This is a genomic window from Variovorax sp. 01N425, from assembly GCF_056399465.1.
On the sequence record NZ_JBFTRJ010000014.1, the window covers coordinates 112,569 to 167,258 of the forward strand.

Annotated in this window: 54 protein-coding genes and 1 pseudogene (2 of these 55 running past the window's edge); 27 read left to right on the top strand and 28 right to left on the bottom strand. The window is 69.0% G+C overall.

Annotated elements, in window-relative coordinates; all coding sequences use genetic code 11:
- Positions 1–463: the 3' portion of a nuclear transport factor 2 family protein gene (locus tag AC1DSC_RS23965; protein ID WP_436287185.1), read on the top strand. The gene continues 35 nt to the left of window position 1, outside the view; only the last 463 of its 498 coding nucleotides appear in the window; its start codon lies beyond the left edge, outside the window; its stop codon occupies positions 461–463.
- Positions 460–774 (top strand): GNAT family N-acetyltransferase, encoded by a 315-nt coding sequence (locus AC1DSC_RS23970; RefSeq protein WP_436287184.1) that lies wholly within the window; start codon positions 460–462, stop codon positions 772–774. Before AC1DSC_RS23965 ends, AC1DSC_RS23970 begins: the two co-directional genes overlap by 4 nt.
- On the opposite strand, the gene AC1DSC_RS23975 is transcribed toward AC1DSC_RS23970, so the two are convergent.
- Together AC1DSC_RS23975 and AC1DSC_RS23980 are read right to left on the bottom strand one after the other, a co-directional pair.
- Complete coding sequence (locus AC1DSC_RS23975; protein ID WP_418147370.1) at positions 764–1,951, bottom strand: MFS transporter; 1,188 nt, start codon at positions 1,949–1,951, stop codon at positions 764–766. The two genes, AC1DSC_RS23970 and AC1DSC_RS23975, sit on opposite strands and share 11 nt — an antisense overlap.
- Before the next feature lie 46 nt (positions 1,952–1,997).
- Positions 1,998–2,780, bottom strand: a complete 783-nt coding sequence (locus tag AC1DSC_RS23980; protein WP_436287183.1) for a UPF0149 family protein — start codon at positions 2,778–2,780, stop codon at positions 1,998–2,000.
- Between the two features lie 55 nt (positions 2,781–2,835).
- On the opposite strand from AC1DSC_RS23980, the gene AC1DSC_RS23985 reads away from it, so the two are divergent.
- Positions 2,836–4,554, top strand: a complete 1,719-nt coding sequence (locus tag AC1DSC_RS23985) for an FMN-binding glutamate synthase family protein (RefSeq protein WP_436287182.1) — start codon at positions 2,836–2,838, stop codon at positions 4,552–4,554.
- Entirely contained in the window at positions 4,551–5,468 is a 918-nt protein-coding gene (locus tag AC1DSC_RS23990; protein WP_369664111.1) for a BUD32 family EKC/KEOPS complex subunit, read from the top strand. The genes AC1DSC_RS23985 and AC1DSC_RS23990 overlap by 4 nt, the downstream gene beginning before the upstream one ends.
- A 9-nt stretch (positions 5,469–5,477) precedes the next feature.
- On the opposite strand, the gene AC1DSC_RS23995 is transcribed toward AC1DSC_RS23990, so the two are convergent.
- From AC1DSC_RS23995 to AC1DSC_RS24020, 6 genes are all read right to left on the bottom strand, one after another.
- Entirely contained in the window at positions 5,478–5,732 is a 255-nt protein-coding gene (locus AC1DSC_RS23995) for a hypothetical protein (protein ID WP_436287181.1), read from the bottom strand.
- Positions 5,733–5,763: 31 nt separating this feature from the next.
- Positions 5,764–6,009 (bottom strand): hypothetical protein, encoded by a 246-nt coding sequence (locus tag AC1DSC_RS24000; protein WP_307592918.1) that lies wholly within the window; start codon positions 6,007–6,009, stop codon positions 5,764–5,766.
- A gap of 32 nt (positions 6,010–6,041) precedes the next feature.
- Positions 6,042–6,284, bottom strand: a complete 243-nt coding sequence (locus AC1DSC_RS24005) for a hypothetical protein (protein ID WP_307592919.1) — start codon at positions 6,282–6,284, stop codon at positions 6,042–6,044.
- Positions 6,281–6,703, bottom strand: a complete 423-nt coding sequence (locus AC1DSC_RS24010) for a type VI secretion system amidase effector protein Tae4 (RefSeq protein ID WP_436287180.1) — start codon at positions 6,701–6,703, stop codon at positions 6,281–6,283. The genes AC1DSC_RS24005 and AC1DSC_RS24010 overlap by 4 nt, the downstream gene beginning before the upstream one ends.
- Before the next feature lie 260 nt (positions 6,704–6,963).
- The gene (locus AC1DSC_RS24015) at positions 6,964–7,395 is read right to left on the bottom strand and encodes a putative toxin-antitoxin system toxin component, PIN family (RefSeq protein WP_436287179.1); all 432 of its coding nucleotides are present in this window, start codon (positions 7,393–7,395) and stop codon (positions 6,964–6,966) included.
- A 40-nt stretch (positions 7,396–7,435) separates the two neighbouring features.
- Positions 7,436–8,677, bottom strand: a complete 1,242-nt coding sequence (locus AC1DSC_RS24020) for a THUMP domain-containing class I SAM-dependent RNA methyltransferase (protein ID WP_412510246.1) — start codon at positions 8,675–8,677, stop codon at positions 7,436–7,438.
- 80 nt (positions 8,678–8,757) lie between these two features.
- Here AC1DSC_RS24020 and AC1DSC_RS24025 point away from each other — a divergent pair, with 80 nt between their 5' ends.
- The 5 genes and pseudogenes from AC1DSC_RS24025 (at position 8,758) to AC1DSC_RS24045 (ending at position 13,195) form a co-directional block, all read left to right on the top strand.
- Positions 8,758–10,554, top strand: a complete 1,797-nt coding sequence (locus AC1DSC_RS24025; RefSeq protein ID WP_436287178.1) for an ATP-binding response regulator — start codon at positions 8,758–8,760, stop codon at positions 10,552–10,554.
- A 90-nt stretch (positions 10,555–10,644) separates the two neighbouring features.
- Positions 10,645–11,274, top strand: a complete 630-nt coding sequence (locus tag AC1DSC_RS24030) for a cytochrome b (protein WP_307592924.1) — start codon at positions 10,645–10,647, stop codon at positions 11,272–11,274.
- Positions 11,271–11,852 (top strand): YceI family protein, encoded by a 582-nt coding sequence (locus AC1DSC_RS24035; RefSeq protein WP_062363699.1) that lies wholly within the window; start codon positions 11,271–11,273, stop codon positions 11,850–11,852. The genes AC1DSC_RS24030 and AC1DSC_RS24035 overlap by 4 nt, the downstream gene beginning before the upstream one ends.
- Before the next feature lie 40 nt (positions 11,853–11,892).
- The gene (locus AC1DSC_RS24040) at positions 11,893–12,528 is read left to right on the top strand and encodes a YceI family protein (protein WP_012745632.1); all 636 of its coding nucleotides are present in this window, start codon (positions 11,893–11,895) and stop codon (positions 12,526–12,528) included.
- A 21-nt stretch (positions 12,529–12,549) separates the two neighbouring features.
- Positions 12,550–13,195 (top strand): annotated as a pseudogene (locus AC1DSC_RS24045) (LysE family translocator).
- Between the two features lie 10 nt (positions 13,196–13,205).
- Here the strand turns inward: AC1DSC_RS24045 and AC1DSC_RS24050 are convergent.
- The 7 genes from AC1DSC_RS24050 to argS form a co-directional block, all read right to left on the bottom strand.
- On the bottom strand, positions 13,206–14,810 hold the full coding sequence (locus tag AC1DSC_RS24050; RefSeq protein WP_012745630.1) for a phospholipase D family protein: 1,605 nt from the start codon (positions 14,808–14,810) through the stop codon (positions 13,206–13,208).
- A 10-nt stretch (positions 14,811–14,820) separates the two neighbouring features.
- Positions 14,821–16,413 carry an RNA polymerase factor sigma-54 gene (locus tag AC1DSC_RS24055; RefSeq protein WP_278880237.1) on the bottom strand — a complete coding sequence of 531 codons (1,593 nt, stop codon included), beginning with the start codon at positions 16,411–16,413 and terminating at the stop codon, positions 14,821–14,823.
- 17 nt (positions 16,414–16,430) lie between these two features.
- Positions 16,431–17,225 (bottom strand): LPS export ABC transporter ATP-binding protein, encoded by a 795-nt coding sequence (gene lptB / locus AC1DSC_RS24060; RefSeq protein WP_412510239.1) that lies wholly within the window; start codon positions 17,223–17,225, stop codon positions 16,431–16,433.
- Positions 17,222–17,941 (bottom strand): lipopolysaccharide transport periplasmic protein LptA, encoded by a 720-nt coding sequence (gene lptA, locus AC1DSC_RS24065; RefSeq protein ID WP_436287177.1) that lies wholly within the window; start codon positions 17,939–17,941, stop codon positions 17,222–17,224. The genes lptB and lptA overlap by 4 nt, the downstream gene beginning before the upstream one ends.
- A 195-nt stretch (positions 17,942–18,136) precedes the next feature.
- A complete protein-coding gene (locus AC1DSC_RS24070; protein ID WP_012745626.1) occupies positions 18,137–18,784 on the bottom strand; it encodes a thiol:disulfide interchange protein DsbA/DsbL in 648 nt (215 codons plus the stop codon).
- Positions 18,785–18,928: 144 nt separating this feature from the next.
- On the bottom strand, positions 18,929–19,666 hold the full coding sequence (locus AC1DSC_RS24075; protein ID WP_307592930.1) for an SPOR domain-containing protein: 738 nt from the start codon (positions 19,664–19,666) through the stop codon (positions 18,929–18,931).
- A gap of 7 nt (positions 19,667–19,673) precedes the next feature.
- Entirely contained in the window at positions 19,674–21,359 is a 1,686-nt protein-coding gene (argS, locus tag AC1DSC_RS24080; protein WP_436287176.1) for an arginine--tRNA ligase, read from the bottom strand.
- 131 nt (positions 21,360–21,490) lie between these two features.
- Here argS and AC1DSC_RS24085 point away from each other — a divergent pair, with 131 nt between their 5' ends.
- Positions 21,491–21,877, top strand: coding sequence for a hypothetical protein (locus tag AC1DSC_RS24085; RefSeq protein ID WP_436287175.1), 387 nt, complete (start codon positions 21,491–21,493; stop codon positions 21,875–21,877).
- 60 nt (positions 21,878–21,937) lie between these two features.
- Here AC1DSC_RS24085 and AC1DSC_RS24090 read toward each other — a convergent pair whose 3' ends face one another.
- The 7 genes from AC1DSC_RS24090 to AC1DSC_RS24120 form a co-directional block, all read right to left on the bottom strand.
- The gene (locus AC1DSC_RS24090) at positions 21,938–23,983 is read right to left on the bottom strand and encodes a spermidine synthase (protein WP_436287174.1); all 2,046 of its coding nucleotides are present in this window, start codon (positions 23,981–23,983) and stop codon (positions 21,938–21,940) included.
- A 6-nt stretch (positions 23,984–23,989) separates the two neighbouring features.
- Complete coding sequence (locus tag AC1DSC_RS24095; protein WP_012745621.1) at positions 23,990–24,442, bottom strand: DUF2214 family protein; 453 nt, start codon at positions 24,440–24,442, stop codon at positions 23,990–23,992.
- A 62-nt stretch (positions 24,443–24,504) separates the two neighbouring features.
- A complete protein-coding gene (locus tag AC1DSC_RS24100; protein ID WP_369664100.1) occupies positions 24,505–25,449 on the bottom strand; it encodes a LysR family transcriptional regulator in 945 nt (314 codons plus the stop codon).
- A 54-nt stretch (positions 25,450–25,503) separates the two neighbouring features.
- Positions 25,504–26,448 carry an SMP-30/gluconolactonase/LRE family protein gene (locus tag AC1DSC_RS24105; protein WP_369664099.1) on the bottom strand — a complete coding sequence of 315 codons (945 nt, stop codon included), beginning with the start codon at positions 26,446–26,448 and terminating at the stop codon, positions 25,504–25,506.
- A gap of 22 nt (positions 26,449–26,470) precedes the next feature.
- Positions 26,471–27,451, bottom strand: a complete 981-nt coding sequence (locus AC1DSC_RS24110; RefSeq protein ID WP_369664098.1) for a Bug family tripartite tricarboxylate transporter substrate binding protein — start codon at positions 27,449–27,451, stop codon at positions 26,471–26,473.
- Between the two features lie 4 nt (positions 27,452–27,455).
- Entirely contained in the window at positions 27,456–28,646 is a 1,191-nt protein-coding gene (locus AC1DSC_RS24115) for a CaiB/BaiF CoA transferase family protein (RefSeq protein ID WP_436034974.1), read from the bottom strand.
- Positions 28,639–29,580 (bottom strand): hydroxymethylglutaryl-CoA lyase, encoded by a 942-nt coding sequence (locus tag AC1DSC_RS24120; RefSeq protein ID WP_436034973.1) that lies wholly within the window; start codon positions 29,578–29,580, stop codon positions 28,639–28,641. Before AC1DSC_RS24120 ends, AC1DSC_RS24115 begins: the two co-directional genes overlap by 8 nt.
- Positions 29,581–29,705: 125 nt before the next feature.
- Here AC1DSC_RS24120 and AC1DSC_RS24125 point away from each other — a divergent pair, with 125 nt between their 5' ends.
- The 4 genes from AC1DSC_RS24125 (at position 29,706) to AC1DSC_RS24140 (ending at position 35,013) form a co-directional block, all read left to right on the top strand.
- Entirely contained in the window at positions 29,706–30,446 is a 741-nt protein-coding gene (locus AC1DSC_RS24125) for an IclR family transcriptional regulator (protein ID WP_436034972.1), read from the top strand.
- 111 nt (positions 30,447–30,557) lie between these two features.
- Positions 30,558–31,235: a haloacid dehalogenase type II gene (locus tag AC1DSC_RS24130; RefSeq protein WP_436034971.1), complete on the top strand. Its 678-nt coding sequence runs from the start codon at positions 30,558–30,560 to the stop codon at positions 31,233–31,235.
- A 56-nt stretch (positions 31,236–31,291) separates the two neighbouring features.
- Positions 31,292–33,466, top strand: a complete 2,175-nt coding sequence (locus AC1DSC_RS24135) for a malate synthase G (RefSeq protein WP_436034970.1) — start codon at positions 31,292–31,294, stop codon at positions 33,464–33,466.
- Between the two features lie 236 nt (positions 33,467–33,702).
- Entirely contained in the window at positions 33,703–35,013 is a 1,311-nt protein-coding gene (locus AC1DSC_RS24140; RefSeq protein ID WP_436034969.1) for an MFS transporter, read from the top strand.
- A 22-nt stretch (positions 35,014–35,035) separates the two neighbouring features.
- Here AC1DSC_RS24140 and AC1DSC_RS24145 read toward each other — a convergent pair whose 3' ends face one another.
- The 3 genes from AC1DSC_RS24145 to AC1DSC_RS24155 form a co-directional block, all read right to left on the bottom strand.
- Complete coding sequence (locus tag AC1DSC_RS24145) at positions 35,036–35,830, bottom strand: hypothetical protein (RefSeq protein WP_436034968.1); 795 nt, start codon at positions 35,828–35,830, stop codon at positions 35,036–35,038.
- A gap of 2 nt (positions 35,831–35,832) precedes the next feature.
- Complete coding sequence (locus AC1DSC_RS24150; protein ID WP_436034967.1) at positions 35,833–36,051, bottom strand: hypothetical protein; 219 nt, start codon at positions 36,049–36,051, stop codon at positions 35,833–35,835.
- A gap of 319 nt (positions 36,052–36,370) precedes the next feature.
- Positions 36,371–37,306 (bottom strand): LysR substrate-binding domain-containing protein, encoded by a 936-nt coding sequence (locus tag AC1DSC_RS24155; RefSeq protein ID WP_369664091.1) that lies wholly within the window; start codon positions 37,304–37,306, stop codon positions 36,371–36,373.
- Between the two features lie 82 nt (positions 37,307–37,388).
- On the opposite strand from AC1DSC_RS24155, the gene AC1DSC_RS24160 reads away from it, so the two are divergent.
- The 6 genes from AC1DSC_RS24160 (at position 37,389) to AC1DSC_RS24185 (ending at position 42,535) form a co-directional block, all read left to right on the top strand.
- On the top strand, positions 37,389–37,706 hold the full coding sequence (locus tag AC1DSC_RS24160) for a DUF2917 domain-containing protein (RefSeq protein ID WP_026283921.1): 318 nt from the start codon (positions 37,389–37,391) through the stop codon (positions 37,704–37,706).
- Between the two features lie 133 nt (positions 37,707–37,839).
- Entirely contained in the window at positions 37,840–39,018 is a 1,179-nt protein-coding gene (locus tag AC1DSC_RS24165; protein WP_026283920.1) for an acetyl-CoA C-acetyltransferase, read from the top strand.
- Entirely contained in the window at positions 39,018–39,824 is an 807-nt protein-coding gene (locus AC1DSC_RS24170) for an enoyl-CoA hydratase-related protein (protein WP_018903999.1), read from the top strand. Before AC1DSC_RS24165 ends, AC1DSC_RS24170 begins: the two co-directional genes overlap by 1 nt.
- 3 nt (positions 39,825–39,827) lie before the next feature.
- Entirely contained in the window at positions 39,828–40,991 is a 1,164-nt protein-coding gene (locus AC1DSC_RS24175; protein ID WP_436034966.1) for an acyl-CoA dehydrogenase family protein, read from the top strand.
- 46 nt (positions 40,992–41,037) lie between these two features.
- Entirely contained in the window at positions 41,038–42,294 is a 1,257-nt protein-coding gene (locus AC1DSC_RS24180; RefSeq protein WP_062363752.1) for a 6-phosphofructokinase, read from the top strand.
- A gap of 4 nt (positions 42,295–42,298) precedes the next feature.
- The gene (locus tag AC1DSC_RS24185; RefSeq protein ID WP_436034965.1) at positions 42,299–42,535 is read left to right on the top strand and encodes a cysteine-rich CWC family protein; all 237 of its coding nucleotides are present in this window, start codon (positions 42,299–42,301) and stop codon (positions 42,533–42,535) included.
- Here the strand turns inward: AC1DSC_RS24185 and AC1DSC_RS24190 are convergent.
- On the bottom strand, positions 42,526–43,899 hold the full coding sequence (locus tag AC1DSC_RS24190) for a zinc-binding metallopeptidase family protein (protein WP_436034964.1): 1,374 nt from the start codon (positions 43,897–43,899) through the stop codon (positions 42,526–42,528). The genes AC1DSC_RS24185 and AC1DSC_RS24190 overlap by 10 nt on opposite strands.
- Before the next feature lie 133 nt (positions 43,900–44,032).
- Between AC1DSC_RS24190 and AC1DSC_RS24195 the strand changes: the two genes are divergently transcribed.
- The 5 genes from AC1DSC_RS24195 to AC1DSC_RS24215 all read left to right on the top strand — a co-directional run bounded on the left by AC1DSC_RS24195 (position 44,033) and on the right by AC1DSC_RS24215 (position 51,249).
- Positions 44,033–45,526 carry a DHA2 family efflux MFS transporter permease subunit gene (locus AC1DSC_RS24195; RefSeq protein WP_012745600.1) on the top strand — a complete coding sequence of 498 codons (1,494 nt, stop codon included), beginning with the start codon at positions 44,033–44,035 and terminating at the stop codon, positions 45,524–45,526.
- Between the two features lie 64 nt (positions 45,527–45,590).
- Positions 45,591–46,730: an ABC transporter substrate-binding protein gene (locus tag AC1DSC_RS24200; protein WP_012745599.1), complete on the top strand. Its 1,140-nt coding sequence runs from the start codon at positions 45,591–45,593 to the stop codon at positions 46,728–46,730.
- Between the two features lie 50 nt (positions 46,731–46,780).
- Entirely contained in the window at positions 46,781–47,548 is a 768-nt protein-coding gene (locus AC1DSC_RS24205; protein WP_012745598.1) for a class II glutamine amidotransferase, read from the top strand.
- 138 nt (positions 47,549–47,686) lie between these two features.
- Positions 47,687–49,948 carry a TonB-dependent receptor gene (locus AC1DSC_RS24210; protein ID WP_436034963.1) on the top strand — a complete coding sequence of 754 codons (2,262 nt, stop codon included), beginning with the start codon at positions 47,687–47,689 and terminating at the stop codon, positions 49,946–49,948.
- Positions 49,948–51,249, top strand: coding sequence for a PepSY-associated TM helix domain-containing protein (locus AC1DSC_RS24215; protein WP_436034962.1), 1,302 nt, complete (start codon positions 49,948–49,950; stop codon positions 51,247–51,249). Before AC1DSC_RS24210 ends, AC1DSC_RS24215 begins: the two co-directional genes overlap by 1 nt.
- On the opposite strand, the gene gshB is transcribed toward AC1DSC_RS24215, so the two are convergent.
- Both gshB and AC1DSC_RS24225 read right to left on the bottom strand, forming a co-directional pair.
- The gene (gene gshB / locus AC1DSC_RS24220) at positions 51,212–52,165 is read right to left on the bottom strand and encodes a glutathione synthase (protein ID WP_436034961.1); all 954 of its coding nucleotides are present in this window, start codon (positions 52,163–52,165) and stop codon (positions 51,212–51,214) included. The genes AC1DSC_RS24215 and gshB overlap by 38 nt on opposite strands.
- Positions 52,162–53,427, bottom strand: coding sequence for a benzoate/H(+) symporter BenE family transporter (locus AC1DSC_RS24225; protein WP_018903990.1), 1,266 nt, complete (start codon positions 53,425–53,427; stop codon positions 52,162–52,164). Before AC1DSC_RS24225 ends, gshB begins: the two co-directional genes overlap by 4 nt.
- Before the next feature lie 171 nt (positions 53,428–53,598).
- On the opposite strand from AC1DSC_RS24225, the gene AC1DSC_RS24230 reads away from it, so the two are divergent.
- A complete protein-coding gene (locus AC1DSC_RS24230) occupies positions 53,599–54,039 on the top strand; it encodes a nuclear transport factor 2 family protein (RefSeq protein ID WP_436034960.1) in 441 nt (146 codons plus the stop codon).
- A 10-nt stretch (positions 54,040–54,049) separates the two neighbouring features.
- Positions 54,050–54,690: the 5' portion of a polysaccharide deacetylase family protein gene (locus AC1DSC_RS24235; protein WP_436287173.1), read on the top strand. 283 nt of this gene lie beyond the right edge of the window; the window shows 641 of its 924 coding nt (coding positions 1–641); the start codon lies at positions 54,050–54,052; its stop codon lies off the right edge, out of view.

Genomic DNA, 54,690 nt, shown 5'->3' on the forward strand with positions numbered 1-54,690 from the left:
GCGCTTCTACGAGGCCTTCTCCAGGCTCGACGCCCGCGCCATGGCCGCCTGCTACGCCAGCGACGCGGCCTTCGACGACGAGGCCTTCTCGCTGCGCGGCCGGCAACAGGTGGGCGGCATGTGGCGGATGCTCTGCGACGCCACGCGCGCCAAGGGCGCCGACGTCTGGCGGCTGACCTGGCGCGACGTGCAGGCCGACGGCACCAGCGGCCAGGCCCATTGGGACGCGCACTACCGCTTCAGCGCTACCGGCCGGCTGGTCGACAACAGCGTCGATGCGCGCTTCGGCTTCACGCCCGAAGGGCTGATTGCCACGCATCGCGACAGCTTTGCCTTCTGGACCTGGTCGCGCCGGGCGCTGGGCGCGCCGGGCCTGCTGCTCGGCTGGACGCCGATGCTGCGCAACAAGGTACGCGCCACCGCGGCCGCCAATCTCGCCACTTATCTCGCACGCCAACCATGAGCAACAGCAACCTCGCCATCACCAACAACGAAGCCCAGCACCGCTACGAAGCCGCGCTCGAGGGCCAGCTCGCGGCCTACGCCGAATACAACCTGCTGACCGACGCCATCATGTTCACGCACACCGAGGTGCTGCCCGAGCACGAGGGCAAGGGCGTGGGCTCGGGCATTGCGCGGCATGTGCTGGACGAGGCGCGCGCCAAGGGGCTGCATGTGATTCCGGTGTGCCAGTTCATTGCGGGCTACATCCGCAAGCACCGCGAATTCGCCGACCTGGTGCGGCCCGACATCCAGCGCGCCTTCAAGATCTGAGGGCATCGGCCTTCGGCGCGGGCAGCCACGCGAAGGCCGCGATGCCCAGCACCAGCAGCGCGGCAATGGTGGCCAGCACGGCCCTGAGCGGATCGCCGCCATGCGCCGCGGCCACCGAGGCCGCCACGCCGGTGGCCCACTGCATGAGCGCGACGCCGAGGAACATCGCCATGGTGAAGACCGCCATCGCGCGGCCCGTGAGCGTCGCCGGATAGGCCACGCGCACGTCGGCGTATTGCCAGACGATGAAGCCCGAGAGCACGCCGATCAGCACCATGCCGCCGATGTCCAGCCAGGCCGAATGCGTGAAGGCGATGAGCGCGAACAGCGCCGCATAGCCGAGCGCGCACACCACGATCCGGCGGCGGCGCGCGGCGCCATCACGGTCGAAGCGGCCGAACAGCGGCGCACCGAACAGCGAGATCACCGACACCGCGATGGCGACGTTGCCGCTTTGCACCAGCGAATAGCCGTGGCGCTCCATCATGAGCGGCCCGAGCCAGAGCCCGCGCAGCGAGATGAAGGCAGCGTAGGTCACGGCCCCGAGCATGACGATGCCGAGCGTGTGCGGCATTGCGAGCAGCGCGCCGAACTGGCGGATGGCCTCGGGAATCGACTCGTTCACCCGCGGCACGGCCGCGGCGGGCTCGCGCACCCAGTGCCAGATCGCGAGCCACGCCAGCGCCGAGGCCACGGCCAGCACCAGGAAGCCCGCGCGCCACGAATAGGCCTGCACCAGCCACGCGAGCGGCGTGCCGGTGGCCAGCATGCCCAGGCCGCCGATGGCCAGCACCAGGCCCGAGACGGTGGCAAAGCGCGCGGCCGGAAAGTGCCGCGCGATGAACACGGTGCACACCAGGAAGGCCGGCGCGCAGCCGATGCCGATCAGCGCCTGCCCCGCCACCAGCACCGCGTAGCTCGGCGCGAACGCCGACAGCAGCGCGCCCGCGATGGCGACCGGAAAAGCCACCAGCACCGTGCGCCGCACGCCATGCAGGTCGATGCCGATGCCCATGAAGAGCTGCATCGCGCCAAAGGCGAAATGAAAGGCGCCCGAGAAAATGCCCAGTGCCTGGGCCGAGAGCCTGAAGTCGGCCTGCAGCGGGCTCGCCATGATGGCGCCCACGGTGCGGAAGGCCTGGCTCAGCGCCACGCCGGCGCACAGCGCCAGCACCATGGCCCACGCCGCGCGTGGCGTCAGCCGTGCGCTGGCGGGGCCGCTGTCAGGCACCGTGGCACTTCTTGTATTTCTTGCCGCTGCCGCAGGGGCAGGGGTCGTTGCGGCCGGGCGTGGCTTCCTTGCGGAGGGTCTCGACCTTCGGGCCCAGGCTCTTCCAGAGCTGGCGCAGGTCGTACACGGCCCAGATGGCGGCGCCGAAATCGTCCAGCCGCTGCTGGCTCACGCTCGGCGGGCCGTCGTCGCTGAACATCGAGAGCGTGGGCTTGGCCTTGTCGTCCTCGGTCAGCGCCACGATGTTGTCGAGCGCATCGTCCAGCATCTGGGCGGCTTCCTTGTCGCGCGGCGCGGCCCAGTCCTCGGGCCAGTTCTCGACCGCGTACATGAAGCCCAGCGCCCAGACCTGCGCGAACGAAGGAATTTCCTCGCCCGCCACCTCGGCGCGCTCTTCCTCGGGCAGCGAGGCGATGGCGCCGCGGGTGTCGAGCACCTCGGGCTGCCAGCTGCGCTCGTCGTCGAGCGACTGCACATCGGCGTCCAGGCCCTCTTCGATCTCGCGCCAGCGGCGCTTCCAGTTCCAGACGAACTCCATGTGCTGGGCCGGCACGAAGCCCTCGCCCAGCAGCACCGGCCAGTATTCGGCCGGCTCGATGCGCCGGCGGGTGCAGATCAGCGCGGCCATGAAGCCTTCGCAGAACTCCCACTGGGGAATTTCCTCGTCCTGCTCGCGCATGGCGTCCAGCGCCTGGTCGAGGGCGTCGAAATCGTCGGGGCCGAGGGGGGCGGAAGCGGCCGCTTCGGCTTGGGGGGTGTCGTGGTTGTTGGTCATGGCAAGTTCGGGGCAGCCCTCTATGATGCAGCAGGCTCCGGTCGACACTATTTCTATGTCCACGATTATTCCGTTTCCGACGCGCTACAGCGCCTTCGCCCTGTGCGTGGTCGGGCTGGCGGCCTGCATCGCCCTGGTGCTGGTGTCGCCCCACCTGTGGCTGGCCTGGGTGGGCGTGGCGGTCTTCGCGGTGCTTTCGGGCACCGGCGTGCACGACCTGCGGCAGGCGCGCCACGCCATCCTGCGCAACTACCCCGTCATCGGCCACCTGCGCTTCCTGCTGGAATTCATCCGGCCGGAAATGCGGCAGTACTTCATCGAGAGCGATTCCGAGGCCGCCCCGTTCTCGCGCGCGCAGCGTTCGCTGGTGTACCAGCGCGCCAAGGGCGAGCCCGACAACCGGCCCTTCGGCACGCAACTGGACGTGACCATTGCGGGCTACGAGTGGATCAACCACTCGATGCAGCCCACCAAGCTCGACAACCACGATTTCCGCATCGTGATCGGCGGCACGCCGCACACCGCCGATGCCAGTCTGCCGCCATTGGGCGCGGCGTCGCACCATCCCTGCACCCAGCCCTACAGCGCGAGCGTGTTCAACATCTCGGCCATGAGCTTCGGCGCGCTGTCGGCCAATGCGATCCTCGCGCTCAACCAGGGCGCCAGGCTGGGCGGCTTTGCGCACGACACCGGCGAAGGCTCCATTTCGCAGCACCACCGCGTGCATGGCGGCGATCTGATCTGGGAAATCGGCTCGGGCTACTTCGGCTGCCGCAACGAGGATGGCAGCTTCAACGCCGAACGCTTCAGCGCCAACGCGCGCGATCCGCAGGTGAAGATGATCGAGATCAAGCTGAGCCAGGGCGCCAAGCCCGGGCACGGCGGCGTGCTGCCGGCACCCAAGGTCACGCCCGAGATCGCGGCCGCGCGCGGCGTGCCGATCGGCATCGACTGCGTTTCGCCCTCGTCGCACAGCGCGTTCAGCACGCCCATCGAGATGATGCATTTCATCGCCAGGCTGCGCGAGCTCTCGGGCGGCAAGCCGACCGGCTTCAAGTTCTGCCTCGGCCATCCGTGGGAGTGGTTCGCGATCGTCAAGGCCATGCAGGCGACGGGCATCACGCCCGACTTCATCGTGGTCGACGGCGCCGAGGGCGGCACCGGCGCCGCGCCGGTCGAATTCAGCGACCACGTGGGTGCGCCGCTGCAGGAAGGCCTGCTGCTGGTGCACAACACGCTCGTCGGCGTGAACCTGCGCCACCGCATCAAGCTGGGCTGCGCGGGCAAGGTGATCACGGCCTTCGACGTGGCGCGCATGATGGCGCTGGGCGCCGACTGGTGCAACGCGGCGCGCGGCTTCATGATGGCCCTGGGCTGCATCCAGGCGCAAAGCTGCCACACCGGCCACTGTCCCACCGGCGTGACCACGCAGGACCCGGTGCGCCAGCAGGCGCTGGTGGTGCCGACCAAGGCCGAGCGCGTGCGCAACTTCCACCGCAGCACGCTGCATGCGCTGCAGGAGCTGGTGCAGGCCGCCGGCCTCGACCATCCGCAGCAGATCACGGCGCACCACATCGTGCGGCGCATTTCCGACACCGAGGTGCGCCTCCTGAGCAACCTGGTGATGCAGGTGCAGCCGGGCGCGCTGCTCGGCCCGCTCGACAAGCAGCACAACGTGTTCCGCACCTACTGGCCGCTGGCCAGCGCCGAGAGTTTCCAGCCCCTGACACAAGGGCCGCACGGCCTGGTGTCGAACCTTCCGCTGGCCGCATGAACCCCTTGCGACGCGGGGCTTCGGCGCGGCTGCACAGCGCCAAGGGCGCGGCCTCCGCGCCCGCGCCGCTGGACGCGCAGCCCTTCGTGCCGGCGGCCGGCGACTACGCCGAATTCCTGCGCCTCATGCTGCCCAAGCAGCAGAAGAACGTCGCCAGCCACCGCCTGGGCAGCGAGCGCGTGTGGCTCAAGAAGGCCGGCCCGCGCCACGGCAAGTGGGGCTACCGCGTGATGGCGGCGGTCGCGCGCATGGCGCGGCTGGACATCATCAAGCCGGTGCCCAACCCAGGCGGCGAGGCCGCCATCGCCACCGAGGCGCGGCGCCTGCGGCAGCTCGCGGCCGCGGGCCTGCGCGTGCCGGCGGTGCTGGCGCAGCAGCCCGACGGCCTGCTGATCTCGGACCTCGGCCAAAGCGGCCGCGCCACCGTCGTGCTGCAGGAGCGGCTCGACCAGGCCGCCGCCGCCGGCCCGGCCGCGCTGCTCGCGGTCTGGCGCGTAGGGCTGGCCGCGATCGCCAAGGTGCATGTGCGCGGCCAGCACCTGAGCCAGGCCTTCGACCGCAACCTGGTGCAGTGCCCCGACGGCGTGATCGGCTACATCGATTTCGAGGACGACCCCTCCGAGGTCATGACCCTGGCCGAGTGCCAGGCCCGCGACTGGCTCAGCTACCTGCACTCCACGGCCATGATGCTGGAGGCCGCCGCCCCCGAAGCCGCCGGCCAGCACTGGCACGCTGCGCTGGCCGAGGTGGACACGGAAGTGCGCGAGCGCATCGCCGAGGCCGCGCGGCGCATGAAATGGGCGCAGAAGCTGCCCGCCAGCCGCCGCTGGGGCCGCGACACGCAGCGCGTGCGCGCGGTGGCGCGGCTGCTGGGGCGCTGGCACCTGGGGCCGGCTGCTGCGCTGCAGAACTAGCAGCGGTCGTCAGGGGCGCTGTTGGCGGCTGAGCTGCTTGTGCCGCCATTTGCGGAATGCGCGGTCGCCGAGCCAGCCGCCGGCAATGACGCAGAGGGCCTGTACTGCAAGAGCGATGACGAAAGCTTGCGACAAATCGCTCTCGCTTTGGGCCCTGTTCATTTCGTACCACTGCCCAATGGGGACGAGCACGACCTTCGCAACAAGAAAACTGAGCGCAAATGCGCCGGCCAAGATACAGAGCAGTCGAATGAGTATCTTCATGGAGTTCGGCCGATTGGAGTCGCCACATGAGCTACTGGCGATCAGGCTGCTTGTGCCACCATTTGCGAAATACCCAGTCGGCCAGCCAGGCGCCCGCAACGGCGAAGATCGCTTGCACAGCAAGAGCGGCAACGAAAGCCTCGGATACATCGTCGAAGCTCCGGGCCTTGTTCATTTCGTACCATCGCCCAATGGGAGCGAGCACACCTTTGGCAGCAAGAAAGCTGAGGGTCAGCGCTCCGACCAGAATACAGAGCAGTCGAATGAGTATCTTCATGGAACTCGGCCGATCCGTGATCGCTACATGAGCTACGGGCGATCAGGCTGCCTCTGCCGCCACTTGCGAAATGCCCAGTCGCCGAGCCAACCGCCCGCGATCAATGCGAGGAGTTGAACGGCGAGCGCGACCATGTACGCCTGGCCCAGGTCACCGTCGTTCCTTGCAAAGTTGAGCTCGTACCAATGGCCCACAGGGCCAATCAGCTTGTAGAAAATAAATCCGAGCGCAGTTGCTCCGACAACGATGAAGAAGAGGCGTGCAATAAATCTCATGGCACGTACCAGAACCAAATGGCAGAGCCCTTTCGGTAGTCTGTCATGAAGCCCTCCCACGACATGTTCAGTTGGATGCGGAACCATGACGACAGGGCCGTGAGCCGTGAGCCATTCCAAAGGTCGATGTGGTCGCCTTGCCGCCCCTCGCCCCAGTAATTCTGGATGAACACGATCCCCGTGCGGTTGGCGATTTTCTCGAACCCCTCTTTTCCCGTGTATTTTTCGGTCCGGGACATCACCCCGGCCTTGCCGGAATCCAGCCAGTTCGCCAATTCTTGCGCCCTGATCGGGTACTTCGGCTTGTCCTTCTGCCAGGAGAAGACACCGGGGAAGCTCTCAAGGCTCAGGCTGGATCGCATGAATGCTGCGCCCACGTTGATGGCACATTGATCCGTGTAGACGTCCTTGTCCAGCAAGGCCCCGTCTCCCTTGGTCGCAGGATGATTCGCCCAGAGCGTCGCGAAAGATGGTTGCATTTTTTCCCGTCGAAACAAGAATTGAAGGGTGGCGCCAGTGAAAGCTAACACCGCCCCCCGCAGGTGTCGATGAGTCGGAAGTTGTCAATCCGCCGGTTTTCGCGCGTTCCAGCGCGCAGCGGCAATCGATCGAGACCGTTGGTGCAACGGGTGTGGCATGGGTCGGCACGCAACACGCCGATGCGCCATCACTGCGCCGGCTACGAAAGCCCGAGCGCCGCCTGAACCACCACGCCGCGCAAGGCCAGCCGCTTCTTCATCGACAGCACCGCACGGTCCTTGCTGAGCAGCAGCGCGCGGTGCGCCACCGCAAGATCGATGAAGACCTGGTCGTCGGGGTCGCTGCAGACGCAGGGCGCGCGCGATGGAACGCCTTCGACCATGCGCACCCGGGCATCGAAGTCCGCCAGCACCGCGGGCACTTGCAGGCCGCGCTGCGCCATGCGCCGGGCGATCAGCGGATAGCCGAGCACGCGTTCGAGTTCGACGCGCATCGCGGCCGTTGCGAGCCAGCGCAGCTCGCCCGCGGCCAGCATGGCGATCAGCGGCACCCAGGCGGGGTCCTCGAAGACCAGCAGGTCGAGCGCGATGTTGGTGTCGATGACGACGAGGCCGGATTCTGGAACGAGCATGGCTCTGCGTGAAGGCACGCACCCGCAGGTGCGCGCGTGGCTACTTCCTGGCCGAACCCGCAACCATGTCGAAACGGAACAGCCGGCACTCGATGGGCCCGTTCCACATCGGCACGCGGCGCGATTCCTTCAGCCGCATCTGCCTGGGCAGCTTCAGGTCGGGCGTGAGCACCCAGGCGGTCCAGCCGGCGTAGTTCTTCTTCCAATGGGTGGCGAGCTGCGGAAAGAAATCGCCGCCGCCGTCGCCGCCTTCACCGCCGCCCTCGCCCGGGGTCTGCGCGGCCTCGCGGGCGCCGAAGCGCGCCACGCCGCCGACCTCGATGCGTTCGCCGTACGGCGGGTTGAGCATGATCACCCCGCCCTCGGCCGGCGGCATGCGCTGCAGCGCGTCGCCGCCGCGGAACTCGATGGCATCGGCAACGCCGGCGCGCTCCGCGTTGCGCTCGGCAAAGTCGACCATGCGGTGCGAGACGTCGGAGCCGAAGATGGCGACATCGCGCGGCACCGCCGACGACTGGGCCTCTTTCCTGATGGCGTCCCAGACGTGCGCCTGGAACGGCAGCAGCTTCTCGAAGCCGAAGCGCCTGAGCGAGCCGGCCGCAATGCCGCGCGCGATCTGCGCCGCCTCGATGGCGATGGTGCCGCTGCCGCAGCAGGGGTCGTACAGCGGCTCGGCGGCCACGGCGCCGGTTTCGGGGTTCCACCAGCCGCTGGCGGCCAGCATGGCGGCGGCCAGCGTTTCCTTCAGCGGCGCATCGCCCTTGTCCTGGCGCCAGCCGCGCTTGAAGAGCGGCTCGCCGGAGGTGTCGATGTAGAGCGTGCAGTGCTCGGTGGTCAGGTGGGCGAACACGCGGCAGTCGGGCCACTGGGTCTCGATGCTCGGGCGCACGCCGCCCGCCTTGGCGCGGAAGCGGTCGGCAATGGCGTCCTTGATGCGCAGGGTGGCGAAGTTCAGGCTCTGCAGCGGGCTGTGCTGCGCCGTGGTCTCGATCTTGAAGGTCTGCTTGGGCGTGAACCAGATCTCCCAGGCCACGCCGCTGGCGATGGCGTAGAGGTCGTTCTCGCTGCGGTAGGGCGCGTGGGCCAGTTCGACCAGCACGCGCTGGGCGAGCCGGCTGTGCAGGTTTAGCTTGAGCGCGTCGCGCCATTCGGCGCGCACCCGCACGCCGCCGCGCAGCGTGAGCAGGTCCTGGCCGACGCGGCCGGTGAGCGCATGGACTTCCTGCGCGAGGAATTCCTCGACGCCGGCGGCGCAAGGCAAAAAGAGAGAGAGATCGTTCACGGGGGGTTCGCCATCATTCGGCCGCTGGGGAACGCCATTGTCGCCGCGCCGGGCCGCTTCTCTATATAGTGGATCGGCCGATGAATTCCACCACCGCGCCCATGGTTGCTCCGGCTGTCGCCGACGACGATGGGCGCTTTGCCATCCAGTGCGAGGTGCTGCGGCTGTCGATCCGGCCGATCGGGCCGGTGCTGCTGGCGCAATACCTGCTGAACTGCGGCGTGGCGGCGCTCTTCGCCTGGCAGTATTCGCTTTCCCGCGCACTGGTGTGGATTTCGCTCATCACCGTGGTGACGGTCATGCGCGGCTTCTTTCCGCAGCGCCTGCCCGACCCCTTCACCCCGCAAAGCCTGCGCGATGCACAGCGCACGCACACGGCGCGCACCGGCATCTGGGAGCTGGCGCACGGCCTGGCCGGCGTGCTGCTGTTCAACCCGGGCCAGCCCGAGCAGCAGCTGCTGCTCGGGCTGATGCTGATGGGCATGACGCTGTCCTCGGCGTTCTCGGTGTCCTTCTACGTTCCGGCCACGCAGCTGGCGATCACGCTGCTGCTGGCGCCGGTGATCGTGACCGGCCTTTGGCTCGGCGCGCCGGCCATGAAGGCGGTGGCGCTCATCGGCATCGGCCTGACCGCGATGATGTGGAAGCTGGTGGCCGAGCATTCGCGCCAGCTCGAGGAAAACATCGGCTTGCGCCTCAATGAACGCAGCCTGCGCGAGCAGGCGCTGGCCGGGCTGCGCGCCTCCGAGCAGGCGCAGGCCGAGCGGCTGCGCTTCTTCTCGGCCGCCAACCACGACCTGCGCCAGCCGGTGATGGCCATCGGCCTGCAGGCCGAGGTGCTGCGCCAGCAGCTGGACAACGGCGCCGATGCGCCCGTGGTGCAGCACACGGTGGCCTCGCTCGCGCGCGCGCAGCAGGCGCTCGAAGGCCTGACCAACCAGCTGCTCGAGATCGGCCGCATCGAGGCCGCGGCCGATCCGCTGCAGCCGGTGGCGGTGCCGCTGGCGCCGCTTTTGGCCGACCTCGCGCGCCAGGCCGGCAATGGCCGCGTCACGGTGCGCTGCCCCGCCGATGCGGTGGGCTGGGCCGATGCGGTGTCGCTGCGCCGCGTGCTGGCGAACCTGGTCGACAACGCCGTCAAGTTCACGCCGCGCGGCCGGGTGCTGCTGGCCGTGCGCGCACGCCAGCGCGACACCGGGCGCGCCTGGCGGGTGGAGGTGCGCGACAGCGGCATCGGCATTGCGGCGGACTCGCAGGAGCGCGTGTTCGGCGACTTCGAGCAGATCGGCAACGTGGAGCGCAACCTGCAGCGCGGCCATGGGCTGGGCCTGGCGATCGTGCGGCGGCTGGCCGCGCAGCTCGGCATCCAGGTGTCGCTGCGTTCGGCGCCGGGGCGGGGCTCGGTGTTCGGCTTCGAGCTGCCCGCGGCGCCGGCCGATGCGCCGGTGGCGGCTCCCGCGCCCGCGGCGCAGCCCCGGTCCGGCGCGGCGCACGCCCTGCGGCCCGGCCTGGCCGTACTGGTGGTGGAAGACAACGCCGTGGTGGCCGACAGCCTCGGCGCGCTGCTGCAGCAATGGCAGCTCGCGCCGCGCGTGTACGCCAGCGCGGCCGAGGCGCTGGCGCTGGCCGACCTGCGCGCGCTCAACGTGGCGCTGTGCGACATCCGGCTGCCGGGCGCGCTCGACGGCATCGCGCTGGCGGAACGGCTGCAGCGGCAGAAGCCCTCGCTCGCCATCGCGCTGGTCTCGGCCGACATCGGCGAAGCCACCCAGCGGCTGGCCGCGGAGCGCGGCTGGCATGCGCTGCGCAAGCCGGTACAGCCGGCCGAGCTGCATGCGGTGCTGGTGCAGGCGCAGCAGGCGGCATCAGGGCGCTGAACGGGCGGGCGGTGCGTCTGGCACGGCTCGTGCACTGCCTTCACCGCTTCCGATATATGCTCCGCGCACAGGCCGCCGGTCCTGCCCCCGATGTCCATCGACACCCCCTCCCACCCCGCCGCCATGGCCGATGCGCCCGCCGATCCGCGCGGCCTGCGCGAACTGCGTTATGGCCCGGTCGCCATGGCGCTGCACTGGCTGCTCGCGGCCATGATCGTCGGCTCGCTCGGCGTCGGCCTCTACATGACCGGCCTGCCGCTCTCGCCGGCGCGCATCAAGCTCTACAACTGGCACAAATGGGCCGGCGTGACGATCCTGCTGCTGTCGGCCGTGCGCCTGCTGTGGCGGCTGCGCCATCCGCCGCCGCCGCTGCCGGCCGAAGCGGCGGCGGCCATGCCGCGCTGGCAGCGCAGCGGCTACCGCGCGAGCCACGCGCTGATGTACCTGCTGTTCCTGGCGGTTCCGCTGTTCGGCTGGGCCTACAGTTCGGCGCTGGGCTTTCCGGTCGTGTGGTTCGGCGTGCTGCCGCTGCCCGACTTCGTGCCGGTCGACAAGGAATGGGCCGAGGCCGTGCTCAAGCCGCTGCACAAGGGCAGCGCCTTCACGCTGGCCGCGGTGGCGCTGCTGCACGTGGCGGCGGTGCTCAAGCACCACTGGATCGACCGCGATGGCATCTTGAAACGCATGTGGCCCGCGCCACGCAAGGAATCCGCCGGATGAAGCGCACCTCCCGTCTCTGTCTTGCGGCCGCCCTGGCGTTCGCCCCTCTCGCGCCCGCGCTCGCCGAGCCCGCCACGGCCACCCGGCTGGTGGCGGACAAGAGCCAGATCGCCTTCGTGAGCAAGCAGATGGGCGTTCCGGTGGAAGGCACGTTCAAGAAGTTCGATGCGCAGGTGGCCTTCGACCCGCGCAAGCCCGAAGGCGGCACGGTCGCATTGCAGATCGACACGGGCAGCGCGTCGCTGGGCGTTCCGATGAGCGACGCCGAACTGCCCAAGCCGCCGTGGTTCGACACGGCGCATTTTCCGCAGGCCAGCTTCCAGTCGAGCGCGATCAAGGCGCTGGGCGACGGCCGCTTCGAGATGGCGGGCAAGCTCACCATCAAGAACATCTCGCGCCCGATCACGGTGCCGGTGAGCATTGCGCCGGCCAACGGCCACGCGGTGGCCAGCGGAAGCTTTACGATCCAGCGGCTCGACTACAAGGTGGGCGACGGCGAGTGGACCGACACCTCGGTGGTCGGCAACGAGGTGCTGGTTCGCTTCAAGTTCACGCTCGCGGGGTTTGGTCCGCTCTGAATTCCTTTATTTCGTTCTCACGCCACGCACGCCCATTGCCATGAAGAAGCTCCTCCTCGCTGCCGCGCTCTCAGCCGCGGCGGCCCTTGCCACCCCTGCCCTGGCACAGGAATACACCGCGCCGCCCGTCGCCGCCAAGCCCGCGGGCGGCCCGGTGAAGAACGCCAGCTACGTGATCGACCCCACCCACACCTTCGTGATGTACGAGATGGGGCACTACGGCACCACCACCAACCGCGGCCGCTTCAGCACCAAGGACGGCTCGGTGCAGATCGACGGCAGCGGCAGCAGCGGCAAGGTCGACATCACGATGGACATCAGCTCCATCAACACCGGCGTCGACCTGCTCAACCGCCACGTGCAAAGCAAGGACTTCTTCAACGTGGCCGAATTCCCGACCGGGCGCTTCGTGGCGGACCGCATCGAGTTCAACGGCGACAAGGTGGCCGACGTGCCGGGCACGCTCACGCTGATGGGGCAGACCAGGCCCGTCACGCTCAGGGCCGTGCGCTTCAACTGCTACCTGAACCCGCTCATCAACCGCCAGGTCTGCGGCGGCGACTTCGAGACGACGGTGCAGCGCAGCGACTGGGGCATCACCTGGGGCCTGAACTTCGGCTTCGAGAACAAGGTGAAGCTGCTGGTGCAGGTCGAAGCGGTCAACGTGCAGCAATAGAAGAAGAAGAAGGAGGCAACCATGAGCGGCATCACGGTTCCGTTGCTGGGCATCGCGGGCGCAATGATCGTCGGGGCCATGAGCCCCGGACCGAGCTTCGTCATGGTGGCGCGCACCGCCGTGTCGTCGTCGCGCCGCGACGGCCTGGCCGCGGCACTGGGCATGGGCGCGGGCGGCGTGGTGTTCGCGATTGCGGCGCTGGTCGGGCTGCAGGCGGCGTTCCTCGCGGTGCCGGCGCTCTACCTGGCGGTGAAGCTGCTCGGCGGCGCCTATCCTGTACCTGGGCATCCGCATCTGGCGCGGTGCGCGCGAGCCGCTGTCCGCCGCGCAGGACGAACGCGCGGCCGCAGGCACGGGCAGCAATGCGCGGCGCGCATTTCTCCTCGGCATGGGCACGCAGGTCAGCAACCCGAAGACGGCGGTGGTCTACGCCAGCATCTTCGCGGCCTTCCTGCCGCGCGAGGTGCCGCTGGCGCTGGCGCTCGCGGTGCCGGCGGTGATCTTCTGCATCGAGACCGGCTGGTACGCGGTCGTCGCGCTGGCGCTCTCGTCGGCGGCGCCGCGCTCGGCCTACCTGCGCTACAAGGCCTGGATCGACCGCGCGGCCGGCGGCGTGATGGTGCTGCTGGGCCTCAAGCTGCTGTCGGGCGTGCGCAGCAGCAGCTGAGCCGCGCGGGCTACAGCAGGCTCTCGGGCGTCAGCGGCGCCAGCATCTCGAGCATGGTGCGGCCCCAGAAATCGGAGTCGGGCTCCTCGTTCAGCACGGTGGTCCGGCCGGCCTCCTCCTCGCTGATCCACTCGATGCGCGCATTGCCGCTGTCCTTCGCAAAGCGCAGCCGGTAGGCGCCCTGCTGCTTCAGCACCTCGATGAGCTTGAGCGTCTGCTGCGCCATCTCGGGGCTGCGGATGAACAAGCCGATCTCGGTGTTGTGCGTCTCGGAGCGCGGGTCGAAGTTCATCGAGCCAACGAAAAGAACCTGCCGGTCGATCACCGCCGACTTGGCATGCAGCCGGCCCACCGAAGTGCCGAACAGGCCGAGCCGCACGCTGCGACGCGTGCGCGTGGTGCTCAGTTCGTACAGCTCGGCGCCGAGCTCGAGCATCTCGGGCCGGTAGCGGCGGTAGGCCGTGTGGACCAGCGGCTCGTCGGTGGCGGCGAAGGAATTGGTGACGATGCTGATCTTCACGTTGCGCCGGCGGATCTCGCGCATCACTTCGAGCCCCGCCTTGCCCGGAATCAGGTAGGGCGAGACGATGGTCACCTCGGAGCGCGCGCGGCGCATCTGCTCGACCACGTTGTAGCGCACGCTGTCGACGTCGAGCAGCGGCACGCCGCCGTACGAGGCGGTCTTTCCGATCACGCGCTCGGGCGAATCGGCATACGCCTCGGCCAGCGTCCAGATCAGGTCGAGCTTGCCGGCATCCAGGTCTTCGGCGATTGGGCTGTAGCCGAGCAGGTCGTTGGGCGCGGGCCGGGGCGGCGGCGGCGTGGTGTCCGGGCCGGTGGCGGTGTCGAAGCGCTTCTGCAGCTCGTCACGTGTCAGCGCGCTCGCCACCACCGACTGGACCGGCCGCACATAGACGCTGTTCCAGTACTGGTCGAACAGCGCGCCCAGGCGCGGAATCAGCGCGCCGGCGACGAAGGTGTCGAGATCGAGAAAATTCTCGCCCGCCGTGCGCCTGAAATACTGGTTGCCGATGTTGCGCCCGCCCGCCACCGCCATCGCGCCATCGGCGATGAAGAGCTTGTTGTGCATGCGCCGGTTGACGCGGCTGAAGTCGAACAGCGAGGCGGTGAAGCGCCTGAGCAGGCTGCCGCGCCCGGCCGGAAAGGGATTGAACAGGCGCAGCTCGACATTCGGCGTGGCGGCCAGGCCGAGCAGCAGCTCGTCCTCGCCCGAGGTGTAGAGATCGTCCATCAGGAGCCGCACGCGCACGCCGCGCCGGGCCGCATCGCGCAGCGTGCGCAGCAGGTAGCGGCCGGTCTCGTCGTTCTCGATCTGGTAGTACTGCACGTCGAGCGTGCGCTGGGCGCGCCGCGCGAGCTGGATGCGGGTGTCGAAGGCAAAGTCGCCGCCCGGCATCAGGCGGAAGCCGCTCAGGTCGGGGTCGGGCTGCGAGGCCTGCGCGATCTTGCCGAGCGCGGTGTCGGCCGAGGCGGCCATGGCCCGGGTGGCCGGGCGCGGCGCCTCGTCGGGCAGGGTGGCGCAGCCGGCGAACAGCAGCACCGCCGCCATGGCGAAGACCCATTGCCCACAGCGCGACAGCAGGCGACGGGCCATCGGCGGCTTTCTACAGCGCCTTGCGGAGGTTGGCGGGCGCGATGCGCAGGGCCTCGCGGTACTTGGCCACGGTGCGGCGCGCGCACTCGATGCCCTGCTCCTTGAGCATCTCGGAGATCTGGCTGTCGGACAGCGGCTTCTTGATGCTCTCGGAGCTCACGAACTGCTTGATCAGCGCGCGCACCGCGGTGCTCGACGCATTGCCGCCGGTCTCGGTGCCCAGCGCCGAGCCGAAGAAGTACTTGAGCTCGACCGTGCCGAAAGGCGTGGACATGTACTTGGCCGTGGTCACGCGCGAGATGGTCGATTCGTGCAGGCCCAGTTCGTCGGCAATCTCGCGCAGCACCAGGGGCCGCATCGCGAGCTCGCCGTGCACGAAGAAGCTCTTCTGCCGCTCGACGATGGCGTTGCTCACGCGCAGGATGGTGTCGAAGCGCTGCTGGATGTTCTTGATGAACCAGCGCGCCTCCTGCAGCCGCTGCGACAGCGCCTGGCTGCCCTCGCCCTTGTGCGACTTGAGCGCGCCGGCATAGATGTCGTGCACGCGCAGCCGCGGCATCACCTCGGGATTGAGCATGACGCGGAACTTGGCATTGGTGCCGCGGCCGACCTTGGTGACGATCACGTCGGGAATGACGATGTTGCGCTCGACGTCGACAAAACGGCGGCCCGGCTTGGGCTCCAGGCGCGAGATGACCTGCAGCGCCGAGCGCACCAGCTCTTCGTTGGTGCGCGTGAGCGTGGCCAGGCGCTTGAAGTCGCGCCGCGCGAGCAGCTCCATCGGCTGCTTGCAGATGGCGATGGCGGTCTTGCGCACCAGCGCCTGTTCCTCGGTCTCGCTTTCGCTCGCGAGTGCGCGCAGCTGGATGCAAAGGCATTCGCCCAGGTCGCGCGCGCCGACGCCGGCCGGCTCCAGGCTCTGCAGCAGGCCGAGCGCCACCTGGAAGTGGTGCACCAGCTCGTCGAACTGGTCGTTGTCGTCGCCCGCGAGGCCCGAGGCCAGCGCCGGCAAGGAGTCTTCGAGATAGCCGTCGTCGTTGAGCGATTCGATCAGGAAGCGCAGCGCGGCGCTGTCGTTCTCGTTGAGCCGCAGGCTCAGCGCCTGCCGGTGCAGGAAGGACTGCAGCGACTCCTGGCTGCGCGCGAGTTCGGTGGCGTCGGCGCGCTCGTCGTCGCCCAGGTTGTTCTGGCGCGCGGGGGCATCGCTGCCCCATTCGCTGTCGTCGGGCGCCATGTCGACGGTGCCGTCGCCTTCCCAGTCGGGCTCGCGCTCGGTGGCGTCGGCGGCAGGAACCTCGGACTCGGCCGTGGAGGCGGTTTCGCTCGAAGTGCTGGTCGTGCTGCTGGCCGGGGCCGAGCTGAATTCGCCCTCGGCGGCTTCACCGGCCTCGTCGCGCGGCACCGGCGTGTCGATGGCGTCGAGCCCGAATTCCTCGCGCGCGGCTTCTTCCGCGGTGCGTTCGAGGAACGGGTTCTCGTCCAGCATCTGCTCCACTTCCTGGCTCAGTTCGAGCGTGGACAGCTGCAGCAGCCGGATCGACTGCTGCAGCTGGGGCGTGAGCGCCAGGTGCTGCGAAACGCGAAGGGACAGCCCTTGCTTCATGGAGACCGACTCCTCCCTTACATCCGGAAGTGCTCGCCGAGGTACACCCTGCGTACTTCGGCGTTGTCGACGATCTCCGAGGGTGTGCCTTGTGCCAGCACATGCCCGTCGCTGATGATGAACGCGTGATCGCAGATGCCCAGCGTCTCACGCACGTTGTGGTCGGTGATGAGCACGCCGATGCCGCGCTCCTTCAGGAAGCTGATGATCCGCTGGATCTCGATCACCGCGATCGGGTCGATGCCGGCAAAGGGCTCGTCCAGCAGGATGAAGCGCGGCTGCGTGGCCAGCGCGCGGGCGATCTCGACCCGGCGCCGTTCGCCGCCCGAGAGCGCGAGCGCGGGCGAATCGCGAAGATGGTCCACCCGCAGGTCGGCCAAAAGGCCCGAGAGGCGCTCCTCGATGCGCTGCCTGGTCAAGGGCGCGGGCTTGCCGCTGGCGTCGGGTTCGCGCTGGAGCTCGAGCACGGCGCGCACGTTTTCCTCGACCGTGAGCTTGCGGAAGATGGAGGCTTCCTGCGGCAGGTAGCTCAGGCCCATGCGCGCGCGCCGGTGGATCGGCATGTGGGCGATGGGCTCGCCGTCGATGGTGATCTCGCCCGCATCGGCCCGCACCAGCCCCACGATCATGTAGAACGAGGTGGTCTTGCCGGCGCCGTTGGGGCCGAGCAGCCCGACGACTTCGCCCTTTTGCACGTCGAGCGAGACGTCCCGCACGACCTTGCGGCTGCCGTAGCTCTTCTGCAGGCCGCGCACCACCAGGCGGCTGCCCGGCGTGCCGTCGGCGTTCTGGGTTCCAGCGGCTTCGATCACTTGCGCCTTTCCCCGTCGCCGCCCAGCGTGGTGGTCGAGCGCAGGCCGGCACCGGGTGCCGGCTGGGGCGCGGCCGCCGCCGGCGCGGCCCGTCCGCCGGCGGGCGCCGAGGCCCCGGGCGCCGGCGCGGTGGCGCTCTTGGGCGTGAGGATGGTCCGCACGCGTCCGCCTGGGGGTGCGTTCACGCCCGTGTTGGGCGGCACGGTGGAACCGTTGACCGTGTAGGTGTCGTTGCTCTGGTCGTAGACGATGAGCGCGCCGGTGCTCTCGTCGTTGGGCGTGGCGCCGATCAGCCGGCGCATGACGGCATTGCGGATGAACTTGACGTTGTCGGCGCGGCTGTCGTATTCGATGACCTCGGATTCGCCCTCGATCCACTCGTCGGGCGCATTGCGCTTCTGCTTGTAGTAGGCCCTTTTGCCGGGCGCCGCCGTGACCACGCCGTACTGGTAGCCCTCGGCGTCCTGGCGCACGTCGATGCGCGCGCCGCGGATGATGATCGTGCCCTTGGTGACCAGCACGTTGCCCGTGAACACGCTCGTCTGCTTGAGGTCGTCGTAGCGCATTGCATCGGATTCGATGTTCATCGGCTTGCTGCGGTCGGCGGTCTCGGCCAGCGCGCCCGAGGCCAGGCCGGCCAGCAGCAGCGCGCCGGCGGCCAGGCGGCGGATTCGGCGAACGAAGGGGGTGGTGTGGGGATAGGAGGGCAATGTCATAGAGGCACGAAACTTGCTCTGAACCATTGTATGCGGCGGATCAGCACCAGCCACCAACGCCGATGAAAAAGGCCCGCCGAAGCGGGCCGGTGTCCCCATCGGGAGACACCGCGGAACCGGCTTCGCCGGGCCGCAGGTGCCGCCCCTGCAAGGGGGGTGGGCGCAGCGGACACGAAGTGCCGCGCAGCCTGGGGGTTAGCCCTTTTTCGCTTCGCCGATCAGGTAGTTGGTAACCTGCAGCGCCTTGGTCATGTTGCCGGCCAGTTCGCCGTCCACGTACCAGCGCCCGTTCACTGCCAGCGCCGGCACGCCGGCCACCTTGTAGGCGTCGGTCAGCTGCGCGGCGCGCTTGGCCTTGCTGGCCACGCCGAAGGAGGTGAAGACTTCCTTGAACTTGGCGCCGTCCAGGCCGTTGGCCCCGGCCCAGGCAATGATGTTGGCATCGCCGTTCACGTTCTGGCGCTGCTTGTGGATGGCGTCGAAGACCTTGGGCTGGAATTCATCGACCTTGCCCATGGCTTCGAGCGCGTAGTACAGGCGCTGCTTGGCCTCGACGTCGTTGCCCACGAAGGGCACGGGCACGCGGCGGAACGCCACTTCCTTGGGCACCGTCTTGAGCCAGGCTTCCAGCTGCGGCTCGAAGTCGTTGCAGTGCGGGCAGTTGTACGAGAAGAACTCGATCACCTCGACCTTGCCCGCCGGCGCGTCGACCGGCACGCGCTTGTCGAGCACCAGGTACTCGGTGCCGGCCTTGGGCGCGCGCGCCTGGGCGTGTGCGGTGTTGCCAGCCAGCGAAAGCAGGCCCAGCGAGGTGGCGGCCAGCGAAAAGTCACGACGTTTCATTGAAAGAGTTCTCCTGTTGGGTACGGCAGACTGAGCCGGCGCGCCGCGCGGAGTTCCCGCGTGCGGCATGCCCAGGACAATCCTGGCGGCGGCCCATGCCGCGCGGCGAAGCTTAAAGAATATCCGCGGCGCCTGCCGGCAGGCTCAGCGCTGCACGCGCACGAGCGCCGATTCGAGGCCGCCGCTGTCGAGCCGCTCCTTCAGGCGATCGGCCTCGTCCTTCTTGTTGAACGGGCCCGCGCGCACCCGGTAGACCGTGCGGCCGGCCTGCTCGCGCTCGGTGACCCGGGCCTCGACACCCATCAGCGACAGCTTGGCGCGCTGCGCCTCGGCGTCGTCGGTGGTGCGGAAGGCGCCCGCCTGCACGAAGTACATGAACGGATCGGCACCCGCCGCCGCGCTGTTGCTGCTGGGCGCAGCGGAAGCCGTGGTGGTGCTGCCACTGCTGCCGCCGGCGCGCGCGCGGGCCAGGTCGCCGAGCGGATCGTTCGATGGCGGCAGGGAATTGGCCTCGGCCGGCACCGGGGCCGGGCGCGCGGGCTTCGGAGCCACCACCACCGGCACCGGCGGCGCGGGCGGCGGGGCCGTGCCAGGCGCCACGGCGGCGGTGTCGCCGCCGGCGGGTGGCGCCACGGGGCCGGCCGCAGCCGGCGGCTTGGGCGCGCCGGCCTTGCCCGCCAGCGGCGCGTTGGGGTCCCAGTCGCGGTTCTTGCGGGCTTCGGCTTCGTCCTGCTCGGCACCGCCGCGCTGGGTCTTGGTCACGAACGGGATCGGCACCTTGGTCACGTAGACCGCGATGCCCAGCGCGACACCCAACCCCAGCACCAGGCCGACGATGAGCCCGATGACGATGTTGCCGCGTTGTCTGGTTGTCTTCTTCATAGTCAGTTCACATCTTGCTCGGCGCACTCACGCCGAGAATCGCGAGGCCATTGTGCAGCACCTGCGCGGTGGCCGCGACGAGCGCGAGCCGCGCCAGCTTGACCGGCTCGTCGTCGACCAGGATGCGCTCGGCGTCGTAGTAGCTGTGGTAGCTGGCCGCCAGTTCGCGCAGGTAGAAAGTGACGTCGTGCGGCGCGAAATCCTTGGCGGCGGCCGTGAGCATAGCCGGGTACTTGGCCAGGAGCAGCATGAGCGCCTGCGCGGCCGGGCTTTCGAGCGGCGACAGGTCCACGTCCTTGAGCGCGGTGGCGTCGCCGCCCCAGCCCGCCAGCACCGAGCAGATGCGCGCATGGGCGTACTGCACGTAATAAACCGGGTTGTCGTTGTTCTTGGCCACCGCGAGGTCGACGTCGAAGGTGTATTCGGTGTCGGGCTTGCGGCTCAGGAGGAAGAAGCGCACGGCGTCGGTGCTGGTCCACTCGATCAGGTCGCGCAGGGTGACGTAGCTGCCGGCGCGCTTGCTGATCTTGACCTCTTCGCCGCCCTTCATCACGCGCACCATGGTGTGCAGCACGTAGTCGGGGTAGCCCTCGGGAATGCCGACGCCCGCGGCCTGCAGGCCGGCGCGCACGCGCGCGATGGTGCCGTGGTGGTCGGTGCCCTGGATGTTGACCACCTTGTGGAAGCCGCGCTCCCACTTGGCGATGTGGTAGGCGACGTCGGGCACGAAGTACGTGTACGTGCCGTCCTGCTTCTTCATCACGCGGTCCTTGTCGTCGCCGTAGTCGGTCGACTTCAGCCACAGCGCGCCGTCCTGCTCGTAGGTCTTGCCGGCGGCCACGAGCTTGCGCACCGCCTCCTCGACGCGGCCGCTGGTGTAGAGGCTCGATTCGAGGTAGTAGTTGTCGAAGCGGACGCGGAAGGCCTGCAGGTCCAGGTCCTGCTCGCGGCGCAGGTAGGCCACGGCGAATTCGCGGATGGAGTCGAGGTCGTCGATGTTGCCGCTGGCGGTGTATTCGCGGTCGTCCGACTTGACGGTCTTCTTCGCCTTGAAGTCTTCGGCGATGTCGGCGATGTAGTCGCCGTTGTAGGCGGGCGCCTTTTCGCCGCTCGGCCATTCGGGGTCGCCGGGCTTGAAGCCGCGGGCGCGCAGCTGGGTGCTGTGGGCCAGCGTCTGGATCTGCACGCCGGCGTCGTTGTAGTAGAACTCGCGCCAGACGGTGTCGCCCTGCGAGGCGCGCAGGTTGCAGATGGCGTCGCCGAGCGCGGCCTGGCGGCCGTGACCGACGTGCAGCGGCCCGGTCGGGTTGGCCGAGACGAACTCGACCAGCACCTTTTCGCCGGTGGCGGGCTGCTGGCCGAAGGCGCCGCCCGCGGCCAGCACCTCGCGCACGATCTGCTGCTTGGCAGCCGTCTTGAGGCGGATGTTGAGGAAACCGGGGCCGGCGACCTCGATGGCTTCGACCCATTGGCCGAAAACCGGGGTGGCGAGCAGCGCGGCACTGAGCTCCTCGGCCAGTTCGCGCGGCTTGCGCCCGAGCGGCTTGGCGAGTTGCATGGCGGCCGTGCTGGCGAAATCGCCGTGGGCAGCCACCTTGGGCGACTCGAACGCGGCTTTGGAGCCAGCGCCGGGCGAGAGGGATTCGAGCGTGTTCGCGAGCGCCGCGAGCAGCTCCTGTTTGACCAATAGCATCTGCGAATTTTACCGGGGGCAAACCCGGGGCGCCGTTGACCATCGTCATCCGATCGCTGGCTTGGGCCGTTAGAAGCCTCGGCCCCGGGGCGGGGCACCTGTCACAACCCACCTTGCAAGGACATATCACCATGAAGAAGTTCCTTTCCCTGGTCGCCCTGGGCGCCTGTCTCTCCTTCGGCGCCGCACAGGCACAAGACAAGGCCCCGGCTGCCAAGGCTCCGGCACCTGTCACCGCTCCCGCAGCGACCCCCGCCGCTCCTGCGGCGGCCACCCCCGCAGCGCCCGCCACCGCGGCAGCGCCCGCCGCGAGCTGCGAATCCAAGGCCATCGACAAGAACGGCAAGCCGCTGGCCGGCGCCGCCAAGGGCAGCTTCATCAAGAAGTGCGAAAAAGACACCAAGGCCGCCGCAGCACCCGCTTGCGCAGCCAAGGCCGTCGACAAGAACGGCAAGCCGCTGGCCGGCGCCGCCAAGAACAGCTTCATGAAGAAGTGCGAAAAGGACGCCAAGGCCTGAAGCCGCGCCGCGCTCCAGCCTGCGCAAACAGGGCCCGCCGCGTGCGGGCCTTTTTCATGGCTACTTCAGCACGCTCAGCAGGTTGTTGAAATCGTCGGTCCAGGGGCGGACGCCGGCGCGCAGCACGATCGGCGAGGCCGCGGCGCGCACCGGCTCGCGTGCCAGCACGGCGGGATCGCGCGCCACCAGCACCCAGTCGGTCGGGCTGAGCCACCTCGAGGCTTCGGCGTCGTCGCTCACGAGCACGGCATGCAGGCCCTTCAGCTCGGCGATCCGCGCGACCACGGGCGCGAGCTCGAGGAAACGGTTGGTCACATGGAAGGCCACGATGCCATCCGGCTTCATGTGCCGCAGGTAGACATCCATGGCCTGCGCCGTGAGCAGGTGGGCCGGCACCGCATCGCCCGAGAAGGCGTCCACCGCGAGCAGGTCGAAGCCCTGCGGCGGCTCGCGCTCCAGCGCCAGCCGCGCATCGCCGAGCACGCGCTCGATGCGCGCGGGGCTGTCGCGCAGGAAGCTGAATTCGCTGTCCGCGAGCTCGAACACCTGTGGATTGATCTCGTAGATGCGGTAGGCGTCGCCGCTGCGGCCGTAGCTCGCGAGCGTGCCGGCGCCCAGGCCGATCAGCCCCACACGGCGCGGCCCGGCCGGTGCAGCAGCCATGGCGCGGCCGATGCCCGAGGTGGCGCCGTAATAGGTGGTGGGCTCGCGCCGGCGGGCCGGGTCCAGGAACTGCTCGCCGTGCTTGATGGAGCCGTGCGACAGCACCCGCACGCTGTCCGAGGGATGGAGGCGCCGCATGTCGAAGGTGATCAGCGCGCCATGGAAATTGCGCAGCAGGTGGCGCGCGTCCGACCGGTCGCTCGCGATCTGCGCCATCAGGAAGTACGCGCAGCCGGCCGCCAATGCCACGCTCATGGCCCGCAGCCAGTTCCGGCGGCGCAGGACGGCCGCCGCCGTGAGCGCCGTCAGCACCAGGCCGATGCCCAGCTCGTAGTACGCCGGCAGCACATGCGGCGCCACCAACCCGACCGTGGCGCCGCCCAGCGCGCCGCCGAGCGCGAGCATCAGGTAGAAGCGCGTGAGATAGCGCGGCGCCGGCCGCAGCCTGGCGGTTTCGCCGTGCAGGAACATGCATAGCACGAACAGGCCGCCGACATAGATCGGCAGCCCCGTGCGCACGTCCGAGCCGATGTGGTGCTGCAGCCCGAAGGCGCACAGCAGCAGCACGCCCGCCGCCAGCGGCAGGAAGACGCCGCGCCGGTACCAGCGGTCGCTCTCGAAGCACAGCACGAAGGTGAACAGGTACAGCGACAGCGGCACGATCCAGAGAAAGGGAACCGCCGCGACGTTCTGGGTGATGTGGTTGGTCACGGCCAGCAACAGCCACGACGCCAGCGCCGGCAGCACGAGCCAGAGCAGGCCGTCGGACCAGCGCGGCGGTTTTTCGCTATCGGCGGCGGCCGCGGCCTGGCCGGGCGCCGCGCCAACCGGCACAGCCGCAGGCCAGCGGTATGCCACCAGCAATGTCGTGCCGGCGCACAGCAGCGCGAACAGGCCGTAGCCCCACGACCAGCCGAGCGCCTGCTGCAGCAGCGAGCTGCGCGGCTCGATCAGCACCGGGTAGCTCAGCAGCGACAGCAGCGACGCCAGGTTGGAGAGCGAGAAGTAGCGGTACACCCGCGCGCTCCAGGGCGTGCGCGCCACCCACGACTGCACCAGCGGCCCGGTGGTCGACAGAAGAAAGTACGGAAGGCCGATGGTCGCGAGCAGCAGCCCCAGGATCAGCCACGCCGGGTCTTCGGCGCCGGTGGGCTTCCAGCGCGCGGCCACCACCAGCGGAAGGAAGGCCAGGCTCGCCAGCAGCAGCCCCACGTGCAGCGCGGCCTGCGCGCGCACGCGAAGGCGGCGCGTGACCCAGTCGGAGTACGCATAGCCCGCGAGCAGCACGGCCTGGAAGAACACCATGCAGGTCGACCAGACGGCGGCCGAGCCGCCGAACCAGGGCAGGATCTGCTTGGCGATCAGCGGCTGCACCAGGAACAGCAGGAACGCGCTGCTGAAGATCGTGCCGGCAAACAGAAGCTGGATGCCGGCGCGTTCCATGCGCGCCTACTTGCCGAAGCCGCGCGCGAGGAACACGGCGACCAGCGGAATCAGCGCGATCAGGTGGGCCTGCACCATCACCAGCCGGCGCGTCTTGCGGATGTCGGCCTCGGCCGGCAGCGTGCCGTTGGCGCGCAGCGCCTTGCGCCAGCGGAAGTAGGTGAGCGTCGGAAAGATCGAGAGCACGCCGACGATGATGAACAAGCCGAGCTTCACGTGCAACAGCGGGTTGGTCCAATACCACGCCGTGCCCTTCACGCCCCACACCGTGCGCGCAATGCCGGTGGCGAGCACCGCGATGGCGGCCATGCCGTAGACCATGTCGACCTTGGCGAGCCGCTCCACCACGGCGGCATTGAGCCACTGCACGCGGCACAGCGCCGCTTCGCTGGAGATGAAGACGACCATCGTGAGGATGGCCAGCAGATGCAGGTAGGCGAGGATGGCTTCGAGGGTCATCGATGGCTTTCTTCTTCAATGGGGTTGCAAATGCTTGCAGATTGTGACGCCGCTCGCGCGCTTTACCCCCTGCCGCCCCAGAATTCGGGCCGTCCGTACTGCTCCTTGAGGAAATCAAGCCACAGTCGCACCCGCAGCGGCAGGTGCTTGGTGCCCGCGAAGACCGCGTAGATGCCGTTGGGCGGCGCGGCGAATTCGTCCAGCAGCGGCACCAGCAGGCCGGCGTCGATCTCGGCCTCCACTTCCCAGGTGCTGCGCCACGCGATGCCGTGGCCGGCCAGGCACCAGTCGTGCAGCACCTGGCCGTCGGAGCAATCGAGCGGGCCCTCGGGCCGCAGGTAGATCAGTTCTTCGCCGGCCTCCTCGCCGGCAGCCGCCGGGGCGCGCGGAATGCGGAATGCCCAGCCGCGCGTCTGCGAGGCGTCGCTCGACAGCGTGAGGCAGGCAAAGCGCGACAGCTCGTTCGGATGCCGCGGCATGCCGTGGCGGCGCACGAACTCCGGCGTGGCGACGCAGCGGCGGCGGTTGTCGGCCAGCCGCACGCTGACCAAGGACGAGTCGGGCATGTCGCCCACGCGCACCGCGCAGTCGAAGCTCTCGCCGCGCACGTCGACCACGCGGTCGCTCAGGTTCAGCGAGATCGTGACCTCCGGGTGCAGCGCATGGAAGCGCGGCACCAGCGGCGCCACGTGGCGGCGGCCGAAGCCGGCCGGCGCCGTCACGCGCAGGTGGCCGCTGGCCTTGACGCCGCCGGCGCTCACGCTGGCCTCGGCATTGGCGAATTCGGTCAGCAGGCGCTGGCAGTCCTCGAGAAAGGCGCTGCCTTCGTGCGTGAGCGTGATGCGCCGCGTGGTGCGCACCAGCAGCTTGACGCCCAGCCGCGCTTCGAGCGCGTCGAGCCGCCGCCCCATGATCGCAGGCGCCACGCCCTCGGCCTTGGCCGCGGCCGTGAGACCGCCGCGGGTCGCCACCGAGACGAAGGATTCGAGTTGCTTCAGGCGGTCCATGGCGGCGGAACTATAGCCCGCGGCGCCGCGAGCCTGGGCCGGCGCCCGCCGCGGCTATTTCTGGGCCCGCGAGTACGTGGAGTGCGAATAGAGCGGCGCTCCGCCCACCGGCAGCTCGGCTTCCAGCACGCTGCCGGTGGCCGAATCGGTGAGCACCAGCTGCCGCGTGCCCGGCCGGAAGGCAAGGTTGGTCACGGTCTGGCCGGCCGGGCTGCGGACCATGTGCGTGACCTCCCCGCGCGCATTGAGCACGAAGGCGCCGCCCAGGCTGGCATGGGCAACGACCAGCCCGCCATCGGCCGTGAGCGCAAGCCCGTCGGGGCCGCTGGTTCCGAAGAAGGTCTGCAGCGCGCCGACCTTGGAGAGGCTGCCGTCGGGCAGCAGCGGCGCGCGCCAGACCTGGTTGCCGCGGGTGACGGCCACGAACAGCACCTTGCCGTCGCCGCTGGTTGCCACGCCGTTGGGGCTGGGCGCGTTGGCCAGCAGCAGGTCGAGGCGGCCATCGGCATTCCACCGGTAGACGCGGCCGGTGGGATCGTGCAGTCCGGTCTGGCCCTGGTCGGTGAAATAGAGCCGTCCTTCCAGGTCGAAGACGAGGTCGTTCACGCCCTTGAAGGATTCGCTGTTGCGATGCCCGAGCACCGTCTCGACCGCGCCGCCGGCCGCATCGAGCCGCAGGATGCCGCGCCGGTAGTCGGCGATCCACAGGCTGCCGTCGGCATGGACCGCCAGGCCGTTGGGCCAGCCGTCGTAGGCCGCCACCAGCTGCCATTCGAGCGACGAGGGCGCGATCCTGAAGATGCGGCCGTAGGGAATGTCGGTGACGTACAGGTTCCCGGCCCGGTCGAACGCGGGGCCTTCCAGGAAGCTGTCCATCACGTGGCCCGGTTTGTTGGCGTCGACCCAGTCGGTGCGGCGCGGCGTGCGAAACGCATCGGGCAGGCGCGTGAGCACGCGCGCCTCGATGATCTCGGGCGGCTGGAAGCTCAGGTTCCACATGGCTGCATGGTCTCCGGTGGGGTCAGTCGGGCTGCACGCCCGCGGCCTTGATCACCTGGCCCCAGGCCTGGGTCTGACCGTGAACGAACTTGCCGAAGTCGGCCGGGGACAGGCCGCCCGGGCTGGCGCCCTGCTCCGCAAAGCGCTTCGCGAGGTCCGGCGATGCCAGCGCCTTCTTCACCTCGGCATGCAGCTTGTCGATGATCGGTTGCGGCGTGCCCTTGGGCGCCGCGATGCCGAACCAGTTGCTGGCGGTGAAATCCTTCAGGCCGGTCTCGGCGCTGGTGGGCGCCTCGGGCAAGGCGGCAAGGCGCTGCGGCGAGGTCACGAGCAGTGCGCGCACCTTGCCGCCCTTGACCTGCGGGATGGCCGTGGGCGCTGCGGTGACCAGCACGTCGACCTGTCCCGACACCACGCCCAGCATCGCTTCGCCCGCGCCCTTGTAGGGCACGTGGGTGAGCCCGAGCTTGCCGTTCTGCTTGAGCAGTTCGCCACCCAGGTGGGTGGAGCTGCCCACGCCGCCCGAGCCGAAGGTCAGCTTGCCGGGGTTCTTGCGGGCCTCGTCGATCAGCGCCGCCACGCTCTTGTAGGGCGAGTTCGCACCCACCACCACGACCAGCGGCGCATCGACGATGGTCGTCACGGGCACCAGGTCGGCGGGCTCCCACGGCAGCTTCCTGAAGAGGTGCGGCAGCATCGCGTAGGTGGTGTCGTTGACCAGGAAGGTGCCTCCGTCCGGCGCGGACTTGGCCACCAGGCTGGAGCCGATCGTGCCGCTCGCGCCGGCCTTGTTCTCCACATAGAAGGAGATGCCGGTCTGCTCGGTGAGCTTCTGGGCGATCTGGCGCGCGGCGTAGTCGGTGGTGCCGCCGGGCGCGTACGGGACCACCAGGCGCACCGGCTTGCTCGGCCACGCGGTGTCTGCGGCCAGGGCGGGAAGGCAAGCCGCGGTCGCGGCGCAGAAGAACAGGACGGGCAAGGCGCGCCGCGGGATGGAAGGCATTGGCTCAGTCTCCAAGGGTGATGTTGCGTGTCCTGAGGGCGGCGATCTCCGTGTCGCTGTAGCCCACTTCCCTCAGCAGCTCGCCCGTGTGCTCGCCGATGCGCGGCGGCTGCAGGCGGATGCCGGGGCGCTCGCCGTCGAGCGTGAAGGGCATCAGCGGCACCTTGGCCATGTGGCCGTCGTTCATGCGCACGGGCGCGAGGCCGCCGGTGGCGTTCAGGTGCGGATCGTCGAACAGCTGCTGCGGCTTGGTGATGGGCGCGAAGGGCAGCTCGTTCTGCTCGAACACCGCGCTGAGTTCGGCGGCGCTGTAGCCGGCCAGGTGCGAGCGCAGGATCGGCATCATCCAGTCGCGCGCGAGCACGCGGTCGTTGTTGGTCTTCAAGCGCGGGTCGGCCAGCATTTCTTCCAGGCCGAAGGCCTTGCAGAAGATCGCCCACTGCTTGTCGCTCACGGCCGCCAGGAAGATCTGCTCGCCGTCCTTCACGGTGAACACGTCGTACACGGCCCAGGCCGAGATGCGGCTGGGCATCGGGTCGGCGGCCTTGCCGGTGGCGGCGAACTGCATCATGTGCTGCGCGACCAGGAACACGTTGTTCTCGAACAGCGCGGACTGCACCTCGCAGCCCTTGCCGGTGAGTTCGCGCTGGCGCAGCGCGGCCATCGCGCCGATGGCGCCGAACATGCCGCCCATGATGTCGTTCACGCTGGTGCCCGCGCGCAGCGGGTCGCCCGCGCGGCCGGTCATGTAGGCGAGGCCGCCCATCATCTGCACCACTTCGTCCAGAGCCGTGCGATGGTCATAGGGGCCGGGCAGGAAGCCCTTGTGGCTCACGTAGATGAGGCGCGGGTTGAGCTGCTTCAGGCTGTCGTAGTCCAGGCCCAGCTTCTTCATGGTGCCGGGCTTGAAGTTCTCGCTCACGATGTCGGCCGTGGCGACGAGGCGCAGCGCGGCCTCCACGCCCTCCGGTGTCTTGAGGTCGAGCGCGATGCTCTTCTTGTTGCGGTTGAAGGTCGGGAAGAAGCCCGAGCCCGAGCCGAGCAGGCGGCGCGTGCTGTCGCCCTCGATGGGCTCGACCTTGATGACCTCGGCGCCGAGGTCGGCCAGCAGCAGGCCGCAGGTCGGGCCCATCACCATGTGGGTGAACTCGACGACGCGGACGTCGGCGTACGGCAGGGGTTGGGATTCAGGCATGTGGGGTGGTTTCCTGTTGGACGGCAAAGCCCTTGGGCAGGCCGGCTTCGGGCGTCATGCCGTAGACCGGTTCGCCGGGCAGGCCGGCCATGAGCGGCGCGCGCGCCGCGATGAGCTTCTGGATGTCGATGCCGGTGCGAACGCCCATGGCCTCGAACATGAAGACGAGATCCTCGGTGACCGCGTTGCCCGAGGCGCCGGGCGCATACGGGCAGCCGCCAAGGCCGCCGAGCGAGGCGTCGAAGGTGCGCACGCCCTCGTCCCACGCCGCCAGGCAGTTGGCGATGCCGAGGCCGCGCGTGTTGTGCATGTGGGCGGCGCCGGCGTGCGCGCCGAGCTCGGCGCGCAGGCGCCTGAAGAGCCGGCGCACCTGCGCGGGGTTGGCGTAGCCGACGGTGTCCGACAGGCCCGCTTCTTCCGCGCCGGCCTCGATGCACTGCGCGGCGAGGCGGATCACGTCGTCTTCCGGCACCAGCCCCTGCAGCGTGCAGCCGAAGGCGGTGGAGATGCCGGCCTCGAGCTTCACATGCGGCGCGATCGCGCGGCGCAGCTCGGAGATGGCGCGCACTTCCTCGACCATTTCGGTCGGCGTCTTGCGCACGTTGGCGAGCGAATGCGCCACGCTGGCCGAGACCGGCATCGTGAGCTTGTGCACGCCCGCTTCGAGCGCCGCCTGCGCGCCCTTGCGGTTGGGCACCAGCGCCATCACGGTGAGGCCGGGCAAGGTGACGGCGTGGCGCACCACCTCGGCGGCGTCGGCCATCTGCGGCAGCAATCTGGCGGGCACGAAAGAAGCCACCTCGATCTCGCGCACGCCGGCCGCGTGGAGCGCGTCGATCCAGCGCAGCTTGTCCACCGTGGGCATGGTGGCCTTGACCGATTGCAGGCCGTCGCGCGGGCCGACCTCGCTGATGAGGACGTCGGGAGGTGTCATCGGTTTCGTCTCCTTGGAGCGATCGCCTGACCGGGCATCGATCGCTTGACAGTTCTATCTTACAGAACTAAATTCCATTAAACAGAATTAAACCCCCGAACGACTTTCCCTGTCAAGCCAACGCCATGCCCCGCAAAGCCCAGACCGAATCGGTTTCAGACCTCAATGCCGCGCCCGGCGGCGCCGCCGCGGTCGACCGCGCATTGAGCCTGCTCTCGGCGTTCCAGCCCGGCGACGAGGCGCTGTCGCTTGCGCAGTTTGCCGAGCGCACACAGCTCTACAAGAGCACGGTGCTGCGGCTTCTGGCCTCGCTCGAACATGCGCGGCTGATCCGCCGGCAGGACGACGGGCGCTATGCGCTGGGCGCGGAGATTGCGCGGCTGCACGGCCTCTATGCGGCGTCGCTGTCGCTCGACCGCATCGTGCTGCCGGTGCTGCGCGCGCTGGCCGCAACGACGGGCGAGAGCGCGGCCTATCACGTGCGGCAGGAGCAGGGCGACAGCTGGGTGCGGCTGTGCCAGTTCCGTGTCGATTCCTCGCACGTGGTGCGCGACCACGTGCGCGCGGGCGACCTGCTGCCCAACGACCGCGGCGCCGGCGCGCGCGTGCTGATCGCCTTCGGCCCCGAGGCCGAGCGCCCGCGCGGCGCCAGGGAGCGCAAGCTGTACGACGAGATCCGCGCCCAGGGCTACTGCGCGCTGGTGGGCGACCGCACGGCCGAGCTGGCCGGCATCTCGGCACCGGTGTTCCATGCCGACGGCCGCCTGGCCGCGGCGGTCACGCTGACGATGCCGGCGCACCGCTACGACGCGCGCCACATCGAGCCGGTACGCGCCGCGGCCCGTGAGCTGAGCGGAGCCCTCTGACAAAAAGGAAGAGAAAACGCAGGTCTTCCTGCGATTACCTTCATTTTTGTCACTGATAAATCCCGATCTTGGTTATTACTTGTCGGCAAAGTATCGAATAAAGTCCAAGCCATGGATCAACCCGGCGCAGTGCTCTTCGATGCCTACGGCACCTTGTTCGACGTCTACAGCGTCGGGCAGACGGCCGAGCGGCTGTTCGCGGGCCAGGGTCAGGCGCTGGCCGCGGGCTGGCGCGACAAGCAGATCGAATACACGCGACTCGTCACCACCAGCAACCACGGCGCGCACTACCGGCCCTTCGGCGAACTCACGCGCGCCGCGCTGCGCTACACCTGCAAGCGGCTGGGCCTCGGCCTGACCGAAGCCGCCGAGCAGCAGCTGATGGACCAGTACCGCACGCTCACGGCCTTTCCCGAATGCCGCGAAGTGCTCCAGGCGCTCAAGGCGCGCGGCGTGGCCACCGGCATCCTCTCGAACGGCGACCCCGGCATGCTCGACGCCGCCGTGCGCAGCGCCGGGCTCGATGGCCTGCTGGACCATGTGCTGAGCGTCGACAGCATCCGCAAGTACAAGACGCATCCCGATGCGTACCAGCTGGGCGTCGCCGCCACCGGCCTGCCGCCCGCGCGCATCGCCTTCGTGAGCTGCAACGGCTGGGACGCACTTGGCGCCACCTGGTTCGGCTTTCGCACGCTCTGGGTCAACCGCTACCAGCTTCCGTTCGAAGAACTCGGCACGCAGCCCGAACGCATCGGCAGCAGCCTGCGCGACGTGCTCGGGTTCTTCTGACAGACACCGCTCCTCATTTCATTCAGCATTGCACCGTTCTCAAGGAGAGAAAAAACATGACCGCCCGCACCACCACCCACGGCCTCCAGGTTGCGACCGAGCTTCACCGCTTCATCGAAGACAAGGTCCTGCCCGCCAGCGGCGTGGCCAGCGATGTTTTCTGGAAAGGCTTCGACGCCATCGTCCATGACCTCGCGCCGAAGAACATCGCGCTCTTGGCCGAACGCGACCGCTTGCAGGCCGAGCTCGACGCCTGGCACAAGAAGAACCCCGGCCCCATCGCCGACATGCCGGCCTACCGCGCCTTCCTCGAGAAGATCGGCTACCTGCTGCCGCAGCCCAAGGGCGCGAAGGCCACCACCGCGAACGTCGATTCCGAGCTCGCGCTGCAGGCCGGCCCGCAATTGGTAGTGCCGATCCTCAACGCACGCTACGCGCTCAACGCCGCCAACGCGCGCTGGGGTTCGCTGTACGACGCGCTCTACGGCACCGATGCCATTCCCGAAACCGGCGGTGCCGAAAAGGGCAAGGGCTACAACCCCGTGCGCGGCGCCAAGGTCATCGAATTCGCGCGCAAGGTGCTCGACCAGGCCGCGCCGCTCGAAAACGGTTCCCACAAGATGGCGACCGGCTACAGCGTGAAGGACGGCAAGCTCGTGGTCGCGCTGCAAAGCAGCAGCACCGGCCTGGCCGATCCCGCGCAGTTCGTCGGCTACCAGGGCGATGCGGCCGCGCCGTCGTCGGTGCTGCTCAAGCACAACGGCATCCACCTGGACATCCGCATCGACCGCAGCACGCCGATCGGCAAGGGCGACGCGGCCGGCGTGAGCGACCTGGTGCTCGAAGCCGCGCTCTCGACCATCCTCGATCTGGAAGACTCGGTGGCCGTGGTCGATGCGGCCGACAAGGTGGTCGCCTATTCGAACTGGCTCGGCATCGTGCAGGGCACGCTCACCGAAGAAGTCGCCAAGGGCGGCAAGACCTTCACGCGCGGCCTCAACCCCGACCGCGAATACACCGGCGCCGACGGCCGCCCCGTGAAGCTGCACGGCCGCTCGCTGATGTTCCTGCGCAACGTGGGCCACCTGATGACCAACCCGGCCGTGCTGTATGCGGGCGGCAAGGAAATTCCCGAAGGCATCCTCGATGCCGTGGTGACCACCATCATTGCGATGATCGACCTGAAGCGCAAGGGCAACTCGCGCACCGGCAGCATCTACATCGTCAAGCCCAAGATGCACGGCCCGGCCGAAGTGGCCTTTGCAAGCGAGCTGTTCGGCCGCGTCGAGCAGCTGCTCGGCCTGCCCGCCAACACCGTGAAGCTCGGCATCATGGACGAGGAGCGCCGCACCAGCGTGAACCTCAAGGCCTGCATCGCCGAGGCCGCCGCGCGCGTGGCCTTCATCAACACCGGTTTTCTCGACCGCACCGGCGACGAGATGCACACCGCCATGCACGGCGGCCCGATGATCCGCAAGGGCGACATGAAGTCCAGCGCGTGGATCAGCGCCTACGAGAAGAACAACGTGCTGGTCGGCCTCTCGTGCGGCCTGCGCGGCAAGGCGCAGATCGGCAAGGGCATGTGGGCCATGCCCGACCTGATGGCCGCCATGCTCGAGCAGAAGATCGCGCACCCCAAGGCCGGCGCCAACACCGCCTGGGTGCCCTCGCCCACCGCCGCCACGCTGCATGCGCTGCACTACCACCAGGTCAGCGTCACGGCCGTGCAGCAGGAGCTCGAGAAGATCGACGCCGACGCGGAGCGCGACAACATCCTCAATGCGCTGCTGCAGGTGCCGATCGCGCCCGCGGCCAACTGGACCGAGGCCGAGAAGCAGCAGGAGATCGACAACAACGTGCAGGGCATCCTCGGCTACGTGGTGCGCTGGATCGACCAGGGCGTGGGCTGCTCCAAGGTGCCCGACATCCACAACGTGGGCCTGATGGAAGACCGCGCCACGCTGCGCATCTCGAGCCAGCACATCGCCAACTGGCTGCTGCACGGCGTGGTGACCAAGGCGCAAGTCGACGAGACCTTCCAGCGCATGGCCAAGGTGGTCGACGAGCAGAACGCCGGCGACCCGGTGTACCAGCCGATGGCCGGCCACTTCGACACCTCGGCCGCGTACAAGGCCGCGCAGGACCTGGTGTTCAAGGGCATCGAGCAGCCGAGCGGCTATACCGAGCCGCTGCTGCATGCGTGGCGGCTGAAGGTGAAGGGCGAGGCCTGATCTTCGGCCTCTTTCCTGAGTCAACCAACGGCACCTTCGGGTGCCGTTCTTGTTTTTATGCGTCCGGTCCGGCCTTTTTTCTTAGGTGCATTTCGAGCGTCGCAATGCCGAAGTCGTTGTCAATTTCCGAGGCGCCGTCTCGGAAATCGGTTGCTACGAGGCGTCGCCACTGCGACCCTGCGTGCCCGGCGATCAATTAGCATCCAGGTCGCCCCTCCTTCCTGGCCTCTCGCCCCATGAACCCGAACGCGGCATCCAAGCCCGCGGAGCGCCCCAGCTCACGCCTCTCCCGTTTCTCCCGCTGGTCCACCTCGACCACCGCGATGTTGATCGCCCTCGCCTCGGCCTTCGCCCTGAGCCAGGCCTTCCGCACCGTCGGCGCCATGATGGCCACGCCGCTCAGCGGCCACTTCGGCCTCTCGCCCCAGCAGATCGGCACCTGGGCAGGCACCTTCCACTTCATGTTCGGCATCATGCAGCTCGCGATGGGCGTGTCGATCGACACGTTCGGCGTGCGCCGCACGGTGCTTGCCGCCTTTCCGCTGGCCGTCGCGGGTGCCGTACTTTGCGCAGTGGCATCGAGCTTCCATGCGCTGCTGCTGGGGCAGGCGCTGATCGGTGTCGGCTGCGCGCCGGCCTTCCTGGCCTGCACGGTGTTCATCGCACGGCATTTCGATGCCTCGCGCTTCACCGCGATGTCGGGGCTGGTGATGAGCCTCGCGGGCCTGGGCATCCTGTTCACCGGCACGCCGCTGGCACTGCTGATCGAAGCCGCGTCATGGCGCGCCGGCTATGCGGTGCTGGCTGCGTCCGCCGTGCTTTCGTGGATCCTCATCTTCTGGCGCGTGCGCGACCCCGTGCGCGCGGAGGACCGCACGAGCGCGGAGACCGCGCCGGCCGAACGCCAGTCGCTGCGCAAGGCCGTGCGCGAACTGCTCCCGCTCTTTGCCATGCCGCACACGCTGGGCCTGCTGTGCTTTGCCTGCATGTCGTATGCGGCCTTCATCACCCTGCGCGGCCTTTGGCTCGGCCCCGTGCTGCACGACCGCCATGGGCTGTCGCTGGTCAGCAGCGGCAACGTGGCGCTGGTGATGACCATCGCCGGCATGATCAGCCCCGCCATGTTCGGCCGCCTCGACCCGGGCGGCAGGCGGCGCGGCCGCTGGCTCATGGGCTGCGCGTTCGCGGCCGCGGTGATCTTCGCGTTCATGGCGCTCACGCATTCGCTCGCCGTCGACATCGGCCTGCCGATCCTCTATGGCCTGCTCTCGGGCTACTCGGTGCTGCAGTATTCGTACACGCGCGCCGCCTATCCGGCGGCCATGACGGGGCGCGCGCTGTCGCTGCTCAACATGGCGATGTTCCTCGGCGTGTCGCTGATGCAGTGGACCACGGGCGTGGCCGCGTCGTGGGCCGCGTCGAACGGCGTGGAGCCGTTTCGCGCGGTGTTCCTCACGATCACGGCCATGCTGGCGGTGGGCACCCTGGCGTTCCTGTTGCTGCCGCGCGCGCACGAAAAAGCGGGCCTCGCCTCCGCGCAGCCCTGAGCGGCATCGCGCAGACGCTCGCTCAACCGCGCTCGCCCAGCCGCGAGCGCACCTCCGCGCGGCCGAGCTTGCGCATGCACTCCGCATACACGTTGGGCCGGCCGTACATCGCCATGGTGTCGGTGGTGCCGAAGGCGGGCGGCTCGCAGCCGCGGCGCGTGACCAGGCAGCGCCGCAGCACGTCGTAGCAGCGCGGCGCGGGCTCCAGCCGGCGCACCTCGGGCACACGCGCGAGCGTCACCTCCCACCAGCAGCCGTCGATGCGATGCCACTGCGTGACGGCGTCGATCACATGGCAGGGCGCGTAGGGCTTCACCACCCCTTGCGCCGCCGCCGCCACCTTCGCCTCGCGTTCGGCCTTGCGGCGCTGCGCCGAGCCGCGCCGATACCGGTTGGGCAACAGGATGCCGGTGCCCGGATGCACGAAGAGTTCGACGTGGGGCGCCTCGCGCAGCGGCACGCGGTCGCTGCCCGCCCACCACCGCGAACGCACCAGGACCTCGCCGCCGTGCATCACCGCATCGCGCACGACGAAGTCGTCGATGTGCAGGAAGATGTGCGCCTGCACCGTGCTGCGCCGGTCGATGCCCTGGCAGAGCTCGCTCCACACCTTGTCCCACGGCCGGTGCACCTGCTTGTGCAGCCAGCGCCTGAGCGGCTGGAGGTTCTCGTTGAGCCCCTTCGGGTGGTCGTAGCCACGCTTCATGCCGAGATGCGAGCCGCGCTCCCTGCTGTTTCGAAATGCGCGCCCGTCGCCCTGCACGCCACCCCCGCGCCGTGGCCGTTCGACGATGAGCTTGTCCATGTCTTCGCGCATCGTCAGCCCTCCCCCCCGAGGCTGCGCGCAGCCTTCTGCAACGCGACCTTCTGCGCGCGCCGTTCCGCACGGTGCGTGCGCAGGTGGCGGCCCGCCTTCTGATTGGATTCGCCGCGCGCGATCGCGGCCACCACGGGGTTGCGAGGTGCCGCATTCGGCACCGAAAAATAGAACCGGCCCAGACGCTTGTCGTCGTCGCGGGCCTTTCGTTGAGCACTCATGTGCGCACACTCCAGAAACAGGAAAGCCCCGGCGAATGGCTGCGCGGGGCCTTTGTCGATGGGCCTCGGCGGATGCGTGGATGCACATGCGGCCGGGGCGGTCGGTGTGCAGGTCAGGTGTTCAGGAAACGGTTCATTGAATGTGTTGCCGCCCGGGAGGTTGGTCGTCGCCAGGCGCGGATGAAAAACTGTTGCTGAAAAACGAAGGGCGGATTCTGGCGAGCACGCGCGCTGTGTGCAAGCGCGGCACCTGCGGCTGTGGCGCAAAGCCCACGCATCGCACCGAACCGGATGCGCGCGGAGCTTCCGCACAAATGCTTCAGCTCCGCTGCGCCGCCTCGGCTTCGTCGCGCAGCCACTCTGCGAACTCCTGCGCATCGCGGTTGCCCGCGGCGCGGCGCGAGGCCTCGATGAAGTAGCCGCGGTGCGAAGCCGCGCCCTCGCCGAGCGGCGCCACCAGGCGGCCGTCCTGCACCAGTTCGCGCAGCAGCGGCAGCCGGCCGATCACCACGCCCTGCCCGGCCACGGCGGCGGCCACCGCATCGGCGTACTGGGTGAAGCGCAGCGTGCTCTTCATGCGCAGGTCGTCGAGCCCCATCACCTTGAGCCAGGGCTCCCAATCGGCGGTGGGCGCTTCGCTGTGGTCCGGATATTCGACGGTGAGCAGGGTGAGCTTCGAAAAGTCCGCCGGCGTGCGCAGCGAGGCGGCAAGCTGCGGCGAACACAGCGGGATCACCGATTCCTCGAACAGCGCCGGGCCGATGCCGCGGCCGATCGGCATGAAGCGCACCGCCAGGTCGAGGCGGCTGCTCTCCAGGTCGAGCACGTCGAGCGTGGCCGACACGCGCACGTCGACCTGCGGATGGCTGCCGGTGAAGCGCGCGAGCTTCGGAATGAGCCAGAGCGACGCAAAACCCGGCGTGGTGGTGATCGCCACCTGGCGCGGCGCGGAACTGGCACGCACCCGCGCGGTGGCGTCGCGCAGCCGCTCCAGGCTGTCGGTCACGGCCCGCTGCATCACGCCGCCGGCTTCGGTGAGCGCCAGCGCGCGGTGCCGGCGCTCGAACAGCAGCACGCCCAGGCTGGCTTCGAGCTGCTGGATCTGGCGGCTCACGGCCGACTGGGTCAGGTGCAGCTCGCCGGCCGCGAGCGTGAAGCTCAGCCGGCGCGCCGCGGCCTCGAAGCTGCGCAGCAGTTCGAGCGGCGGCAGTTCGCCGGAGGCGGCGCCAAAGGCTTTCGCATTCTCTGGAAGCATGCAACGAATTCCGAATTACCGTGTGCAAGAGGAAGGCCGGTTCACTATATTCATTCGTATCACGAATGCAATGGAGCTTGCCATGAGCACCCAGCCTCTTTCTTCTTCCCGCTTCCAGGTCAGCCTGCCGACCCGTTCCATCTTCTCGGTGCCCGATGGCGCCGGCGTGGGCATCGAATGCCGCAGCGGCTCGGTCTGGGTGACGCTCGACCGCGATCCGCGCGACATCGTGCTTGCGCCGGGCGAGCGCTTCGAAGGCAGCGAGCACCGGCGCGTGCTGGTGTCGGCGCTCGAAGCCTCGTGCATCACGGTGTCGGACGCGCAGCCCGCGGCCATGCCGCTGCCGACGCGGCGCCGGTCGCCTTGGCGACTGCTGCCGCTCGGGTTGTCCCCGGCTTGACCTGAGTCGCCCCGGCATCGACCCTCGATGCCATGGACCTTCTAAGCACCGAACGCCGCCGCCGTGACGGGCGGCTTTTTTGCGTTGGGCGCCGCGCGGGTCACGCTGATTTCTTTTCTGGAGGGACATGACCATGGCAGAGGCATACATCGTGGCCGCCGCGCGCACGGCCGGCGGGCGGCGCGGCGGCAAGCTCGCGGGCTGGCATCCGGCCGACCTGGCGGCGCAGGTGATCGACGCACTGGTGGCAAGGAGCGGCATCGATCCGGCCGCGGTGGAAGACGTGATCCTCGGCTGCGTGAGCCAGGTGGGCGAGCAGGCGACCAACGTCGCGCGCAACGCGGTGCTGGCCTCGAGGCTGCCCGAGTCGGTGCCGGGCACCTCGGTCGACCGGCAGTGCGGCTCGTCGCAGCAGGCGCTGCACTTTGCGGCGCAGGCCGTGATGTCGGGCGCCATGGACGCGGTGATTGCGGGCGGCGTCGAAAGCATGACGCGCGTGCCGATGTTCACGCCCAATGCGCTGCCGGCCAAGGCGGGCCTGGGCACCTACATGAGCCCGGCCATGAAAAGGCGCTACCCCGGCGTGGAGTTCAGCCAGTTCACCGGCGCCGAGATGATCGCGAAGAACTACGGCATCGACAAGGATGCGCTCGACCGCTACGCGCTCGAAAGCCACCGCCGCGCCATGGCCGCGACGCGGTCGGGCGCGTTCGAAGGCGAGATCGTGCCCATCGAGATCCTGCAAGCCGACGGCAGCGGCACGGGCGAGCGGCACATGGTGGACGAAGGCATCCGCTTCGATGCCACGCTCGAAGGCATTGCGGGCGTCAAGCTGATTGCCGAGGGCGGACGCTGCACCGCCGCCACCGCGAGCCAGATCTGCGACGGCGCGAGCGGCGTGCTGGTGGTGAACGAACGCGGCCTCAAGGCCCTGGGCGTGAAGCCGATCGCGCGCATCCACCACATGAGCGTGATGGGGCACGACCCGGTGATCATGCTGGAGGCCCCGCTGCCCGCCACGCTGCGTGCGCTCAAGAAGGCCGGCATGCGCATCCAGGACATCGATCTCTATGAAGTGAATGAAGCCTTCGCGCCCGTGCCCATCGCCTGGCTGGAGGCATTGGATGCCGACCCCGCGCGGCTCAACGTGAACGGCGGCGCCATCGCGCTCGGCCATCCGCTGGGCGCCTCGGGCACCAAGCTCATGACCACGCTGGTCCACGCGCTCGGCCGGCGCGGCAAGCGCTACGGGCTGCAGACGATGTGCGAAGGCGGCGGCATGGCCAACGTCACCATCGTGGAGAGGCTCTGATGAACGCACCGCAGCCCTATGTGCTCTACGCGCTGGCCGACGGCGTCGCCACGCTCACGCTGAACCTGCCGGCCAAGCTGAACCCGATTGCGCGCGAACTGCAGGTCGAACTGCGCGACACGCTGGAGCGCATCCGCGACGACCGCGCGGTGCGCGCCGTGATCCTGACCGGCGCCGGCAAGGCCTTCTGCGTGGGCGCCGATTTGAGCGCGATGGCGCCAGGCGGCGAAGGCAAGTCGCTCGGCGCGCAGACTGCGGAGTGGATGCAATCGCTCAGCAACCCGCTGATCGAGACGCTGCGCACGCTGCCCGTGCCGGTGGTGGCAGCCGTCAACGGCGCCGCTGCGGGCGCCGGCGTGGGCCTGGCGCTGGCGGCCGACGTGACGGTTGCGGCGCGCAGCGCCTATTTCTACCTGCCCTTCCTGCCCAAGCTCGGCATCGTGCCGGACCTGGGCTGCACCTGGGCCATTCCGCGGCGCACCGGCCGGGCACGCGCGATGGGCATGGCGCTGCTCGACGAGCGCCTGGGCGCCGAGCAGGCGGTGCAATGGGGCCTGATCTGGGCCTGCGCGGACGACGAACAGCTGCTCGACGAAGCACGCGCCATCGCACAGCGGCTCGCCCGTCTGCCGGCGCATGCGGTGGCCGAGGCGCGCGAAGCCTTCGAGGCCGCCGAGCGCCACACGCTGGCCGAGCAACTGCACTACGAAAGCGAGCGCCAGCGCGAGCTGATCGACCGCCCCACCTTCCGCGAAGGCGTGAGCGCCTTCCTGCAGAAGCGTCCGCCAAGCTTCCCCGGGCGCTGAGCCATGATCGAACGCACGCTTTTCAGCGCCGACCACGAGGCCTTCCGCGACAGCTTCCGCCGCTTCATGGACAAGGAGATCGCGCCCTTCCACGAGGCGTGGGAAGAACAGGGCTACGTGGACCGTGCCGTGTGGTCCAAGGCCGGCGAGAACGGCTTTCTCTGCATGGCGCTGCCCGAGGCCTACGGCGGTGCGGGCGCCGACCTGCTCTATTCGGTGATCCAGTTCGAGGAACTCTGGGCGCGAGGCTTCACGGGCATCGGCTTCGGGCTGCACAGCGAGATCGTGGCGCCGTACGTCCTGCGCTACGGCACCGAGGCGCAGAAGCAGCACTACCTGCCCAGGCTCGCGAGCGGCGAGATGGTCGGCGCCATCGCGATGAGCGAGCCCGGCGCGGGCAGCGACCTGCAGGCGGTCAAGACCAGCGCCATCCGCCAGCCCGACGGCAGCTACCTGCTCAATGGCAGCAAGACCTTCATCACCAACGGCTGGCATGCCGACCTCGTGATCGTGGTCGCCAAGACCGACCCGGCCGCGGGCGCCAAGGGCACCAGCCTGTTCCTGGTCGAGCGCGGCATGCCGGGCTTCGAAAAAGGCAAGCGGCTCAAGAAACTCGGGCTGAAGGCGCAGGACACCTCCGAGCTGTTCTTCGACGACGTGCGGCTGCCGGCCGACGCATTGCTCGGCGACGCCGCGCAGCTGAACCGCGGCTTCGTCTGCCTGATGGAGCAGCTGCCCTGGGAGCGGCTGCAGATCGCGATCAGCGCGGTGGCTGCGTCGCAGGCGGCCATCGACCAGACCGTCACTTATGTGAAGGAGCGCAAGGTGTTCGGCCAGCCGGTGGGCAGCTACCAGAACACGCGCTACACGCTCGCCGAGCTGCAGACCGAAGTGCAGGTGGCGCAGGTGTTCGTCGACAAGTGCATCGAGCTGCTGATGGCCGAGAAGCTCGATACCGCCACCGCCAGCATGGCCAAGTACTGGACCACCGACCTGCAGTGCAAGGTGATGGACGCCTGCGTGCAGCTGCACGGCGGCTACGGCTTCATGTGGGAGTACCCGATCACGCGCGCGTATGCCGATGCGCGGGTGCAGCGCATCTATGGCGGCACGAACGAGATCATGAAGGAGGTGATCACGCGGGCGATGGGCCTCGGCGGGCGCTGAAACAGCACCCCTGGCGCCCGGCCTGAGGCTGCGGGAGAATCGCCGCATGCCCATCCTCAACGCCTTCTACGCCCAGTCGGGCGGCGTCACCTCGGTCATCAATGCGTCGGCCTGTGGCGTGATCGAGACCGCACGAAAACACCCGGACCGCATCGGCAATGTCTACGCCGGGCGCAACGGCATCATCGGTGCGCTGACCGAAGAACTCATCGACACCGGCGCCGAGCCGGCCGAGGCGATTGCGGCGCTGCGTAGCACGCCCTCGGGCGCCTTCGGCTCGTGCCGCTACAAGCTCAAGTCGCTCGAGAAGAACCGGCGCGAATACGAGCGGCTCATCGAGGTGTTCAAGGCGCACGGCATCGGCTATTTCTTCTACAACGGCGGCGGCGACTCGGCCGACACCTGCTTCAAGGTGAGCCAGCTGTCGCAGTCGCTCGGCTATCCGCTGCAGGCGATCCACGTGCCCAAGACCATCGACAACGACCTGCCGCTGACCGACTGCTGCCCGGGCTTCGGCTCGGTGGCCAAGTACGTGGCGGTGTCGACGCTGGAGGCCTCGTTCGACGTGCGCTCGATGGCGGCCACCTCCACCAAGGTGTTCGTGCTCGAGGTGATGGGCCGCCATGCGGGTTGGATCGCGGCGGCCGGCGGGCTCGTGGCCGACCATGGCATTCCGGTGGTGGTGCTGTTCCCCGAGATCGAGTTCGACAAGGCGCGCTTTCTCGCGCGCGTCGACGAACTGGTGAAGCAGCACGGCTACTGCTCGGTGGTGGTGTCCGAGGGCTGCCACTACCCTGACGGAACCTTCCTGGCCGAGCAGGGCACGCGCGACGCCTTCGGCCATGCGCAGCTGGGCGGCGCGGCGCCGGTGGTGGCGCAGATGGTCAAGGAGGCGCTGGGCCACAAGTTCCACTGGGCCGTGGCCGACTACCTGCAGCGCGCGGCGCGGCACATTGCCTCGGCCACCGACGTGCGCCAGGCCTACGAGCTGGGGCAGCGCGCGGTCGAGCTCGCGCTCGAAGGCCGCAACGCGGTGATGCCGACCATCGAACGCACCTCCGATGCGCCCTACACCTACCGCATCGGCAGCGCGCCGCTCGACGCGGTGGCGAATGTCGAAAAACCGATGCCGCGCGACTTCATCTCGGACGACGGCTGGGGCATCACCGACAAGTGCAGGCGCTACCTGCTGCCGCTGATCGAAGGCGAGGACTACCCCGCCTACCGCAACGGCCTGCCGGTGTACGCCACCCTGCGCAACGTGGCCGTGCCCAGGAAGCTGCCGGCCTTCGAGCTCGCCTGACGCGATGGAAACGGCCACCGCCACCATCGACACCACGCGCTGTCCGCTGTGCGGCGAGGAGAACCGCTGCGCGATGGAAACCGCGCGCGAAACCGGCCAGCCGCAACCGCCCTGCTGGTGCATGGCGGCCGACTTCGGCAAGGCGCCGGTCGCGGCCCTGCCGCCGGCATCGCGCGGCAAGGCCTGCATGTGCGCCCGCTGCGCCGCGGGGATAGCGGCGGCCGAGCCTCGTCAGGACTGAGCGGCGCCCTGCTGCTGGTTCTGGGCCTGCGGTACTGGCGCGGGCGCCGCTTGGGAAGCAGCTGCGGGGGCTTTTGCCTCCGGCGGCAGCGGCACGCCGGGCGACGCGGCTGCGGACATGCCGCGGTCACGCTGCTGCGTGATCACGCAGTGGATGAACTGCAGCTTGCCGACAGCCACGCGCGGCAGCACGAAGGGGTAGTAGTCGGGCTGGCCCATGCTGCGCGAAAGTTCGTTGAGCACGTTGGTGAGCAGCACCCAGCCGTTGAGAAAGTCCAGGAACTTGGCGGCGCCGGGATGCTCGGGCTGCCAGAGGTCTTCCGCGGTGAACAGGTCGGTCGCAAGCTCGACGTTGGTGGCGTCCACGCCAAAGCTCATCGCCGTGTCGGCGGTGTCGGCCATGTGCAGGTAGTGGGCCCAGGTCTCGGCCCAGTCTTCCCAGGGATGCATGCTCGCGTAGCTGCTCACGAAGCGGTTGGCCCAGTCGGGCGGCGGGCCCTGCTCGTAGTGCTGCTGGAGCGCCGCGGCGTAGTCGGCGCGCTCGTCGCCGAAGAGTGTGCGGAACCCGTCGAGCCACGGCGTGGGCTGCACCAGCAGGTCCCAGTAGTAGTGGCCGACCTCGTGGCGGAAATGCCCGAGCAGCGTTCGGTAGGGCTCGCGCATTTCGGCGCGGATGCGCTCGCGCACCGCGTCCTCGGCCTCTTCGGCGTTGAGGGTGATCACGCCCTGTTCATGCCCGGTCATCACATGCGGGCCGCCCGGCATGTTGCCGAGGAAGTCGAAGGCGAGGCCGTGCACCGGATCGGCATGGCGGCTGACCACCGGCAGCCCGAGCGCGAGCAGCTGCGAGATGAGCCGGCGCTTCGCATGCTCGAGCTTGCGCCAGAGTTCGCCATTGCTCTCCACCGAGAGATCGGGGATGGTGCGGGTGACGCTGCAGGCCAGGCAGTAGCCGGGCGCGAGGCCGTCGGTGTTGAACGAAGGGTCGTCGCCCTCGCGCGGGGCCGGCACCATCCAGTTGCAGCTGGCGGCGGTCATGAGGTTGGCGCAGCGGCGGTAGGTGCGGCCGTCGGGATTGCCGAACACGGTGAAGAGTTGCTCTTGTTCTTCAGGCTCGGCGCCGTCGGCTGCGCCGCCCTCGGCCTTGTCTTCGGCCTCGACCGGCGCCAGCGGCACCACGCCCAGGCGCTCGATCACGTAGCCGAGCGGCGTGCGGCAGGCCAGGCACTGGCTGTTGCGCAGGAACACAGGCCGGCCGCACTGGCAGCGGTAGGCGCGGCTCACGGTGGGCGCCGCGAGTTCGGAGGCAAGGTGGGAGGGCGCGCCCGGTTCGGGAGCGCTGGCATGGTCAGGTGGCGTATTCATGTCGTTGTTCTGGAAAGGCAGCGCGGGACAGCGGTGCATTGTGTGACGCGCAGGTGCCGGCTCCGCCGCGCAAAGCCCGATATGCTTGTAGGACGACGGACCCGCATCAAATAAAAAAGCCGGGCCAGCGCCCATGACCACCACTCCCAAGCCCGAAGCCGCTTCGCCGGCCCCGCCCTCCATCGGCACCCTGCGCGAACGCTACGGCCCGCGCTACCGCTGGTACCTGCTGCTTTCGGTGATGGTGGGCGTGATGGCGTCGATCATGTCCTCGACCATCGTCAACGTCGCAATCCCGGGCATGAGCCACCATTTCTCGCTGGGCCAGGAGCGCGCGCAGTGGGTGAGCTCGGGCTTCATGGTGGCGATGACGGTCTCGATGCTGACCACGCCTTGGCTGCTGTCGCGCTACGGCTACCGGCGCACCTACGCGGGCACGATGGTGCTGCTGCTCGCGGGCGGCGTGGCGGGCGGGCTGGCCAACAACTTCTCGCTGGTGCTGCTGGCGCGCGTGGCCGAAGGGCTTGCGGCGGGCGTGGTGCAGCCGATTCCGGCCATCATCATCCTGCGCGCCTTCGAGCCGCATGAGCAGGGGCGCGCGAGCGGCATCTTCGGCATGGGCGTGGTGCTGGCGCCGGCCATCGGCCCCAGCATCGGCGGCGTGCTGGTCGACCTGTTCGGCTGGCGCTCGATCTTCTTCATGGTGGTGCCGTTCTGCCTGGCCTCGCTCTGGCTGGCCTACCGGTTCGTGCCCACCACGGCGCCCGGCGGCGTGGCGGCCACGCGCGGCAGCGGGCTCGACTGGCGCGGCCTTGCATTAGGCACCGTGGGCACGCTCTGCCTGCTGAACGGCCTGGTCGAGTTGCGCGGCGATTCGCCGCTGCAGGCCGGCCTGCTGCTGGCAGCCGCGGCGCTGGCCTTTGCAGCCTTCGTCTGGTGGCAGCGCCGCCATGCGGCCGGCGGCGGCGAACCGCTGATGAACCTGGCGCTCTTCCAGTACCGCCAGTTCGCCATGGGCAGCGTGGTCGCCTTCATCTACGGCACGGCGCTGTTCGGCTCCACCTACCTGCTGCCGGTGTACATGCAGGTCGGGCTGCAATTGTCCGCGTCGCACGTGGGCACCATCCTGCTGCCGGCAGGCATCGTGCTGGCCCTGACCATTGCGGGCGTTGGCCGGCTGGCCGACCGGCAGCCGACCTGGATGCTGGTGAGCATCGGCCTGGTGCTGCTGGCGGCTTCGTTCGCGCTGATGGTGGTGCTCCGGCTCGACAGCGCGCTCTGGCTGCTGGTGGCTTTTGCGATCATCGGGCGCATCGGGCTTGGCTTCATCCTGCCCTCGCTCAACCTCGGCTCGATGCGGCCGCTGGCCAAGCCGCTGATTCCACAGGGCGCCAGCGCGATCAACTTCCTGCGCATGCTGGGCGGCGCGGCCGGCGTGAGCCTGTGCGCCATCGTGCTCGAGTGGCGGCTGGCGGCGCATGGCGATTCGCTGGCCAATGCCGCGAGCAGCCCGGCGCGGCTGGCGGCCTTCGACGAGGTGTTCCTGATGCTGGCGGCGCTTTGCGCACTGGCCATTTGCGCGGCCTGGCAGCTTCGGCAGTCCGATCCGGCAAGGGTAAGCACTTAGTAATACTTAAGCACCCATCGTTTCTAATTGTTAGCATTTGTTAGCTAATGATGGGATGGGTTTCATGCAACGCAGAAGTTTTGTCGCCGGAACGGCGGTTTTCGCAGCGGGCCTGGCCCATCTCTCGTCCGCGCAAGCGGCCGAATCCGGGGTGACCGACACCGAGATCGTGCTCGGCAGCTCGGCCGTGCTGAGCGGCCCGCTCGGCTCGCAGATCAAGGTGGTGCACAACGGCGCCGCGCTGGCCTTCGACGCCATCAATGAGCAGGGTGGCGTGGGCGGACGCAAGATCAAGCTGGTGGCGCTGGACGACGAGCTCAAGCCCGAGAAGGCGGTCGAGAACTACGCCAAGCTGCTGAACGACCACCGCGTGTTCGCGTTCTTCGGCTGTGTGGGCTCGGGCACCACGGCCGCCGCGGCCAAGCTGCTGCAGCAAAGCGGCGCGCCCAGCGTCGGCGGCTACGGCGTGGGCGACAGTGCGCGCGAACGCGTGGCGGGCTCGGCCTACTTCGTGCGCGCCAGCAATGCACGCGAAGCGCAGGCGCTGGTCGAGCACCTGTCGACCATCGGCGTGAACAAGATCGCGATCGCCCACCTGGACAATCCCGGCGGCGTGGAGGCGGTGAAGCTGATCGAGGCGGCCATGGCCACGAACAAGCAGGCACCCGCCCTGGTGGTGTCGGTGAAGGGCGACGGCTCGACCTCCGCGGCCGCCGGCAAGATGCTGGCCGACAGCCAGTCCCAGGCCGTGCTGATGTACCTGGCCGGCACCGTGGCCGGCGAGGTGATCAAGGCGACCTATGCGGCCGGCAGCAAGCCGATGTTCTATGGCATGTCGATCGTGCCGGGTGAGGTCACGGCCAAGGTGGTGCAGCTGCAGGCCAGCGGCCTGGCCATCTCGCAGGTCATGCCCTACCCCTGGGGCGAGGTGGAATCCGTCACGCGCGACTACCGCCGGCTGGCCGAGCGCGCGCAGGTGCCGGTGGGCTACGGCAGCTTCGAGGGCTACCTGAACGCGCTGGTGATGATCGAGGCGCTCAAGCGCACCGGCCGCGACCTGACGCGCGCGCGCCTGCATGCAACGCTGCGGGCGTTCAGGCTGCGACTGGCCGGCATGGACATCGACTTCTCGACCGGCGCCAATGCCGGCTCGCGTTTCATCGAGATGGTGCGCGTCACGCCCGAAGGCCGCTTCGTGCGCTGAACCGGCGATGGGGTTCGCCGGGCAGGCGGCGCTCGCGCTCTAATAGCGCCATGTGCCAACTGCTTGGAATGAACTGCAACACGCCCACGGACGTGACCTTCAGCTTTACGGGCTTCGCGCAGCGCGGCGGGCGCACCGACCACCATGCCGACGGCTGGGGCATCGCCTTCTTCGAGGACCGCGGGCTGCGCCACTTCGTCGACCACATGCCCGCGAGCGAGTCGCCGGTGGCCGAGCTGATCCGGCGCTACCCGATCCAGAGCCGCAACGTCATTGCGCACATCCGCAAGGCCACGCAGGGCGCCGTCAACCTGCAGAACTGCCACCCCTTCGTGCGCGAGCTGTGGGGCCGCTACTGGGTGTTCGCCCACAACGGCGACCTGAAGGATTTCCGCCCGCGGCTGCACGGCAACTTCCACCCGGTGGGCAACACCGACAGCGAGCACGCCTTCTGCTGGATCATGCAGGAGCTGGCCAAGTCGCATGCGGGCGTGCCGAGCATCGAGGAGCTCACGCTCACGCTGCGCGAACTGGCGCCGCAGCTCGCGGGCCACGGCACCTTCAACTTCATGCTGTCGAACGGCCAGGCGCTCTGGGCCCACGCCTCCACCCACCTCTGGTACGTGGAGCGGCGCCACCCCTTCGTCACGGCGCAGCTGTCGGACGAAGACCTGGAGATCGACTTTGCGCAGCACACCACGCCGAACGACCGCGTGGCGGTGGTCGTGACCGCGCCGCTCACCACCAACGAAAGCTGGACGGCCTTCGCGCCCGGCGAGCTGCACGTGTTCGTGGACGGACAGCTGGCGCCGTTCTGAAGCGGTCCTGTCCAGCAGGGCTTCGATTGACGACTTTCCCCTGACACTTTTCCGCAACATCGCGGGAAAGTTTCGAAATCATGGGCTTTGTTATCGAATAATAACGGTTCTCATTTGTATTACAGATTGAACCGTTCCATGTCCGCTGCTCCGTTTCCCCGGCTTCGCCCGACCGTGGCCGCCTCGCTGCTCGCCCTGCACGCCGTGGCCGCCCTTGCACAGACCACCGCGGCGCAGCCGGCCGCCTCGCCCTCGCCGTCTTCATCGAACGGCACGCTGGCCACCATCACCGTCGAAGCCAGCGCCGACGCCTCGGCCGAGGGCCTGACCAAGCCCTACGCCGGCGGCCAGGTGGCGCGCGGCGGGCGCGTCGGCATCCTGGGCAACCAGGACATGATGAGCACGCCGTTCTCCGGCACCAGCTACACCCACGAGCTGATCCAGAACCAGCAGGCCAGGAGCGTGGCCGACGTGCTGCAGAACGACCCGACCGTGCGCGTGGCGCGCGGCTTCGGCAACTTCCAGGAGTCGTACTTCATCCGCGGCTTCATCGTCAACTCGGACGACATCGCCTACAACGGGCTCTACGGCCTGCTGCCGCGGCAGTACATCTCGTCCGAACTGTTCGAGCGGGTGGAAGTGTTCCGCGGCGCGAGCGCATTCCTGAACGGCGCCACGCCCTCGGGCGGCGGCATCGGCGGCAACATCAACCTGCTGCCCAAGCGCGCGCCGAACGAGCCGCTCACGCAGGTCACGCTGGGCACGGCCAGCGGCTCGCAGGCCTATGCCGCAACCGACATCGCGCGCCGCTTCGGCCCCGACCAGAGCGTGGGCGTGCGCCTGAACGCCGCGCACCGCGACGGCGGCACGGGCGTGGACGGCGAAGGCGTCAAGCTCGACGTGCTCTCGGTGGGCCTGGACTGGCGCAGCCGCGATGCGCGCATCTCGGCCGACATCGGCCACCAGGAGCATCGCCTGCGCAACACGCGGCCCAACGTGACGCTCGGCAGCGGCGTCACGGTGGTGCCCAGGGCGCCCGGCAACAGCACGAACTTCGCGCAGCCCTGGACCTATTCCTACGAGCGCGACACCTTCGGCTCGGTGCGCGGCGAGTACGACATCACGCCGGACATCACGGCCTGGGCCGCCGCCGGCGCGCGCAGCAGCTACGAGAACAATTCCCTCGCGGGCCCGACGGTCTCCAACGGCCTCACGGGCGCGGCCACGATGACCCGCTTCGACAACACGCGCGAGGACAAGGTCAAGACGGCCGAGATCGGCGTCCGCGGCAAGCTGCGCACCAGCAGCGTGGGCCATGAATGGGTGCTCGGCTATTCCTACTTCGACCTCGAGAAGAAGAACGCCTACGGCATGGGCCTGGGCGCCGGCGGCACGCTCAACACCGGCATCTACTCTCCGCGCAGCTATTTCCCGCCGGCGCTGACCTACCTGGGCAACGACCTCGCCAACCCCGCGCTCAACGGCACCACCACGCTCAAGAGCCTGGCCATCGGCGACACGCTGTCCTTCATGGACGACCGCCTGCGCCTGACGCTGGGCGCGCGCCGCCAGACGATCGAGACCGCCGACATCGGCTACCGCATCGTGAGCAACGGCCAGCAGACCGCCGCCGGCGGCACCGTCACCTCGTACGACCAGAGCCGCACCAGCCCGCTGGCGGGCATCGTGTTCAAAGCCAACGACCGGCTGTCGGTCTATGCGAACTACATCGAAGGGCTGGCGCAGGGCGAAACCGCGCCCGCCCAGTCCGGCGGCCAGCCGGTGCTCAATGCCGGCCAGCAGCTGCGCCCCTACGTCTCCAAGCAGAAGGAGGTCGGCATCAAGTACGACGCCGGCCAGGTCGGCGGCACGCTGGCCTTCTTCTCCACCGAGAAGCCGCGCGCCTTCGTGCAGGGCAACTACTTCTCCGCGAACGGCAAGGACCGCCACCAGGGCGCCGAGCTCAGCGTCTTCGGCCAGGTCAGCAAGGGCCTGCGGCTGCTGGGCGGCGTGACCTGGCTGGACGCCAAGCAGAAGGACACGGGCAGCAGCACCACCGACGGCAAGCGCGTGATCGGCGTGCCCAAGGCGCAGGGCAGCATCGGCGTCGAATGGGATGTGCCGGGCGTGCAGGGCCTCTCGCTCGACGGCCGCGTGGTGGCGAGCGGATCGAGCTACGCCAATGCCGCCAACACGCTGCGCGTGCCGGGCTGGACCCGCGTGGACATCGGCGCGCGCTACGTGACCGAAGTGAGCGGCAAGCTGCTCACCCTGCGCGCGCGCATCGAGAACCTGGCCGACCGCAACTACTGGTCCTCGGTCGGCGGCTATCCCGGCTCCGGCTACCTGGTGCTCGGCGCGCCGCGCACGTTCAACCTCTCGGCCACGCTCGAGTTCTGATGCGCGCCCTTGCAACCGCCGTGCACCGCTGGGCGGGACTGGCGGTGGCCCTGTTCCTCGTCGTCTCGGGGCTGACCGGCGCCGTCATCTCGTGGGACCACGAGATCGACGGCTGGCTCAACCGCAAGCTCTACGACACCGCGAGCCGCGGCCCCTTCAAGGATCCGTTCGAGCTCGCCGCCGCGGTCGAGGCGCACGATCCGCGCGCGCGGGTCGCCTACCTCCCGCTGGGTTTCGAGGAAGGCCACGCCGCCGGCTACTTCGTGCAGCCGCGCACCGACCCGGCCACCGGCAAGCCCTTCAGGCTCGGCTACAACCAGGTGTTCGTCGACCCGGTGACGGCCGAGGTGCGCGGCCGCCGCGACTCGACCGCGATCTCGCTCAAGCCCGAGACGCTGATGCCCTTCCTGCGCAAGCTGCACTACATGCTGCACGTGCCGGCGATGTGGGGCACCGACCGGCTGGGCTACTGGATCATGGGCACGGTGGCGCTGGTGTGGCTGCTCGACAGCTTCGTCGCGCTCTACCTCACGACGCCGCGCCGGCTGCGCCAGGCAGTGCATCCGGCGCACCGGCCCGCGGGCGCCTGGTGGCAGCGCTGGAAGCCGGCCTGGACGGTGCGCTGGGCGGCCGGCGGCTACCGGCTCAACTTCGACCTGCACCGCGCGGGCGGGCTGTGGATGTGGCTGCTGATCATCGTGATCGCCTTCACCTCGTTCTCGCTGAACCTCTACAAGGAGGTGTTCCACCCGATGCTCTCGCTGGTGTCGAAAACCACGCCGGGACCGTCGGCGCTGGTGCCGCTCGCGCCGCTGGGCACGCGCATCGAGCCCGCCATCGGCTTTCGAGAGATCGTGTCGCGGGCCGATGCCGAGGCGCGGCGGCGCGGCTGGACCACGCCGCTGGGCGGCGTGTTCTACAACGCGCGCGGCGGCTTCTACAACATCTCGTTCTTCGACCGCGCCTCGCACGACGACAGCGACGGCATGGGCCTGTCGAACCTCTACCTCGACGGGCGCGACGGCCACCTGATCGGCAGCAACCGGCCGTGGCACGGCACGGCGGCCGACGTGTTCGCGCAGCTGCAGCTGCCGCTGCATGGCGGGCGCATCCTCGGGCTGCCGGGGCGCATCCTGATGTCGGCCATGGGCCTTGCGGTAGCGATGCTGTCGATCACGGGCATCGTGATCTGGGCGCGCAAGCTGCGCTCGCGGCGGCTGCAGGACCGGCGCCAGCGCGAACCGGCCGGCGCGGCCCCGGCGCTCAGGCAGGGCGCAGGGTTTTCTCCAGCGCGTCGATGAACATTGCCGGCACGTCGAAGCCGGTCTGCTCGGTGATCTCCTGGAAGCAGGTCGGGCTGGTCACGTTGATCTCGGTCACGCAGTCGCCGATCACGTCGAGCCCGATCAGGAGCAGGCCGCGCGGTGCAAGGGCGCGTCCCACGGTTTCGGCGATCTCTCGGTTGCGCGGCGTGAGCGGCTGCGCCACACCCTTGCCGCCGGCCGCCAGGTTGCCGCGCACTTCGGTGCCCTGCGGAATGCGCGCCAGCACGAAGGGCGCCGGCTCGCCCGCAATGATCAGGATGCGCTTGTCGCCCTGCACGATATCGGGCACGAAGCGCTGCACCATGATGGTCTCGGCGCCGTTCTTGTTGAGCGTCTCGACGATGGAGCCGAGGTTCAGCGCGTCCTGCCTCACGCGGAAGATGCCCATGCCGCCCATGCCGTCGAGCGGCTTCAGGATGATGTCGCCGTGCTCGGCATGGAAGTCGCGCACGGCCTGCGCGCTGCGCGTGACCAGCGTGGGCGTGGTGAACTGCGGAAACTCCATGATCGCGAGCTTCTCGGGATGGTCGCGCAGTGCGCGCGGCTTGTTGACCACGTGCGCGCCTTCGCGTTCGGCCTGCTCGAGCAGGTGGGTGGCGTAGATGTACTCGGCGTCGAAGGGCGGGTCCTTGCGCATGAGCACCGCGTCGAAGTCCTTCAGCGCCTTCGACTCGCGGATGTCCTTACGGTACCAGGCCTTGCTGTCGCCGGTGAGCGTGATCTGCTGCACGTTGGCCGTGACCAGCCCGCCCGACACCCACTGCAGCTCTTCCGGCAGGCAGGCCGCGATGCGGTACCCGCGGCGCTGGGCCTCGCGCATCATCGAGAAGGTGGTGTCCTTGTAGATCTTGAAGTGATCGAGCGGATCGGCGACGAAGAGGATGTTTTTCATCTGGGAGTCTTTCCGGCGCCGGGTGTGGCCGCCATGTTGCTGCTGTCTGGCGCGATGTTGCCGGAAGCGGCGATGCCCTTGCCGGCGGAGGCCTTTGTGCGCCCGGCCTGCTGCACCGCGAGTGCGAGCGCGCCCGCCACCACGCCCCAGAAGGCCGAGCCGATGCCCGCGATGGCCACGCCCGAGAGCGTCACCAGGAAGGTGATGACCGCGGCCTCGCGGTGCGGCTCGTCGCGCACCGCGGCGGCCAGCCCGCTGCCGATGGTGCCCAGCAGCGCCAGGCCGGCAATGGCGGCGACCAGTTCCTTCGGAAAGGCCGTGAGCAGCCCGGTGACCGCTGCGCCGAAGAAGGCGATCACCACGTAGAGCGCGCCGCAGCTCACCGCGGCCGTGTAGCGGCGCGCCGGGTCTTCGTGCGCCTCGCGGCCCATGCAGATGGCGGCGGTGATCGCGCCCAGGTTCAGGGCAAAGGCACCGAAGGGCGCAAGCACCAGCGTGGCGAGGCCGGTTGCCGTGATGATCTTGCTGATCGGCAGGTCGCCGTAGCCTGCGGCGCGGATGGTCGCCACGCCCGGCAGGTTCTGCGAGGCCATGGTGACGATGAAGAGCGGCAGCGCCAGGCTCACGATGGCCTGCCAGCCGAACACCGGCATGGTGAACACCGGCCAGGTGAGCGAGAACTGCACCGCGGACACGCTCATCTCGCCGCGCGCGGCCGCAAAGGCAACGGCCGCCAGCAGCGTGAGCGGCACCGCATAGCGCGGCAGCAGGCGCCTGGCCACCAGGTAGGTGCCGAGCATCAGCAGCACCAGCGGCAGCGCGGTTCTCGCGGCGATGAAGGCGTCGAGCCCGAAGCGCGCGAGCACCCCGGCCAGCAGCGCGGCGGCAATGGCCATCGGGATCCGGTTCATCACGCGCTCGAACCATCCCGTGGCGCCCGCCAGCACGACCAGCACCGCGCAGGCGATGAAGGCGCCGACCGCCTCGCCCATGCCATAGCTGCCGGCCGCCACGGCGAGCACTGCGGCGCCCGGCGTGCTCCAGGCGATCATCACCGGCTTGCGCCACCACAGCGACAGCACGATGGACGGCAGGCCCATGCCGATGCCCAGCGCCCACATCCACGAGGCCGCAAGCTCGGGCGTGGCGCCGAAGGCCTGCGCGGCCTGGAACACGATGGCCACCGAGCTCGTGAAGCCCACGAGCACCGCGACGAAGCCCGCAGTGAAGGCCGAGAGGCTCAGATCCTTGAAAAAACGCATCGGGCGATTGTGCCGGGGACGCCGCGGCTTCGCCCAGCCTCCAGTGCCGGCGGCGCGCTCATGGATTGTCGACAATTCCCTTCAAGTTACGTCGACAATCGGCATGAGAATTGCTGCAGCACTGCCGTGCTTTCCGCCATGCACCGCCATGGCCCCCACGCTGGAGAACCCATGAACACGCCTGCTTCGCCCGATGCACCCCCATCTCCGCGTCCTTCCACGCCCGCCGAGGTGGTCGACGAATTCCTTCGCCTCGTGATGATTCCCGACCCGCAATCGGCGTCGCGCTTCACCGCGCCCGACATCCGCATCCGCTTCACCGGCAACCGCGAGATGCAGGCACCCGGCGACACCTCGGCCTTCAATGCGAAGCGCTACGCCTGGGTGAAGAAGAAGATCGAGCGCACCGAAGTGGTGGCCGGCGGCACGGCCGAGGAAACCGTGGTCTACAGCCTCGGCACGCTGTACGGCGCCTGGCCCGACGGCACCGCCTTCGAAGGCAACCGCTATGTCGACCGCTACGTGGTGCGCCACGGCCTCATCAGCCGCATGGACGTGTGGAACGACAGCGCCGAATGGCTGCTGGTGCGCGCCGGGCTGGCGGTGCTGTGAGGCCGCGCGCATGACCGCACGCTGGCCCGAGCGGCTTCCCACGCACGGCCGCTTCGGCTACAGCGCGATCACGCGGCGGCCCGACTACGCCTGGCCGAACGGCGCGCGGCTGGCCGTGTACATCGGCTTCAACATCGAGCATTTCGCGTTCGGCGACGGGCTGGGCGCCTGCATCGGCCCGGCCTCGCCGCAGCCCGACGTGCTGAACCACGGCTGGCGCGAATACGGCAACCGCGTGGGCGCCTGGCGCTGCCTCGAGCTGTTCGATGCGCTGGCGCTGCCGGCGGGCGCGCTCGTCAACACCGCTCTCTACGACCACTGCCCGGAACTGGTCCAGGCCTGTGTGGCGCGCGGCGACGAGCTGATCGGCCACGGCCACAGCAATGCGGAGCGGCAGGGCGCATGGGACGAGGCGCACGAACGCGCGCTGCTCTCAGGCTGCCGCGAGCGCATGCAGCGCGAAAGCGGCCAGGCGCCGGCCGGATGGCTGTCGCCATGGATCTCGGAAAGCGCCGTCACGCCCGACCTGCTGGCCGAGACCGGCTACGGCTACACGCTCAACTGGTGCCACGACGACCAGCCGGTGCGCATGCGCACGCGCGGCGGTGGCTCGATCTGGTCGGTGCCGTATCCGCAGGAGCTCAACGACAT

Excerpts from the sequence above, each read along its gene's own strand:
- AC1DSC_RS23970 (WP_436287184.1), top strand. The coding sequence starts at position 460 with ATGAGCAACAGCAACCTCGCCATCACCAACAACGAAGCCCAGCACCGC.
- AC1DSC_RS23975 (WP_418147370.1), bottom strand. The coding sequence starts at position 1,951 with ATGGTGCTGGCGCTGTGCGCCGGCGTGGCGCTGAGCCAGGCCTTCCGC.
- AC1DSC_RS23980 (WP_436287183.1), bottom strand. The coding sequence starts at position 2,780 with ATGACCAACAACCACGACACCCCCCAAGCCGAAGCGGCCGCTTCCGCC.
- AC1DSC_RS23985 (WP_436287182.1), top strand. The coding sequence starts at position 2,836 with ATGTCCACGATTATTCCGTTTCCGACGCGCTACAGCGCCTTCGCCCTG.
- AC1DSC_RS23990 (WP_369664111.1), top strand. The coding sequence starts at position 4,551 with ATGAACCCCTTGCGACGCGGGGCTTCGGCGCGGCTGCACAGCGCCAAG.
- AC1DSC_RS23995 (WP_436287181.1), bottom strand. The coding sequence starts at position 5,732 with ATGAAGATACTCATTCGACTGCTCTGTATCTTGGCCGGCGCATTTGCG.
- AC1DSC_RS24000 (WP_307592918.1), bottom strand. The coding sequence starts at position 6,009 with ATGAAGATACTCATTCGACTGCTCTGTATTCTGGTCGGAGCGCTGACC.
- AC1DSC_RS24005 (WP_307592919.1), bottom strand. The coding sequence starts at position 6,284 with ATGAGATTTATTGCACGCCTCTTCTTCATCGTTGTCGGAGCAACTGCG.
- AC1DSC_RS24015 (WP_436287179.1), bottom strand. The coding sequence starts at position 7,395 with ATGCTCGTTCCAGAATCCGGCCTCGTCGTCATCGACACCAACATCGCG.
- AC1DSC_RS24025 (WP_436287178.1), top strand. The coding sequence starts at position 8,758 with ATGAATTCCACCACCGCGCCCATGGTTGCTCCGGCTGTCGCCGACGAC.
- AC1DSC_RS24030 (WP_307592924.1), top strand. The coding sequence starts at position 10,645 with ATGTCCATCGACACCCCCTCCCACCCCGCCGCCATGGCCGATGCGCCC.
- AC1DSC_RS24035 (WP_062363699.1), top strand. The coding sequence starts at position 11,271 with ATGAAGCGCACCTCCCGTCTCTGTCTTGCGGCCGCCCTGGCGTTCGCC.
- AC1DSC_RS24040 (WP_012745632.1), top strand. The coding sequence starts at position 11,893 with ATGAAGAAGCTCCTCCTCGCTGCCGCGCTCTCAGCCGCGGCGGCCCTT.
- AC1DSC_RS24050 (WP_012745630.1), bottom strand. The coding sequence starts at position 14,810 with ATGGCCCGTCGCCTGCTGTCGCGCTGTGGGCAATGGGTCTTCGCCATG.
- AC1DSC_RS24055 (WP_278880237.1), bottom strand. The coding sequence starts at position 16,413 with ATGAAGCAAGGGCTGTCCCTTCGCGTTTCGCAGCACCTGGCGCTCACG.
- lptA (WP_436287177.1), bottom strand. The coding sequence starts at position 17,941 with ATGACATTGCCCTCCTATCCCCACACCACCCCCTTCGTTCGCCGAATC.
- AC1DSC_RS24070 (WP_012745626.1), bottom strand. The coding sequence starts at position 18,784 with ATGAAACGTCGTGACTTTTCGCTGGCCGCCACCTCGCTGGGCCTGCTT.
- AC1DSC_RS24075 (WP_307592930.1), bottom strand. The coding sequence starts at position 19,666 with ATGAAGAAGACAACCAGACAACGCGGCAACATCGTCATCGGGCTCATC.
- argS (WP_436287176.1), bottom strand. The coding sequence starts at position 21,359 with ATGCTATTGGTCAAACAGGAGCTGCTCGCGGCGCTCGCGAACACGCTC.
- AC1DSC_RS24085 (WP_436287175.1), top strand. The coding sequence starts at position 21,491 with ATGAAGAAGTTCCTTTCCCTGGTCGCCCTGGGCGCCTGTCTCTCCTTC.
- AC1DSC_RS24090 (WP_436287174.1), bottom strand. The coding sequence starts at position 23,983 with ATGGAACGCGCCGGCATCCAGCTTCTGTTTGCCGGCACGATCTTCAGC.
- AC1DSC_RS24095 (WP_012745621.1), bottom strand. The coding sequence starts at position 24,442 with ATGACCCTCGAAGCCATCCTCGCCTACCTGCATCTGCTGGCCATCCTC.
- AC1DSC_RS24100 (WP_369664100.1), bottom strand. The coding sequence starts at position 25,449 with ATGGACCGCCTGAAGCAACTCGAATCCTTCGTCTCGGTGGCGACCCGC.
- AC1DSC_RS24105 (WP_369664099.1), bottom strand. The coding sequence starts at position 26,448 with ATGTGGAACCTGAGCTTCCAGCCGCCCGAGATCATCGAGGCGCGCGTG.
- AC1DSC_RS24110 (WP_369664098.1), bottom strand. The coding sequence starts at position 27,451 with ATGCCTTCCATCCCGCGGCGCGCCTTGCCCGTCCTGTTCTTCTGCGCC.
- AC1DSC_RS24115 (WP_436034974.1), bottom strand. The coding sequence starts at position 28,646 with ATGCCTGAATCCCAACCCCTGCCGTACGCCGACGTCCGCGTCGTCGAG.
- AC1DSC_RS24120 (WP_436034973.1), bottom strand. The coding sequence starts at position 29,580 with ATGACACCTCCCGACGTCCTCATCAGCGAGGTCGGCCCGCGCGACGGC.
- AC1DSC_RS24125 (WP_436034972.1), top strand. The coding sequence starts at position 29,706 with ATGCCCCGCAAAGCCCAGACCGAATCGGTTTCAGACCTCAATGCCGCG.
- AC1DSC_RS24130 (WP_436034971.1), top strand. The coding sequence starts at position 30,558 with ATGGATCAACCCGGCGCAGTGCTCTTCGATGCCTACGGCACCTTGTTC.
- AC1DSC_RS24135 (WP_436034970.1), top strand. The coding sequence starts at position 31,292 with ATGACCGCCCGCACCACCACCCACGGCCTCCAGGTTGCGACCGAGCTT.
- AC1DSC_RS24140 (WP_436034969.1), top strand. The coding sequence starts at position 33,703 with ATGAACCCGAACGCGGCATCCAAGCCCGCGGAGCGCCCCAGCTCACGC.
- AC1DSC_RS24145 (WP_436034968.1), bottom strand. The coding sequence starts at position 35,830 with ATGCGCGAAGACATGGACAAGCTCATCGTCGAACGGCCACGGCGCGGG.
- AC1DSC_RS24150 (WP_436034967.1), bottom strand. The coding sequence starts at position 36,051 with ATGAGTGCTCAACGAAAGGCCCGCGACGACGACAAGCGTCTGGGCCGG.
- AC1DSC_RS24155 (WP_369664091.1), bottom strand. The coding sequence starts at position 37,306 with ATGCTTCCAGAGAATGCGAAAGCCTTTGGCGCCGCCTCCGGCGAACTG.
- AC1DSC_RS24160 (WP_026283921.1), top strand. The coding sequence starts at position 37,389 with ATGAGCACCCAGCCTCTTTCTTCTTCCCGCTTCCAGGTCAGCCTGCCG.
- AC1DSC_RS24165 (WP_026283920.1), top strand. The coding sequence starts at position 37,840 with ATGGCAGAGGCATACATCGTGGCCGCCGCGCGCACGGCCGGCGGGCGG.
- AC1DSC_RS24170 (WP_018903999.1), top strand. The coding sequence starts at position 39,018 with ATGAACGCACCGCAGCCCTATGTGCTCTACGCGCTGGCCGACGGCGTC.
- AC1DSC_RS24175 (WP_436034966.1), top strand. The coding sequence starts at position 39,828 with ATGATCGAACGCACGCTTTTCAGCGCCGACCACGAGGCCTTCCGCGAC.
- AC1DSC_RS24180 (WP_062363752.1), top strand. The coding sequence starts at position 41,038 with ATGCCCATCCTCAACGCCTTCTACGCCCAGTCGGGCGGCGTCACCTCG.
- AC1DSC_RS24185 (WP_436034965.1), top strand. The coding sequence starts at position 42,299 with ATGGAAACGGCCACCGCCACCATCGACACCACGCGCTGTCCGCTGTGC.
- AC1DSC_RS24190 (WP_436034964.1), bottom strand. The coding sequence starts at position 43,899 with ATGAATACGCCACCTGACCATGCCAGCGCTCCCGAACCGGGCGCGCCC.
- AC1DSC_RS24195 (WP_012745600.1), top strand. The coding sequence starts at position 44,033 with ATGACCACCACTCCCAAGCCCGAAGCCGCTTCGCCGGCCCCGCCCTCC.
- AC1DSC_RS24200 (WP_012745599.1), top strand. The coding sequence starts at position 45,591 with ATGCAACGCAGAAGTTTTGTCGCCGGAACGGCGGTTTTCGCAGCGGGC.
- AC1DSC_RS24205 (WP_012745598.1), top strand. The coding sequence starts at position 46,781 with ATGTGCCAACTGCTTGGAATGAACTGCAACACGCCCACGGACGTGACC.
- AC1DSC_RS24210 (WP_436034963.1), top strand. The coding sequence starts at position 47,687 with ATGTCCGCTGCTCCGTTTCCCCGGCTTCGCCCGACCGTGGCCGCCTCG.
- AC1DSC_RS24215 (WP_436034962.1), top strand. The coding sequence starts at position 49,948 with ATGCGCGCCCTTGCAACCGCCGTGCACCGCTGGGCGGGACTGGCGGTG.
- gshB (WP_436034961.1), bottom strand. The coding sequence starts at position 52,165 with ATGAAAAACATCCTCTTCGTCGCCGATCCGCTCGATCACTTCAAGATC.
- AC1DSC_RS24225 (WP_018903990.1), bottom strand. The coding sequence starts at position 53,427 with ATGCGTTTTTTCAAGGATCTGAGCCTCTCGGCCTTCACTGCGGGCTTC.
- AC1DSC_RS24230 (WP_436034960.1), top strand. The coding sequence starts at position 53,599 with ATGAACACGCCTGCTTCGCCCGATGCACCCCCATCTCCGCGTCCTTCC.